Here is a 50,915-nt window from a genome sequence, read left to right as displayed (position 1 = left end):
TGATTAGCTCATAAAACTAAATAGTGTTTGTAACTTAAAGTTACATTTATTGGAATTAACGTTGACATATTGTCATTCAGTTTTCAATGTTCATTTCTTTACCACAAGAATTAATTATACTCGCTATCGACTAGAAAGTCAACAACTTTTTTTATTTAATTTTTGAAGTAATTTTAATGTTCGTTGATTTGTTCCGCTCAACAGATATATATACTATACAGGCTTTTCGAGCATTTCACAACGGTAAAAATTACACCTTCCCGATTAAGGATGGTCGTTTTTACCTTAATAACCGAACTTTAATTATTAGATATAACATAAAAGTACGTTTAACATGTTTAATAACATATATAATACCCTATTATCCGCGTTTAAATCACTATAAATACAAACTTTAAAAAATTTACAATTTCTATAAATAAATTTTAAAAAACCACTATTTTTTAGAAGGACGGCTCATTTCATTAGTATTAGCACTAACTTGAAACAGTTTCTTCTATAAATAGTGGCTCAATTCTTCTTACATTTCTGTTCTACCTGCGATAGCTTTTGAAAGTGTAACTTCATCAGCATACTCTAAGTCTCCACCTACTGAGAGTCCTTGCGCTAGTCTCGTAACTTTTATACCAATAGGTTTAACTAACCTTGAAATATACATAGCTGTTGACTCGCCTTCAAGGTTTGGATTCATAGCTAGAATAAGTTCTTTTACTTCTTCATCTTTTAGTCTATCTATTAAAGTAGGAATATTGATGTCTTCAGGGCCAATACCATCCATTGGTGAAATTGATCCATGTAATACATGATAAAGTCCTTTATATTCTCTCATTTTTTCCATAGCAATGACGTCTTTATCATCTTCAACTACACAAATAACTGAACGGTCTCTTTGTTTATCTTCACAAATGTAGCAAGGGTCATTTTCAGTGATATGACCACATACGCTACAATAAGTAAGTTCTCGTTTAACATCTACTAAGGCTTTAGCAAATTGGACAACATCGTCTTCTTTCATATCTAAAGTATGAAATGCCAGACGTTGAGCCGTCTTGGGACCAATGCCTGGCAGTTTCATAAAACTATCTATTAATTTAGATATGGGTTCTGGATAATGCATCTATTCTTACATTCCTGGAATATTTAAGCCTTGAGTATGTTTGCCTAAACGTTCTTGTGTTAAATCGTCCGCTTTGTTCATAGCCTCGTTTGTAGCTGCTAAAACTAAATCTTGTAGCATTTCGATATCGTCTGGATCTACTGCTTCTTCTTTAATTTCTACATCTACAACTTCTTTATGTCCAGTAACTGTTACAGCAACCATGCCGCCACCAGCAGTACCTACAATACGTTCTTCTTTAAGTTTTTCTTGTTCTTGAGCCATTTTCTTTTGCATTTTTTGCATTTGTTTCATCATTTGTTGCATATTTCCGCCGCCGCGCATAATATCATTTCCTCCTTAAATATATGAATATTTACTTTTGATTTATAATTTATTATACATGCGTTTATTATCATTGTCATGTATCACTATTTATCCACTCTAACGTCCATCATTATTACTTTTAGACACTTCTGTCTTTAAAAATACAGTTTATTCATCTATTAAATTAACTGTTTCTTCGCCAAATAAATCGCGTGCTTTTTGAGCCACATCTATTTCTTTTTCTTCATTCTTATTAGCTTCTTTACTTTCTTCACTGTCATTATTTCTTCGATTGTTAAGGTATTCTGAACGTACGCGCATCCATTGATCAGATGGCACGCCCACTACCTCTACGTCTTTATTGATAATATTTCTAACTACATTTTCAATGTTACTACGTTTTTCTTCATCTCTATTAACAATCTCGCAATGAATTTCTTCATCAAACTGAACTAAAACACGTTTAGCACTCGCTGCAACTGGCACAGAATTCTGTAATAAGCTAACTAATGATTTTTTATCGTTACTTTTAGCGTAATCAATAACTTCTTGCCAATGTTTTTTTAATAATTGAATATCTTCTTTATTAGCCTCATCTAAAACTTTAGCGATTTGAGTCATAGAGAAAGGATTTTTATTTGCACGTTTTCCTCTATTATTCGCTTGAGTTGAGTTAGTTTTATTACTAGGTTGTGTGATACCTTGCGCTTTTAACGTTTTTAATTCATTTTCAAGTTGTTCCATTCTTTGTAATAACACTTCATTATGAGGTTCTGCAGCTACTTGGGTTGTAGCTACGTTTTGGACATTTTCTGGTTGATTTTTTATCATTTCAGCAATTTTCACCAATAAAACCTCAAAATGCACATTCTGGTTAACACTAAAGCGAATTGAGACTAACGTGTCATTAATGATATCAATTAAATGGTATAACGTTTCTAAATCGAAACGAATTAAGGCATCATATTCTGTTTCACCTTCAACCGTTTTATTCATAATCGTATCACGCACGAAATAAATCATATCATTAATTAGACGATTAACCTCTTTACCTTCTGCGATAAAGCGATGATAACGCGCGAAGGCTTCTTTCACATTACCATCAACCACTTCTTTAAATAAGTCGTTTAATGCCGCTTCATCAACGCTACCTGTTACGTCTAATACGTCCTGCAATGTTAGGTGCTCATCACCGAATGCGATAGCCTGGTCCATAATACTTAATGCATCACGCATACCGCCTTCAGACGCTTTCGCAATAAATTCAAGGGCAGCATCATCATATTGTAATTCCTGTTCCTCAGCCACAAAACGTAATCGCTCTATAATTTGATCTGTGCCTATCGCTTTAAAATCAAAACGTTGTGCACGTGAAATGATAGTGGGAGGAATTTTATGTGGTTCAGTTGTTGCTAATATAAAAATCGCATGTGCAGGAGGTTCTTCAAGCGTTTTTAGTAATGCATTGAAGGCTCCTGTCGTAAGCATATGAACCTCGTCAATAATATATACTTTATATTTTGATTCACTAGGCGCGTATTTTACTTTATCTCTAATATTTCTAATCTCGTCTACACCGTTATTACTGGCCGCATCAATTTCGATAACGTCTCCATTTGTGCCTTGGGTAATCCCTTTACAGATAGCACACTCATTACACGGCTCTCCATCATGAGGGTTCAAACAGTTAATCGCTTTAGCAAATACTTTGGCAATACTTGTTTTACCTGTACCTCTTGGACCGCTAAATATATAGGCATGAGATTGTTTTCCTTTTGAAATAGCATTACGTAACGTTTTCGTTACATGTTCTTGACCTACAACGTCTTCGAAACTTTGAGGTCTAAACATTCGATATAAAGCTTGATAATTCACATTCGCACCTCCGTTAACAATTACGTTATATTATATCATGCCTTACTTTCTTAGACTTAACTCAATTTTATATTATATCTGCATTACGCACTGTACCATGGGGATAATCATTTAACTGATCCCATAAGAATTTCACACGTAATTTATCTTCATTTGTTTCTTTTGAGAAAATATGATGCACATCTGCACGTTCATATCCTATCTTTTCAAAATAATCTGGACTACATCCCACTATGATTGTAGTGTAATGCTGCGATTTAGCGCGTTCTTCAATGGCTTGAACTAACGCTTTGCCTAATCCTTGATTCTGTATACGTTCGTCTACAATAAGAGACACGAGTTCTAAAGCTTTATATTTATTATCCTCTGTAACAAGGTTAACTTCACTTAACATGATGTGACCGATGATTTCTCCATTTTCATTTTTAGCAATCACTTCTAGCTCATAGTTATAAGTTTCCGCTTGTCGTAAACGCGCTACAAGCTGACGTTGTGACGCACCATTTTGATTTGCGTGTTGATTATAGCTTTCTTCAATTTTATCTAATGTCGCAGCATAGTCCGTTTCAGTTAAAGTGCTTAAATAGATTTGCATCCATTATCCCCCTATTCGTATATCTTTAACGCTTCTCTATTTTGAAAAGGCCCCAATGTTGATAAAACTCCATGCCTCTTTATTTCACATATAAATATTATACTTCTTTATTCTATACAAAAAAGAGGTGACTTTAAATTAAAGTCACCTCAGACTGAAAACAAACCCTTTCGTTTATCATCAAATAAGGGTTGATTATCTAGTTATCTATGTATAAGTTGTGCATTTTAAATATAAAAAAACCGCGCACCTTCGAATCGAGTGTGTATCATAAACGTTACCGAAGTCGATAGCTAAATCTCGGCTACCCTACGGCACATATGAGGATCCACTTAATGCTGCTTCCGTCAGGACCTGACATGGTTCATGGGTTCATATTGCATAGGACCGAAATCTTCAAACACCTCGTGCTTCGGGCAGACTTCACAAAGACACACCCTCAACGAAGGAATTAAGTCTCGCATAAAGCGGATTTCGAGTACAGGGAACCGCTACCTCCCCACCTAGCACGGTAAGTTTAATAATACTATAAATAATCGACTAAATGCAAGCATAATGTTACGAAGAATCCTGAGCTATTGATATATGCCTTTCGTGCTCTTCTATAACGCCTTTTATTTCGTATGTCTTCTTGAAAATTCATTAAATTTAAATTCTGTTGCTAAGTGTTTAGACACATTGTATTGGAATTGTGTTGTATCTTTTAAATAAACAATACTTCTTACCGTCGCCGTGTATGGGGGCTGCACTTTTCCAAAAACATCGTATTCACACTCAGTAAATGGCTCGAATGTAATCGCTTTATTGGAATAACTAATTTCTAAACCTAATTCCGCTTCCAAATAATGATAGATTGAGTCTTTCGCTACTTGATCAGTAATAGATGGGACTATCGAAGTTAAGAAATAATCTTCATCTAGAATCTTTACTATGCCATTCACGCTACGGCTTCTTATAATATGAATAAGCGGTTGATTCTGCGTTAAATTAAGGTGCTTCTTAACGTGAGGCACTGCATCCGCTTCAATCACTTCATTAAGAAGGACATTCGTCGTATGTTTCAAGCCTAATTCTTCTTTCACTTCTTTGAAACTAATTAAATTCGAGAAAGGAAATTCCGTCATACCTTGGTCAATGACGATGGAACCTTTGCCTCTAATCTTTTGAATCATCCCATCATTCGCTAACAGTTCCAGTGCCTTCCTCACTGTTTCACGCGAAGCATGATATTTCTCAACTAATTCATGCTCAGAAGGTAATTGATCACCATAGCTGTAAGTACCATCGAAGATACCTTGTTTTAATTCATCGTAAATCGTTATAAATTTTTGTTGTGCCATCTTTTCTCCACCAGTCTGCTTAGCCAATGATTATGAATGCTCAATCACAATTGCGCCAAATGGTGATATTTCACCGTTTTCCACTGTGCCATTTTGAATCACAATATCCCCATTTGTATCGATTTCATCTGGAAGTTTAACTGCTTCTTTTGAAAAGTTAGCAATTACTAACCAAGATTGATTTTGATAGTTACGTCGATAAATAAATAATTGAGGGTGTTCCATATACATTGGCTCAATATCGCCATAAGTAATAATATCATGTTCATGACGTAGAGCGATAAGTTGGCGATACGTTTGTAAAATAGAATGTTCATCTTCCATAGCGTCTTCTACATTTATTTTATTAATATTATTTGGTATATCAATCCATGGTGTACCCGTTGTGAAGCCAGCTTGTTCGTTTGAAGTCCATTGAATTGGTGTACGTGAATTATCACGTGATTTTTGACCTAAAATCGTTAAAATTTCCTCTTCGTCTATGCCTTTATGTTTTAAATTTTCATAAGCATTTAAAGACTCAACATCGCGATATTGCTGAATAGAATCAAAGTGCGGATCGGTCATACCAATTTCTTCACCTTGATAAATATAAGGCGTACCTTGCAACATATGAAGCGCAATTGCTAACATCTTAGCACTCGCTTGGCGGTTCTCCTCAGTTGAATCATCTCCGAAACGTGATACTACACGAGGTTGGTCGTGGTTGCACCAGAAGATAGCGTTCCAGCCGCCATCTTTATTAATCCCTACTTGCCATTCCATAAGAATTTCTTTTAATTTTAGAAAATCAAATTTCGCATTCGTCCATTTTTCTCCATCTACGTAATCCACTTTTAAATGATGGAAATTAAATACACTACTTAATTCCTGGCGCTCAGGCTGCGTGTATTTAATACAATTATCAATCGTTGTAGATGACATTTCTCCTACTGTCATCATATCTTTATCTCCAAATGTGTTGCGATTTAGTTCATGAAGATACTCATGGACACGTGGGCCATCTGTGTAAAATTCTTTACCTATCTTAGGTGAATCTTTAAATTCGCCTTTAGATATTAAGTTAATGACATCAAATCGGAAACCATCTACGCCAAAGTCAATCCAATGATTAACAACATCGTATAATGCTTTGCGGACAGTTTCATTATCCCAATTCAAATCTGCTTGTGTGACGTCAAACAAATGTAAGTAATATTCTTCTGTGTGTTCATCATATTGCCAAGCATTACCACCAAATTTAGACTCCCAATTCGTCGATGGTCCATCTTGAGATGGTCTAAAGAAATAAAAATCACGATATGGATTATCTTTTGAGCTAATCGCTTCTTTAAACCATTGATGTTCTGTAGACGTATGATTAATAACAATGTCCATCATTACTTTTAAATCACGTTGATGGGCTTCTTTAACTAACGTTTCGAAATCTTCTATCGTGCCAAACTGTTCATTTATTTTAAAATAATTACTAATATCATAGCCGTTATCATTCATAGGTGATTCGTAAATTGGCGTTAACCAAATGTAATCTACACCTAGATATTGTAGGTAGTCTAATTTTTCAATAATACCGTTTAAATCCCCTTGGCCGTTGCCAGTGGTATCATTAAATGATTTAGGATAAATTTGATAAACTACTGATTTTTTCCAGTCTTGTTGAGCCATTTTCATTCCACCTTTATATATAGTAAATATGATTAAAACGAAAAGACGTCCAAGTACTTGTAAAATAATACGTGAACGTCTTTATTGTTGTGCATTACCCTTATTTTGTTTCGTCAGGATTTTCAACCATTTTCTTAGCTTTAATCGTAGTAAATCTTGAGAAAATGATTGTTAAGATTGCTGGTACTATAACAGCAAGCAATGTGATTGGAATATAAATAAACCAATATTCACTCTTAATTGAAATAAATGCTGGAACACCACCAACGCCTACATTACCTAATACTCTATTTGCACCGATAATTGCGCCTAAAACGCCAGAAGTACAAATTGCAGCGAAGAAAGGTACTTTGAGTGGTAAGTTCACACCAAACATTGCGGGTTCTGTTACGCCTAAAAATGCTGAAACACTTGAAGTTAATGCTAAACCTTCTTCTTTCGCCATTTTACGACGTCTATAAATAAACCATGCGCCAAATGCAGCTGAACCTTGGCAAATATTAGAGATAGCAACGATTGGCCATAAGTATGTACCGCCTAATTTACTTCCCATTAATTGGAAATCAACTGCTAAGAACATATGATGTAAACCTGTGATAACAAGTGGTGCATAGAAGAAACCATAAATTGCGCCACCTAACCATCCAGCATGTTCAAAGACGAATTGAATCGCACCAGTGATGGCAGTTCCAATTGCTAAAGCAACCGGTCCAATAATGATGAACGCTAAGAATCCTGTAATTAATAACGCTACTGGACCTACTACGAGCATTTTAATAGAATCATGCACGACCTTGTTAAGCGCTTTTTCAATGAGTGAAAGTACATAAGCTGCAATTAATACTGGTAAGACTTGTCCTTGATAGTTTAACTGTTTAATTTCTAAACCGAAAAGGTTCCAAGTTGGGATATGCCCTTTCGCAATATCATATTGTGATACTAATTGTGGATGCATTAAAATCAAGCCAAGTACCAAACCTAAGATAGGACTACCGCCGAAGACTTTCATACTACTCCAACCAATTAAAGCTGGTAAGAAGATAAACGCGGTACTCGCTATAACATTAATGATATTTGAGATATCCCCTAATTGTGGGAACTGTTCTACTAGTGGCTTAGGTCCAAATAGATTTTCCATTGTTAAAAGGTTATTAATCCCCATTAGAAGCCCGGCAGTAACTAAAGCAGGTAAGATAGGAATAAAGATGTCTCCTAATAATTTAATCAATCTTTGTACTGGGTTACCTTTTTTAGCTGCAGCTGCTTTTGCTTCATCTTTCGAGGCTTCTTCAGCACCTGTTTCTTTTATAAATTGTTTATATACTTCGTCTACTGTTCCTGGACCAATTACAATTTGGTATTGATTATCCGCTTTAAATTGGCCTTTTACTAACGTATTGTCATCTAAAGCTTCTTTATTAACTTTATTATCGTCTTTTAATACTAAACGCAAACGAGTTACACAATGGGTTGCAGTATCAACATTTTCTTTGCCACCAATTGCTTTAACGATGTCTTGTACATCTTGTCTTTTGACAGCCACGCCTTTCACTCCCTTATCTTTAATACATAAAGTATAACTTGTCTAGACAAGTTTTGTAAAGGCTTACATTTAGTTTTATATATTTGGGTGAAAAAAGATGATATTTGTGCTTATGCGGTCCCATGAAGCAAAAAAAGACAAGTACTCAATCTACATTGAGTACTTGTCTTTTTATATTTATTAGTCTTGGATTTTAATTATAATGGCGGAGGAAGAGGGATTCGAACCCCCGCGGCCCGTTAAGGCCCTGTCGGTTTTCAAGACCGATCCCTTCAGCCGGACTTGGGTATTCCTCCAATGAACACAATAACTATCTTATAACATGGTTCATTGGAAGTCAAACATTTTCTTTACTGTATTAAAACTTTTTTAATCATTTCTTTACAAATGAAGTCAGTAGCATGCTGAAAAGCAGTACTTACACTAGCACTTTCTGTTGTAAATAACTATCGACTGACTTAGCAACGGCACGTCCTTCTTTAATTGCCCAGACAACTAAACTTTGACCTCGACGCGCATCCCCTGCTGCGAAAAACTTTTCTTGGTTGGTATGATAGTCTTTGTCATTCGCTACAATTCTATTAAATTTAGTAGCAATATCAAATTCTCTTGGTACTGTAGGCTCAATACCTTCAAATCCAATTGAAAGTAAGACTAAGTCGGCTGGCCAATGTCTTTCAGTACCATCGACTACTACCATGCCTTCAGGTGTTTCTTCTAAGATTTGAGTATAAACTCCACGAATATTTCCAATATGGTCAACATCATAGCGCATAGTTTGAACGCCATAAGCACGTGGTTCTCTTCCGAAACGTGTTTCATATTCTTTATGCGCATAATCCATTTTGAAGACAGGTAAAGGAAGCGGCCATGATGTATTAGTTTTAAACGTAATTTCTTCTGGTGCTTTAGTATACTTGTTAAATTGTACAATCGACTTACAATTTTCACGTAATGCGGTCGCTACACAATCGGCACCTGTGTCCCCTGCACCAATAATAATGACATTTTTATCTTTTGCCGTAATGGTAGCTTCGTCAATTTCACCGTTGAGAAGTTGTGTTTGTTCTGTCAGATAATCCATCGCAAAATGGATACCTTGGCCCATACGTCCTTCTAAAGGTAAATCGCGTGCTTTTTGAGCTCCGGTACATAAGATAATCGCATCAAATCGCGCTTCTAATTCCTCTTTTGATACGTCTACCCCTATGTTCACATTCGTTTTAAATATTATGCCCGCTTCTTCCATTAAGGCAATACGTCGACGTACCACATCTTTGTCTAACTTCATGTTAGGGATCCCGTACATGAGTAATCCACCTGGTTCAGCTGCTTTTTCAAATACTGTAACTTGATAGCCTATATAATTAAGTTCTTCAGCGGCTGCTAGTCCAGCTGGTCCGCTTCCTACGATGGCTACTTTTTGGGTTTTACGTACTTTTGGAAGTTTGGGTTTGACCCATCCATTTTCAAAAGCTTCATCTATAATCGTACGTTCAATACCTTTAATCGCTATGGAATCACGGTTAATCTTCATTACACATGAGTTCTCACATGGTGCTGGGCAAACGCGTCCAGTAAAATCAGGAAAATTATTAGTTTCACTTAAACGTTCGTAGGCCCCTTTGAAATCTTGATGATACACCAAATCATTCCACTCCGGAATATAGTTGCCAATTGGACATCCAATTGTTTCCCGGCCAAAAGGAAGACCCGTTTGACAAAAAGGCGTACCACAATCCATACAACGTGCGCCTTGTATAGAGGCTTCCTCACGTGAAAAGCGCTGTTGAAATGCATCGTGATTTTTTAATCGATCAACAAGCGACAATTCGGATAACGACTGTTTCTCATACTTCATAAACCCTTTAAACTCGCCCATAATTGCTCTTCCTCTCTTTAATAAATAACTGCCGGTTGTAAGTTTTGATCAATTGAAGTACCTTCATCGTAGAATGCCGCTAATTTCGCTTCCTCTTGTGGCAAACGACGACGTTGTAACTCGATTTTTTGCATCATTAATTCGTAATCCTTCGGAATAACTTTGACTACTTTATCAGCTACATGGTCAAAATCTTGTAAAATAGCCGCTGCTTTAGTGCTTTGAGTAAAGTGATAATGTTCTTTCAATAAATTTCGTTCTTCGTCATGACTTACTTTCTTAAAGGCTAATGTCGGCAAAGCGTTAACGCGTTTAAATGTCTCAATATCACTTGGGAAAATGTAGCAGACGCCACCACTCATACCTTGTCCGAAGTTCTTACCAACGTCGCCTAGTATGATGACGTGGCCTCCAGTCATGTATTCCAAACCATGGTCACCAATACCTTCAACTACAACGTCTACACCACTATTACGGATACAGAAACGTTCACCAGCTTTACCATTAATATAGGCTTTACCTTGTGAAGCACCATAGAAACTTACATTTCCTGCGATAATTTCGTTCTCTCGTGCTTTATTAGGTGCTTTTACAACAACGGTACCGCCTGATAACCCTTTACCTACATAGTCGTTGGCATCACCAGTGTGATGAATCAATAATCCTTTAGGCGCAAAGGCTGCTAAGCTTTGACCTGCATGGCCCGTTGTTTCACCAATAATTGTATGTTCCGGTAAACCTTCACTACCATGCTGTTGTGTAATATAACTACCTGTTATAACTCCCACATCACGTTGTTCATTATTTACAACGTAATACCCCTTGAATGTTTCTCCATTTTCAATACTTTGTTTAGCGTCTTTATATAGATAATTTAAATCGAAACCAATATTTAAATGATGGTCTTGAGAAATTTGTTTTGTGTTTGGTCCGTCTACTAAATGTAATAATTTAGTGACATCAAGTGATGCGGCTTTAGATTTAAAATTAATATCACTAGAACGTTGTAATAAATCTGTTCGTCCCACTAAATCTTCCACCTTTTTCAAACCAAGTGAAGCTAAAACCTCTCTAAGTTCTTCAGCAATAAAATGCATAAAGTTAACTACATGATCAGCTTTACCTCTGAATAAGGCTCTCAAGTCTTGGTTTTGAGTGGCAATACCTACTGGACATGTGTCGTTATGACAGACGCGCATCATGATACAACCTAAAACGACAAGCGGTGCAGTCGCGAAGCCAAATTCTTCTGCGCCTAATGCACAAGCTAAGGCCACATCTCTACCTGTTAATAATTTACCGTCTGTTTCTAAACGTACACGACTACGTAAATGATTTAATTTCAATGTTTGATGTGTTTCAGCTAACCCTAGCTCCCATGGTAATCCAGCATGTTGAATACTTGTCTTAGGAGACGCACCTGTTCCACCATCGTATCCACTTACAACAATTTTATCTGCGAATGCTTTAGCTACCCCTGAAGCAATAGTACCGATGCCTGATTTAGATACAAGTTTTACGGCAATATTCGCTTCTTTGTTCGCATTCTTCAAATCGTGAATTAATTGTGCTAAGTCTTCAATTGAATAAATATCATGATGTGGCGGTGGTGAAATTAAGCCAATACCTGGTGTTGATCCACGTGTCTCAGCAATCCACGGGTAGACTTTAGTACCTGGTAATTGTCCACCTTCCCCTGGTTTAGCGCCTTGAGCTACTTTAATTTGTAATTCTTTCGCATGTTGCAGGTAATTACTTGTCACACCGAAACGTCCAGAGGCTACTTGTTTAATCGCGCTTGATAAATAACTGCCGTCCTCTTGGATTTCATAGCGTTTAGGGTTCTCTCCACCTTCACCACTATTACTTTTTCCGCCTAATCGGTTCATAGCTTTCGCTAATGTTTGATGTGCTTCTTCAGAAATTGAACCATAACTCATTGCCCCAGTGTTAAAACGTTTAACGATAGATTCTACAGATTCCACTTCGCTAATAGGAATAGAGCGTTGTGGTTTAAATTCTAATAAGTCACGTAAGTGGTCCTTTCTGTTGTCATGGACTGCATTTGAAAAAGCTTTAAATTGTTCATAATCATTTTCACGACACGCATGTTGTAATAAATGAATCGTTGTCGGATTAAATACATGATGTTGGCCTTGTTGGCGCCATTGGAAAAGACTTCCTGGTTCTAAATATTCACTATGACTACTTTGACGTGCTTTGTTTTCTTCATCAATTTGTTCAATGCTTAAGCCTGATAGTTTAGATTGCATACCTGTGAAATAAGCATCAATGACTTCTTGAGAAAGTCCCACTGCTTCAAAGATTTGGGCACCCTGATAACTTTGAACAGTGGAAATACCCATTTTAGCCATAACTTTAATGACACCTTCAGATAAAACATTTGTATAGGTTTCTACATTTTCAGAAATAGAACCTTTAAGATGTCCATCCTCTGCTAAGTGCGCAATCGTTTGTTGTGCTAAATATGGAATAACCGCGTTGGCACCATAACCTAGTAAACAAGCGACATGATGAACTTCGCGTGTTTCACCAGATAAAGCGACTAGACTCGTGTTCATACGTAAATCTTCTCTAATCAATAACTGATGAATATGACTGATTGCTAACAACATTGGAATCGCATAACGTTGACTCTCGTCCGCTTCTGCTTTAATCTCACTTTCAATGAGTGAACTATCATCAAGCACTAAAATCGTATAGCCTTCACGTGTAGCTTGAATCGCCGCTTTCCCTAAGTGTTGTAACGCTTCTTCAAGACTGCCACGATATAACGTTGATAAATGTTTCACGTCAAACTTACTTTGTTTAATCGTCTCTAATTGACTCAACGTCAACACAGGTTTAGATAATTGAATACGATTTAGCACAGAAGGGTTCGGTTGTAATAAGTTTCCTTCTCCCCCTAAATAAGAAAGTTCACTTGTTACAATCTTCTCACGATACGCATCAATCGGTGGATTGGTTACTTGCGCAAATAATTGCTTAAAGTAATTAAATAATGACTCAGGTCGCTCATTTAAAACTGCAAGTGGTGAATCATAACCCATAGCACCAATTGGATCTTTCTTGACTGCAACTAAAGCAGTCATATATTTATAAATATCTTCTTTGGTATAACCAAATTGCTTTTGTAATCTAAATAACGTTGATGGTTCTAATAAACGACGGTTATACTTTACGTCATCTAAACCTAAATCAACTTTATGCTTTTCAAGCCATGTTTGATACGGATGTTGACTGGCAATACGTGCTTTTAACTCATTATTATCAATGACTTTATTAGCTTTGAAGTCTACCAGTAATAATTTCCCTGGATTTAATTGCCCTTTAAAAGCAACGTTTTCCTCAGGGACATCGATGACACCCACTTCAGATGAAAACACAATAAAGTTATCTTTAGTAATTGTATAACGACCAGGACGTAAGCCGTTACGGTCAGTTAGCGCACCAATTTTGTCACCATTACAGAATGAGATCATCGTCGGTCCATCCCATGGCTCCATTAAATAACTATAGAATTCATAAAATGCACGTACATTTTCATCATTTGATTTGTTATATAACCATGGTTCAGGAATTAACAACATTGCCACTTCCTCAGGCTCCATCGCTAATGTTAAGAATTCTAACGCGTTATCTACAATTGCTGAGTCACTACCATCCTCATCCACAATCTTTTAAATTTTATAACTTTCTTCTCCAAACAATGTATGAATTAATTTGCGCTGACGTGCACGCATCCAATTGACATTGCCTTTTATCGTATTAATTTCTCCGTTATGCATCAACATTCGGTTCGGATGGGCACGTTTCCAACTCGGAAATGTATTCGTACTAAATCTTGAATGAACTAAACCTAGCTTAGACTGATAATCTTCATTATTTAAATCTAAATATAATTTTTTAATTTGGTCTGAACGTAGCCATCCTTTATATACAATCGTTTTATGAGATAAACTTGTGAAATAAAGCTCCAACTCTTGCGATTCTGCGTACTTTTCAATTTGCTTTCTTGCTAGGAAAAGCTGTTTCACAGCTGTTTTATGTGAATTTAAATTAATAAAGATTTGTTGAATATAAGGCATAGTTGCCACAACGTGTGGCGCAATAGCTTGTGTATCAACAGGTACATCTCTATAGCCGATAACGCTTAAACCTTCTTGCTCAATAATTTGATTAAACGTCGTTTCATGTAATGTGCCAGCAATTTTTTGATTAGAGAAAAAAAGACCTACCGCATATTCCCCTTCATTAGGTAAGTCAAATCCGCTATATTTTTTGAAAAATTCAAACGGAATTTCTGTCATAATACCTGCACCATCTCCAGTAATTCCGTCTGCCCCAACGCCCCCACGATGGTCTAATCGTCGCAACATTTCTAAAGATTTTTCAATAATGTCATGAGACCTTACATTATTCATATTGGCGTAAAAACCGATACCACATGCATCATGTTCCTCACGGAAATCATACAACCCTCTTTTTAAACTATGTTCAAACACGATGCCCACTCCTTTTGAGAATTTTCAGAAAATTTACTGTTAATAATAATTAATATAATGTAAAATATTTATCTGAACAATATATTAAATAGATGATACCGTTCTAAAAAATAGATGAATAACACCATGATAATTAGCACAACTGAAAGCGAGGGAACGTATTGGAGATTAAACAACTTAAATATTTCGTTGAAGTCGCAAAACGTGAACATATTTCTGAAGCAGCATTAGAATTGAATATTGCTCAGTCTGCCATAAGTAGGCAAATCACCTTGTTAGAACAAGAGTTACAAGTGACATTATTTAATAGACAAGGACGTAATATTCATCTAACCTCTCAGGGCAAAGCTTTATTAACCCAAGCCACTCAAATTTTAGGACAATTAGATGAAACAGTTGCCCTTTTCCAAAAAGAAAAACTTAAAAATGCACATATTATTAATGTCGGATTTGAAGAAAGTTATATCTCGAAGATGATTACGTCTCTCATTCAATCTTTTGAACAGAATTATGAGAGCACGGTAATGCCAACATTAATGACAACGCCAGAGATTATTGAAAAGATTCATACCGGAGCGTTAGATATAGGATTAGTTGAGATAACGCCAGAATTACAACAAGATAAACACTTATCACTAAAACCTTTATTTGAAGAAACTTATCATATATATGTGCCAAAAGATGATGCGGTGGCTTTAGCAACGCAACCGCCACTCTCTCAATTTGAGAAACAAATGTTATATACACTGACACCACTTGCTCCTAGCATAGAACGTAAATTAAAAAGCGCTCTAAAAACTTCTACTAATATTGTAGGAACAGAATTATTAGCGAAATACTTATTAAAACAGCAACGAGGATATGTCATTGTGCCTGACTATGTAACGTTTAATAATGTTGATCAACAAATATATGATATTTCGCTAGCACATACGGAGCTAAAACGTTCATTTTGCGCTATCGCAAAAAAAGACAATAAAAAAATAGACGTACTTAATTTATTGAATTTAATACAACAACTATTGAGTAAAGTGTCGACTTATCATTAGAAATCAGTGACAAATAAGGATATTTTAAGTGGCCATCCCGGGTTTAAAATCCGTAAATCAAAATAGTTACTATTTGAATAATCAATTGTGGAGGCGTATAATCACCCCTGTCATAATAAAGGGCAGAAATAGAAAGTTAAAGAGGTTTATGATTAATGAATATAAAGAAACAAACACCATTACAACGACGTATCCTTAATTGGATAACGCTTATTATCACTATTGTAATGATAGCTTTATTTGTCTTTACATTTTTTAATGCATCTTTTTATCGAACACCTATCGGTAAAATCACGCAAGTTGAAACAACCAAAGCACAAAAAGTAACAGACGAACAACATAACTCTGACTTAAAGTATAAACAGCACTTAACATTAACAATACTTAATGGCCAATTTAAAGGTGCTACCACAACTATTGATAATACTTATGTAAAATCTCAAGCAGATACTGAATATTTTGGTAAAAATGACAAAGTATTATTACATATTCAAAAAAGTCCTAAAGATGCGACCATTTTAGAGAAAAAGCGTGATAGTCTGACTGTGGCTATTGTGGGCGTCTTTATTGTAACGTTACTTCTAGTAGGAAGACACGTTGGGCTTCAATCCATCTTATCGTTAATATTTAATACCATTGCGATTATTTCAGCGATAGCAATTCATAACCAACTGCCATCCACAAATTTATTTTTACTAATGAGTATAGCGGTTGTTCTTTCTTCGATCGTTACATTACTATTGGTAACGGGTTGGCACATGCGCACATGGATTACGGCGCTTAGCACGTTATTAGGCACATTTTTATGTATCGGCATTACAGAATTAGTCATTCAACTCACAGGTGGGTCGGGCATAAAATATGAAACCATGAGCTTTTTAACCTTACCGCCTAAAGATGTATTTATGGCTTCCGTATTAATCGGTTCATTAGGCGCTGTTATGGACGTAGCGATTACCATTTCTAGTGGTATGTATGAAATTGTTCAACGCACGCCTGACATCACTACGTCTCGTTTAGCATTAGCTGGTCGTAATATCGGTCAAGATATTATGGGTACAATGACCAATATTTTACTTTTCTCTTATTTATCCGGCAGTTTAGCTATGTTTTTAATTTATTTAAAAAATGCTAATACGTTTACCTATACGATTTCAATGAATTGGTCGTTGGAAATAGTCCGTGCACTAACTGGTGGGATTGGTATAGTACTAACAATTCCAATCACTATCGGCCTCATGGTGCTATGGGTTAAAAGAAGGGGTGTTATGACACGATGAATGCAATTTTTATACTCGCACTTATTTTATTTGCTTTAATGATTATTTTTGGAGATAAAAAAGGGTTAGTTTCTTATTTAACGCTATTTTTAAACTTTATTATTTTAATCATTAGTATTGTTTTCATTATGTTTGGAACGCCTATTTATTTAGTTTCACTCATTTTTTGCTTTATCATAGCAGCTTGCAATCTATTTATTTTAAATAGTTATAACACTAAGACGAAAGCTGCATTTATAGGTACCATTGCTACCACTATTATTTTAATTATAGGCATCTATTTATCGGTTAAATTAGGTCATTTACAAGGGTTTGCGACTGAGCAACAAGATGAAACTTACATTTTCTCTATGAATATTGGTATCGACATGGTGCAATTTTCTGTATTCACTATCATTCTTGCCGTGATTGCTGCGGTCATCGATTTAACGATTACCATCAGCTCGCCTATCTACGAACTCAATGCTGCTAACCCTAACTTAACGCGCAAAGAATTATTTCAATCAGGCATGCGTGTAGGTCGAGAAATTCTCGCCACTTCGGCAAACACGATTTATTTGGCATTCTTTGGTGGTCAGTTGACTTTATTCTTCTGGTTCTTCCAGCTCCATTATTCGTTTGGACATATTATTAACTCGAAGATTTTCGCCCAAGAATTTATTTCCATTCTATTAGGTGGCATTGCCGTAGCCCTAAGCATTCCGGTAACAGCATGGATTACCGCGATGCTGATTAAACACCCTAAATTTAATCATTCAACAACTTCTGATACCTCTTCTCTTGAAAATGAAGCATCAATTAAACGTGACCAAGATAGATAAAATATAAGCGTCCTGCAATTATCGAACATTGTAGCGACGCTTACTTTTTATTTAATTGTATAGCTCATGATATAAACTGGCCTACCTTCTAAAGAAGCGTCCCCAGTATAATTGTATCTTGCGTTCTCATACAACCTAATAGCTTTATGATTATCAGTGTTTACTGTAAGTACAATTTCGTTTACATTTGGAAATTCCTGTTCGATGAAGTGAGGTAATGCTTCAATAATGGATTTGCCAATACCTTGCCCCCTATGTTTCGCATCTACACTAAATGAACGAAAGAACATAGCCTTAGGATTGTCACTATAGGGTACAACGCCACTGCCTTCATGTAGAGTGAAATATGCCACGCATCTGTTATTTTGTATTACAATAATCGGATATCTTTCACTATCCTCTTGAGCTAATTCAATATTATGTAATGGAGTTCTCGTAAATTTGCGATCTTCCTTAAGCACTTTAAATGATTCAATCAACTTAAGATCTTTATTTGTAAAACGTCGAATCTGCATATTTCTCCTACTCTCTCGTCGAAAATGTTTCAATCCATTTAATTACAGCGGGCGCTATTAATGAAGTATCTTTCTTATCAAACCACTTCATATCAGTAATCTCATTATCAATCGACACTTTATCCCAATCAATGTCTACATTAACTTTGAACCCATTCAATTCAGTTAACATATCTGGTTGAGGATAAGCTTTTCCAACCACTGTGCCTATATAAGTGAAATCACTTTGTGCTAGGTCTAAACTTAGTTCTTCCCTAACCTCTCTTTGAATCGCATCAAGTAAGGTTTCGCCTTCATCAATCTTGCCTCCAGGAAAATAATACTTCTCTCTGTGGCGTACTTGCACCAATAATATTTTGTCATCAGTTTCTTCAACTAAACACACACATTTAATCATAGAATATTATTCCTCCATTTGTGGCTTTACACTTCAAAAAAATAACTCAATTTAGTATGATGTTAACATATAATAGTAAAGAAGGTCGGGACAAAAGCGCTTAGGATTTGAGCAGAACCGAACGATGAGCAAAATTGTTTCTCAAATTTTGTCGAATCGTGAGAGTGTCTGCCGAAAATTCTGCTTTTGGGACGCCGTTAAGCGATTTCCCAGAGCCTAAATGCTTTTATCCAGATTCTTACGTTTCGGAGGGTATTATTCATGGCAAAAAAATCAAAAACTGCACGTTTATCTAGCTTAGTCAGCACAGCTAGCTTTATCGTTGATGGTTATAACGGCATTAAATTTAATGCTAAAAATAAAAACTTAGTTTATTTATCTTTAGGATTAAGTGCATTCGGTACTTTACTTGATTTCATCGTTTCAATGAGATCACCATATAAATTCCGCAAAATAACAGCATTTGGTTCATTCATTATTAATGTTACACGTTTAGCTTCAAGCTTCAGAAAAGCTAAAGAAGACTATAATTTCCAATAAAAGTAATAAAAGGCTAGTCATACAAAAGTTCAAAAACGAACTAGAGTATGACTAGCCTTTCTATTTTTATATTAATGAATAAATTTATAATTACGTACTTGATATGCTGGAATTGTACGATATGTAGCAATTCCTGGGCTTGCACTGTAGTTCATTTCTGATACTAAAATGCTACCATCACTATTTACTCTTTCAACAAATGCCACGTGTCCATAGTAACCAGCATCTGATTGGGCAATCGCACCTACTGCTGGACTATAATCAACTCTATATCCATCTCTTGCTGCTGCATTATCCCAATTATTAGCATTCCACCAATATGTACTAATACCTCTACCTACAGCTGCACGACGATTAAACACATGCCATGTACATTGACCCCAATCATATAAATTACTGTGACTGAATGTTGGAGAATAATAATTTGATTGTGACGTTGTTACGCTTCTAGTGCTTGTAGTTTGCGTATGTACTGGTGCCGTACCACTTACTTTTAATTGTTGACCTGGATAAATGAAGAAATTATTTAATCCATTTAATTGCATAATATGTTGGTACGTTGTGTTATAACGTGATGCAATTAATGATAATGAATCTCCATAATGAACTGTATAAGTACTTGTTGATCCAGTAGAATTTGAAGATGAATTGTTATTTTGTGTATATGTATGAGTTGTAGCCGAACCTGAAACTTTTAACTTTTGCCCAGGGAATATTAAGAAACTATTAAGACCATTTAAGTCCATAATATGACGATAAGTTGTGCCGTAACGACTAGCAATTAATGATAAACTATCCCCTGCTCTTACAGTATATGTATTACCTGAATTACTTTGATATGAGTGGCTTGAATAATGATTTGTAGATGCAGAACCTGAAACTTTTAATACTTGGTTTGGAAAAATTAAGTTTGAAGATAAACCATTTAGTGATTTTAGTTTAGCTATTGTAATACCATAACGATGTGAAATAGACCATACTGATTCCCCACTACGAACTGTATGTGTTGTCGATGCTTCAGCTTGATGTCCGAAGAACGTTGAGCTTAGAGCTCCTGTACCTATAATAGCTGTCGCAAGATATTTTTTATTCATGAAATAGTGCCTCCTTAACCATACGTGAGTTATTTATTCATTAATATTTCGAAACCGAATTAAAAGCTTTTTATATTTAATGTGTAAATCATTTTAATCCGAACGAGTAGTATACGTATATTAAATTAATACAAATTGATATAATATTCCATTTCATTTTGATTACATATGTATGAATTTTTAGTGCGATATATATATAATGTAAATTTTATATATTGTTATATGTTTTTAGATTTACATTTATACAACAATGTAAAAGACCAATTAAGTATATGAATACTCAATTGGCCTTCTCACTTTATTATTTTTATTTAGTTAAGCTATCTTCAATTTCTTTAATTTCTTTTTGTGATAAATCAACGGCTTTTTCTCCGTCTTTAGTATCTTTTTTCAATGCTTCTTGCGCTTCTTTGCCATGGTATAAGTCTACAATTTTCTTAATTGTTTTATTGTCTTTATCTTTAGAGTTAACCGCAACAATGTTGATGTATGGCTTTACTGCGTCTGAAGAAGATTTTTCTAAGTAGATTGGATCTTTCTTAGCATCTAATCCCGCTTTAGTTGCTACCCCATTATTGATAACTGAAATATCTACATCATCTAATGCACGTGCAGTTTGTTGCGCGTCTACTGCTTTAATTTTTAAATGTTTAGGATTGTCTTTAATATCTTTTGTTGTACCACTTAAACCAAAGTTATCTTTAAGTTTTAATAATCCAGCTGATTCTAATAATTTTAATGCGCGAGCTTGGTTAGACACATCATTTGGAATAGTGACTTCTGCGCCATCTTTAACATCTTTAATATCTTTAACTTTTTTAGAGTAAACGCCTAATGGTGCTAACACTGTTGTACTAATTGCTTCAATTTTTGAATCTTTGTGTGCTTTTTTATATTCATTTAAGAATGCGAAATGTTGGAATGCGTTCATATCGATGTCCCCATCACTTAATGCTTTGTTAGGCACATTGTAGTCTGAAAAATGCTTGATTTCGACATCAATACCATCTTTTTTAGCTAATTCTTTTACCTTTTCCCAAGCAGCAGTGTCATTCGAAGCAACCCCAATTGTTACTTTCTTATCGTTGCCGCCTCCGCCACATGCCGCTAAGACAATTAACGACGCTAATAATAATCCGATAATTTTTTCATCTGAAAATGCCTCCCTAATTAAGAAAATATATATTTAAATAACTAATTTCTTCGAATCACTCTAGAAATAAAGTTACCTAATGACTGAATAATTTGAACGATAATAACTAAAACCACCACTGTAATAATGATGACAAGTGTATCGAAACGTTGATAACCGTAAACTAAAGCTAAGTCACCAATACCGCCACCACCGACAGCACCAGCCATCGCAGTACTACCAATTAATCCAATAATGGCAGTAGTAATTGCTAAAACGAGTGAACCTAATGCTTCAGGCAATAAGAAGTAACGAATAATTTGTAACGGTGAAGCCCCCATTGCTTTTGCTGCTTCAATAATACCGTCATCTACTTCTAATAATGAATTCTCAACTAATCGTGCTATGTAAGGTGCAACGTATACTGTTAGCGGAACAATTGCTGCAGTCGTCCCAATCGATGTACCTACTAATAATTTAGTAAATGGTACAATCGCGATTAATAAAATAATAAATGGAATAGATCTTAAAATATTAATAACTGGATTAAGAATTTGGTGAATAATCACATTTGGCCATATCCCATTTTTTCGAGTAACAACTAATAAAATACCTAATGGAATACCAATTAACGCCCCTATAATTAATGCGACCGTCACCATATATAACGTTTCGTATAGTGCTTGAAGTAATTGAGATGAATCTATACTTGAACCAAACATCTAATGCACCTCCTCAAATTGAATGTGATGTGCATTAAAGTAATCTTCAACCTTATTCCGTTGAAAATGTTGGTCATGTTCAAAACGTAACCATAAATAACACACCGTTTCATCTTGAATATCCGACATAGATGAAAATAAAATCGTTACATTGACTTGATATTGACGAATGAGTTCATTCACTAAAGGCTGTTCAATTTGTTGTTTATCTAGGAACAATTGATAATCTGTGTAATTATTATCTGCACGTTTAAATGATTCGCGTAACGCTATCGATGGCTCAGTACTAATCACTGTAGAGACAAAGCTCTTAGCCGTCTTCGTTTTAGGATGGCTAAATACATCTTTAACTGTGCCAAGCTCTACTACTTTACCTTGTTCCATCACAGCAACACGGTTACAAATTTTTTGAATAACACTCATTTCATGAGTAATCATCATAATTGTGACACCGAAAGTTTGATTTACATTTTTTAATAATTGGAGAATTGAACTTGTAGTTGCAGGGTCTAACGCACTTGTTGCTTCATCGCACAATAAAATTTTAGGATTTGTGACGAGCGCTCTCGCAATAGCTACACGTTGTTTTTGACCACCTGAAAGTTCATCGGGGAATTGATTCTTTTTATCGGCTAAACCAACGAACTCTAACATTTCTTCTACTTTTGCTTTAATTTCCGCACTGCTTTTATGACTTAAAATAAGTGGCATTGCAACATTTTTAAAGACTGTTTTAGAATTTAATAAATTAAAGTGTTGGAATATCATACCGATATCTTTTTTTACTTTACGAAGATCTTTTTCACTATATGTATTAATTTCATGACCATCTACAATCACTTGGCCATCTGTAGTATGTTCGAGTTGGTTCACTAATCGAACAAGCGTACTTTTACCAGCGCCACTGTATCCAATAACGCCAAATATGTCATTTTTATTTATTTTGAAAGACACATCTTTCAAAGCATGTATTGTTTCTCGCTTTTTCCGAAAAACTTTATTCACATTTCGAAATTCAATCAATCGTATTCCCCCTCATCTATTTCTGATTAAACATATAAGAATAAGTGAATTATATGCGATACTCAATTAAGCGTCAATATAATTTTTTAAAAAATTTAAAATTTCTGAATTTTATAGTGTTTATTTACTTATATAGTATTTTTTAACAACTTTCAATATCAATTTATAAAAAAATAGCGAATGCCCTTTAGTGGAGCATCCGCTATTTCTTATACAATCAATTATATTTAATTAATTACGCGTTTAAAGTATCAATGGCTTGTTTTAAATCTTCAACTAAATCATCTGTATCTTCAATACCGATAGATAAACGTACTAAGCCATCTGTAATACCTTCTTTAGCACGTACATCAGCTGGGATTGACGCATGTGTCATTAAAGCTGGTACAGAAATTAAACTTTCAACGGCACCAAGACTTTCCGCTAATGTGAAGTAAGTTGTTTTATGAATTAATTGTTTCGCAGCTTCTGTATCTTTCACTTCAAATGCGATAACACCAGTATGACCACTTGCTTGTGCTGCATGAATATCATGATTTAAGTGATCTTTAATGCTTGGGTGGAACACTTGTTGTACGGCTGGATGATTTTGTAACATTTCAACAATAGCTTCAACGTTACGGTTAATTTGATCCATACGTAAACCTAATGTTTTAATACCACGAATTAATAAATAACTGTCTTGTGGTCCAAGCACGCCGCCAGTTGAATTAGAAATAAACGCTAAACGTTCGCCTAACTCATCGTCAGCAGTAGCAACTAAACCAGCTACAACATCACTGTGTCCACCTAAATATTTAGTTGCTGAATGTAACACGATATCAATACCAAAGTCTAATGGGTTTTGGTAATACGGTGTCATAAATGTATTATCCACAACAGAAATTAAATTATGTTCTTTCGCAATTTCTGCAGTACGTTTAATATCAGTCACACGTAATAATGGATTTGAAGGTGTTTCTATATATAACATTTTAGTTTCTGGTTTAATGTAGTCTTTAACCGTTTCAATGTGAGTCGTATCAATAAAATCTACGTCGATACCAAAGCGTGTAAATACTTTTGTTAACGCACGGTAAGTACCACCATATACATCAGAATTTAAAATAATGTGATCGCCTTTATCTAATAACATAATAACTGCACTAACCGCTGCCATACCTGAACCAAATGCGAAACCATATTTACCGTTCTCTAAATTCGCAATTAAACTTTCTAATGAAGAACGCGTAGGATTCGCAGTACGAGAATATTCATAACCTTGTCTTAAATCGCCAATATCATCTTGTAAATACGTACTTGTTTGATAAATTGGCGTAGTTACTGCGCCAGTATAGTCATCTGTCGTATGTCCACCATGAATCATTTGTGTTTTTTTCTTCATTTTATTTATCTCCTTTGTATTCAAATATTTTTTTCGACATATAGCGATCGCTTCCATCTGGGAAAATGGTTACAATAACACCTTTATCGATTTGATTTTTAATTTCTAAAGCACCTTGTAGTGCAGCACCTGAAGAACTTCCTACAAGTAAGCCTTCTTGTTTCGCCAACAATTTCACATTTTCAAAGCCAGCTTTATCACTCACGGTAATAATGTCATCCACTAATGATTTATCTAAGAAGATAGGCCATTTCTCAGAGCCAATACCTTCAATATCATGTGCATGCGCTTCACCGCCGTTAAGCACCGAGCCTTCAGGTTCAACGATGACATTCTTCACATCGAACTGTTTCATATGTTGCGCGACACCAGTGAACGTCCCACCTGAGCCAGCGCCTGCCACGAAGTAATCGATGTGTGGCAACGCATCTGTAAGTTGTTTGCCTAGCGTATGCGTATAAGCAGCCGGATTATGTTCTGTTTCGAACTGGTTCATATAGACAGCGCCAGTGTCTTCTGCGTAAGCTCGCGCCTCTTGTTGCGCACCAATCATTCCGTTTTTTCTCGGCGTACGCTTAATGTCTGCACCAAGCGCGCGCATAATTGAAATCTTCTCTTCTGAAAAGCCTTCCGGAGCAAAAATGACGCATGTTAAATTGTAACGATTAGCCGCAATCGCTAATCCAATGCCTGTGTTTCCTGCTGTTGCCTCTACAATCGTATCGCCTTTATGAAGCCTTCCTTCCTTCATAGCTGTTTCTACTAAATATTTACCTAAGCGATCTTTCACGCTGCCACCAGGATTAAATTGTTCCAATTTAGCATAAATTTGAACGTTGTCATCACTAAAACTTTCTAATAATACTAGTGGTGTTTGTCCTATTAAATCATATGCAATCATGTTGAGTATCCAGTACGTTAATTACCGTCTGAATATAACCTACTTTCTTTTATTAATATTCATTTCCAAAATGTGTATAATTTACAATTCTTACTTAACCACTATGGATTATACGCTATCCTTAGCATTAATGCAAAAAGCTAAATTATTTATTAACTAAAAAATTAGACTATTAACTATTACTAATTAATAACTATCGTTCAGATTAATAATCGTGTTACGATTAATGTATTAAACACACAAAGAGCGCATGTTTTATAACTAATATGACACAAAGGAGAACAAACTTATGCCTTCAAAAGCAGATTTATCTTTATCCGTATTTTCAAATGAAAATTATAAAAAATTAAATTATACGAATAGTAATTTTAGAAATGCTATGTATGATGAATTAGAAGTAAACAAAAGTCGCTTTAAAAATTGTAATTTTAGCGAAGGTATCTTTAAAAATATCAATACTATTTCTAATTCTAAATTTATAAATTGTGACTTTAGTAGCAGTATCTTTGTAAACACTAACTTTTTCAAAACATTACTTAATAAATCAAACTATAGCGTGACTACATTTGACGATAGTCAATTCAACGCTTTAACAATAGAACAATCTTACTTCAAGGACTGTAGTTTACGTAATGTAACCTTTAAGGATGTTGTTTTTAAAAAAGTATATTTTGAGAATGTCGCATTAGATTTATGTCATTTAGACAATGTAAAAATGAAAGATTGTACCTTTATCAATGTAACAATTAATAATTCTGCTATTCCTGAAAAAGTGATGAATGAGTTGCGCAAACAAGATGTCACTTTTGAAAATATGTAATAGCTTATTTTTTGAAAATAGGTACAACTCCCTCTCAAAATGTTTTAAATATATAAATTAAAGGAATAAAGATTTAGATATTTAAAACGAGGAGGAATCACTATGCCAGCACATGCAGATGAACATTATAAAGAATTTGAACCTAGTGGGATATCTAGAGATGAATTAATGGAACTAGATGAACTAAAAGAACTAGTGGAAAAATTTAAAAATAATAGTGACGATCAACAATTAAATGAACGCATTGATGATGAATTTAGTAAATGGAAAATGTACGTCAAAGACCAATACAAACCTGAAGACGAAACTGATAAAGAAAGACTTTCTAATATAGCTGACAAAGTCCATGGCGATATTAAGTCAGGTTTTGAATATAATGATGGCGAAAAAGTTTATGACTTCTTAGAAGCGTCTTATCAAAGAGGTAAAGAAGATTTAGTGTATGGACGTACGCTTATCCTTTTCTCAGAAGAAAAAGCACTTCATCGTGCAATGACATTCTTTGATTCTAAAGAAGAAAACCACAAATTAGTATTATTTATTAACTCTAAAAATATTGAAATTAGTAAAGAAATCATGTCTGATGAGTATGTACGCGGTTTAGAAATTGAACGTGACTACTTAGACGCTTTATTCAAATAAAAAATGAGGTTGAATCCTATAAATTGATAGGAATTCAACCTCATTTTTCTTTACATACTAAAATAATTGCACGATAAATACTAGGATGATGACGACTGGCATGATGTATTTAATTAAGAAATACCATGGCGCAAAGAATTTGAATTTATCTTTTCCGAAACTTTCTTTTAAAGCATCTTTATCTAGTAATTGCCCAACTACAAGTGTTGTACCTAAAGCACCTAATGGCATTAATATATTTGATACTAGAAAATCCATATTATCAAAAATAGTACCTGCGCCAAACTTAAATCCGCTTAAACTACCGAATGAAAGTGTCGCTGGAATACTTATAATAAACACTAAAATACTTGCGACAAATGCGACTGATTTACGCTTAGTATTATCATTTTTAGTAAAGTTAGAAACATTAAGTTCTAATAATGAAATAGATGATGTTAATGCTGCAAATAAAAATAGGATTAAAAAGATAAAGTAAAATACAATTCCGAAGCCCATTTGACTAAATACTAAAGGTAACACTTTAAATAATAACCCTGGCCCTTCTTGAGGCGCATAGCCAAATGTTTTTAACGCTGGGAAAATTGCTAATCCTGCTAATACAGATACTAGAATATTCATAATAACAATTGAAATGGCAGACGATTTAATTGTCATTTCTTTAGGCGCATAACTCGCATATGTAATCATTCCTGTCGTACCTAAAGATAACGTGAAGAACGATTGGCCTAGTGCGAAAAGTACGCCTTTCATAGGAATATCTTCCATTCTAGGTTGTAAGATATAGCGCACGCCGTCTAGCGCTCCGTCTAAAGTCAAAGATTTTGCTACTACAATGATTAAAAAGATAAATAATAGCGGCATCATCACTTTTGACGCTTTTTCTAAACCTTTTTCAACACCCATCATAACAATAACCATAGTCAACAGAATAAAAATACCTTGTCCCAATACGGTTAACCAAGGATTACTGATAATCTTTTCAAAGTTAATTTGAGTAAGTGATGCTTTTTCAATAGATAGCATTTGTAGGATGACATTACCAATATAAATAATGATCCAGCCACCGATAACGCTATAAAATCCGAATAAAATAAATACAGCTAAATTACCGTTCCAACCGATAATATTTAGCCATTTTTTACCAGTTAATTTGCTATATATTTGAGTAGTATAAGTTCTTCCCATCTTACCTACTGTAAATTCCATAATTAATAGTGGTAACCCTACAAATATCGTAAATAATAAGAATAAGAGTAGAAAAGCTCCACCACCGTATATCCCTGCCATATAAGGAAACTTCCACATTGCGCCTAGCCCGATTGCTGATCCAGCGCTTGCTAAAATAAATCCAGTTGAAGTTTTCCATTGCGATTGGCTACTCATTTTACCAACTCCCTTTAACGCGTTAAAGCGTTTATGCACTTAAGTACTACTCTATCACGTCTAGTTAAAGAGTGCAATATACATATATTTTTTATTTATTACTCTATATAGTAACATTTGTATAAAAGAGCCTATAAAGGAGGATTATTTATGTCTTTACTTCATGAAAAAATTAAAGCTAATTATTGGAAAAGAAAAGAGGCCGTTGGTGGTCATGTATTATTTGAGGACAATGGTTTCAAATTTACTGCGCACGCTTTGAATATTCAAAAAGACCCAGTATTTGTGTCTTATGACAATATAAAAGAAGTAAAACCATATAGAAGCCTAGGTATTATTCCTAACGGGGTAAAAGTAATTGATAAAAATGATAATGAACATAAATTAGTAGTCTACCAACAAAAACATGTTATTCAATTTCTTAACGAGATGAAAGCTTAATATACTTAAGAGTGGGACAGAATTCATTACGAACTTATTGTCCCACTCTCTTATTCCTAAAGACAGAAGTATTTAACTCATACATCTTTATACCTTCTACTACTTTTTATCCATTAAAATCGTACGCGATGTCTTGTCCATCCTGTACTTCTTGAATACTTAAACTTTCAATATGATCGACATTAATATAGTGCACCTGTGTACCATCTTTTAGAAATAAATAGGCAAGTTCGTCGAATTCATCAATCAGACGTTGCACACATGTGTCACAATCTGGCCCATTTTGAAAAGTTTTAAATTCAGTATATGATTTTCCAGAAACTGTTGTATATGTTAATAGAAAAGTACGTTTCATTTTATTCCTCCATTACTTTATGCATTAAAGAATTCAATGATATCAGATTCTACTTTGTCCCTGCCATCTCCGTGGGTCATCAAATGTTTACATAATGGGTGACGCACTAATTCTTTATCCTCACTCTTAATGTGTTGATAAATGTATTTGGCGCTATCTTGATAAGATTGTTCATCTTTACCACCGTATAAAATTCTTGCCGGTGTTTCAATATCGCTCAAGTTTTCAGTTATGCCTGCAATAAAGTTTTTAAATGTCGTAATATGAGGTTGATATGTTTGGATATTCTCTAATTGTTGTTGTGATGTTTCTTCATCGAAATTCAATAATTCGTTCATACGTTGGCCATAGCGTTCCATACGCCATGCAATGCCCGCTTCTTCTTTTTCACTTGGTGCAGACATCACCGCGATTTTATCAACTTTAACCGTTTCAGCTAATTTCAATGTAAATAAACCGCCTAATGATACGCCAGTTACATAAATCGTTTCAAAGCCCTCATTCTTTAAAAATTGGTACGCTTCTTGCACATCGTTCCACCAATCGTTAATCGTAAATTGAGTAAACTCATTTAAAGGTAACCCATGCCCACGGTAATTTGGCGCATAGCACGTGTAACCTTCCTCATTAAGTACTGTCGCCAAATGTTTAACATCACGAATCGTGCCTGTAAACGAATGTAATAACAATACTGCTTCATCTCGTGTCCCTTTCAGATGAACAGGACGTGGTGATTTAACATTCATTCTAACTCCCCCTAGTTAAATGCAAATTATGATTTATTAACACTGCCCGCAGGCTTAAATCTAAAAATTTGTTAGTGTATCCATTCCTTATAATTATCTCGAATCTTTTGAGCCAGTGCTTGCCCTTGTTTATAACCAGCATTGCCAATATTCAAGATATTGTTTGGATTATAAATGTTATCTCCAATTTCTGCTTGGCTATCACTATCAGGACTTATCACTAAGACATTGCTGTGCTTGCTTAACTTTTCAGCATCATCAAACGCACTTGGCATCATTCCTAAGCCATCAGCTAACGGCGCTAGAATAATAATCGACTTAGCCCCTTCCGCTAGCATCGCATTGGTAGGTGAAACCATGCCGCCATCAATCCAGTCACTCTCATTTAAACGGATATGTGGCCAAATACCAGGGACAGCCCCACTCGCTGTGACCGCTTCTTCAAGCGTCACACCACTTTGTGAATTAAATGTACCAGTTACTCCCGTTTTAGCATTAATTGCAGTAATTTCTAAATTATCTTTCCACTCAACATCACCTAAACGTTGGCGAATCGCTTGTTTACGCTCATTTAAATCTACTTTAGACGGACGCGTATACACAATATCGCCCATCATTTGTCCGACTTTCTCAGCATCATCGCGTCCTACGATAAAGGCATTTTGCCATAAACGATAAATATCAGACGACATAGAAGCGCGATCATTCTCATCACGTCGCTCATCTAATTCATAATAATAATCTTTCATATCATAACCATTCGCCAGCACAGCTCCTACAAATGAGCCAGCTGACGTACCTATTATCTTATCCGCTTCATTCAATTTGATACCATTATCTATTAATCCTGCTAACACACCAGCTTCCCAAGCGATACCCGTAATACCGCCTCCGCCTAATACTAATGTACGTTCATTTGTCATTGTTATCTCTCCTTTATTTAACGACGTTGAACAGCTTTTCTTTTAGCTCTTGGAAAATTAAGATAAAACAATGGAACAACCATTAAAAACAACGCTATCCATAGTACACCTAACGACAGACCGCCCACGACATCCGTAATATAATGCGCATGGAAATAAAGTCGACAACCTAAAACACCTATCCATATTATGATAGTAAGCGCACTGCTTATGATTCTTATTGCCATAACTTTAATCATAGGTATGATAACGATAAGCAACGCTAAAGCTAATAAGGTACTCGCATTTGAGTGTCCACTTGGAAACGAATAGCCATGATCACGCATTAAATGATTATATGGACGTGGTCTTTCTATAAGTTGCTTAATTAAATAGTTCATTAACGTTCCTGTATAGATACTCAATATGAGCCATATCGACACTTTATAATTTTTAAATAATAAAATAAGCGCTAAAAATGCAGTTATGTACATGATCGATTTCACTTCGCCAATTTCAGCGCAAAAAGTCATAAAGTCCTGCCAAAGATTGCCTCCAAAATGTCTTTGAGGTGCTCCAAATTGTTCAGTTAGCCAATGTAGTGAGCCTAAGTCAATATTTTGAACAAACAATGCATTCATGCTCACATTAATCGCTAAAAATATAAAAATAATTAACCCAATCATGAACATAGGTACCGTTATCGCAGATGTAAATTCTCTCTTTTGTTTCATACCACTTTCACCAGTTCCTAATTTCATATATCTCCTTTGTGTAAATTGTACACTAATTCGTTCTATTTAGCTTATAAAACAAACAAAGAACAGGCTAGAAATCAATCTCATTTCGAAAGATTCCTAGCCTGTTCACGCTTTTTATTATTGTTTATTTTTGAAGTGTTTTTTCTAAATTATCGTCTAATTTAAAGACAATAACGCGTTCTCCTGTGATTGTACTTAAGTCACTATGAAAGCTATTTACGCTCACGCCTGTAATATCTAATATTAATTGCATTAAATCATCTTGTCCGGATTCAACAAGTTCAGAACGTGTACGCTTAATATTGAGTAAACCTTCTTGTGTTTCACAAACACGGTATTCTGCTGGAGTTAAGACACCTTGTAAATTGACGATGATCATATCTCTTAAAATATCTGTTTTAACTGAAAGCGAACCTCGTCCAAGAAAGTCCTTTTCCCACTGAGTGATTGCTTTACTAATTTCCGCTTCATACGTACCTTTAGATTTAGCCATGGTTAATCCTAACTCTCCTATTGATTGATTAACCTTATTTTATCACTTTTTCAGGAAAAACCGAACTCCCTACCAGTCTTTCCAACTACCATCTTCATCGATACTTGCTAGGCGCACCCAACGATGATCTACTTTCTGCTTAAATTTAATATTATTCTCAAGTAACGCTTCAATATAACTATCAGGTGCTTGAATAACCACTAATAAACGAATCGGAGAGTGATAAATCTTATTATCTGCAGCCATCACCGATTGCCATGGTAATCCTGCTAATAAGTCACTTGAATTACCTTGCATGACGCCAACGCCCGACGTTACAGATTGTGTCGCTTTATTCCCACTTCCGTAGAAATGAGGCGCTACCGTTGAAGCATAATATTGTAAATTAATCCATTGCGCAACTAACGCTGGTCCAGAAATAATCGTATTCAGAATCTGACCGTCTGCATCCTTTTTCCAATCGTAATTATGTAAAAATGCACGACCTTCTAAATTGGTACCTTCTGTGATACTACGTTGACCAATAATAAATTCTGCATTGCGCGCAAGACCCCATTCTGGGCGAATTTCACTCCAGTCACTCGCATAACGATGCGCTTCCCCAACTGGATCTTTCACTTTGCCTTGATCTAAGCCAGGTAAGTTAGCTAAACGTTCAGTATTGGCTTTATAACTTACGCGTGGCATCGCTTCTTCTAACATATCAAATGCTTTTTGAGCTGATGTTGTTAACTCTGGCATATAAATATATTCTAATTCATCTACAGACGTTTTATGTTCTGCTGCAATAAATACCGTTTCTTCAGGAATAGTAATGCCTTCCGCTTTCAAGCTTTGACGCACATGAGGTAAGTTACACATCATCGCAAGTAATTTAGCGTTAAAGCCGCTTGATGCCCCGCCACAAGCACCGCATTCTAATGAAGCGTGATATGGGTTATTGTTCGATTCACTGCCATGTCCACCTAAGACGACAAGCGGCGCGAAATCAGTTGTTAAATCCATGAGCTGTAACGCTTGTTTCGTGAAAGCGACTTGTTCTTCTTCAGTGAAACCAATTGGTAAATCGCTATATACTTCATGTTCACGATTGATTGTTAATTTAGCTTCTGGTTTCTTCAACCAATTCTTTGTAAAATTACGGACAAAGTTGCGCGTACTCTTTGGTATAAGCGTACTTGCTAACGTATTTAAACTTAAGAATGGGCCACTCAATTCTGGTAAAAGTAAACTTGGTAGCACATTATGTTTCATCAATTTAAATGTGTAAAACATCGATGTTACTGAATGTTGTTGTTGATTATACGTATTTAAAGCATGGCGATCTGCATATTCTTTAATTGTGTATGCAGGCGGCACCATGACTGGCAATGAATTATGACTAAATTGTTCATCCAATACTTCTTTACGAATCGGTAAGCCAAAGAACCCTGCGATGCCGATTGTTTCAAATGGTCCTTCACTTTCTAAGTGACGACGAAATGGTTCAGAACGCACATCAATACAGAATGCTAGTTGCACTTGCGTTTGTGGTGTATCTTGTTTCGTCGATTTATCATAAATACTATCTACTAATTCACGCTCATGTGTTTCTTCCCATGCTTCGAGCCATAATTTTTTAAAATAAAGCGGGTTAAAATCATGTGCAAATCTTAAATGTGCAATTTGGTCTTCAATCGACATAGCTGCCCATTCGTCAATAGACATTTCACCATAGTACAACCATTTACTTACTAATTCTTTAATACGTCTTTCCACATTTAAGACTGCCGGGCGACTCATTTTTTCAGTATCTAAGAAGATACATTCCATCGTTAAACGAATCGCAAGATATTGAGTGAGTAAATCTTCTTCATGTTCATTTTGTTCTGCGCGATAATACATCATGCCCGCCCATCCAGGTAATGATAGGAAATGTCCTGTTAAATAGAATTCGCGTTCATCTTCTGCGATATCCAAATGATTTAACGCCATCACTAGTGCTTCTCTATAATCATGAGGTAAGGTTTTAACCATTTTACGCTGTGTTTTCGTCAACATAGGATCATGTTGTGCTAAGTGTAACCAGGCAACATAGAACCCTTCTTCACGTTTAGGCATTGTCCAACTTGATTGGAAATTATCAAGATAAAGTTTGGACCACTTGATAATGTGCGTATTCAGTTCGTCCATAAGTGATTCGCCTTTGGCATTAAAGGCATTGGCACTTTTAGAACGCGCATATTTGAAAGGTTCATTCTCAAATACGCCTTTAAGCTTTGATACTTCTAATTTTAAGTATGCTTCTTTCGTGATTAAATCTTGCGGTACATCTTGTATGCGCATGGCATTCTTGCAATAGATGTCGATATGTGGTTGAGGTATTGTCGTCTCGTATGTACGCACGGCCTGTTTGACTTCTTCTTCAACGAGATTTTGGTCTATCTCGCCCTTTTCCAAAGCAGTCATCACAGAGGCGTGGCTAGGGTATAAATCAATATCTCGTACGTGTTTAAACCACTGTGCTACTTGGTCGAAGGTTTGGTGTTCCATTTCTTCCCAAGGATTGCGTGCTGCAAAAATTGAGATAGGTGAAAGTGGCGTTATTACACGACGGGCGGATTTAACTGTTTCATCTATATTGTGTTTGGTAATTGTCATGTCAGGTTTCACCTCTTATAAATATTTCTTCAAGTAGTTAGGATGGCTTTCAACTGATTTAAATTTGGCTTCACCGATCTTGATGAGCCATAAATATACTTTGGCAAAAGCAGTTGATGTACGACGGCGTGCGACCCAAATACTGAAGACACTACCTAATACTAAAATTGCGATGCAAAGAATAGCACTGAATAATGGTGGATGAGATGGCACCATGTAAACATTATTTAAGATATCAACGAATACTTGATGTGTGATGACGTAAACGAATGCTACGATAACAAGCATAGCGATACCGATAATGCGGCCCATAACGCCTCTATTTAACGCTACCATTTGGTTCCAAGATACAGATAATGACCAAGCTAAGATGAAAGCACTGATTAATGTATAAGCGTTATGCTTACTTGTCATGAAAAAGATGACTGCAATGATAATCGCAAGTGCTCGTCCTAACACTGTCCAAGCGTATGAGCGCTTAACGTTAGGCGGTGTAGGAATATTAAAACGTTTCACAATTGAACCTGATTGTAAGAATAAGGTTGCTTTAAATACGCCGTGTAAAATTAAGTGAATAATCGCAGCGGAATACACACCTAGCGTACATTGCACAAGCATGAAGCCCATTTGACTCATCGTAGAACCTACGAGTTGACGTTTATAGTCTACGTGAACCAAGCTAATGCCTGAGCCTATTAAGACAGAAATGCTTGAGATAATTAACAGTACTGTTAACGCAATATGGTTATCGAATACTGGTGAAAAACGAGTTAAAATAATGCCTCCAGCGTTCACGATACCTGCGTGCATAATGGCAGAAACAGGTGTTGGTGCTACTACTGATTCAATTAACCAGCTTTGGAATGGATATTGTGCTGCTGGGATAATAACGGCAAGCACAAGCAATAAATCTACTAATAGTTTCATGCCATAACCCATTGCGTAATCGTAATTTTGCGTTGGATCAATCGTCCAATCGCCAGTTCCTACATATAGTAAGATGACTGCTAATAATAAAGCGAGCCAACCGATAATAAATGAACGTGCAGAGACTTTGGCTGCTTCTGCAGGAACCTTCCATGAGCGGTTTAACCGAATTAATTGTGTTAAGCAAAATAATGTCAGTCCCCAACACAATGTCATTAATCGTAAATCATTACTTAACCAACCAATTGATGCAAACACTGTCGTAAAGGTATAGAGCGTGAAATATTTACGATAGTTACGATCTCCTAGTAAATAACGCATTGAGAACTTTTGAATGATAAATCCTAAGGCTAATACGAAAGCACCGACTAACCAAGCGAGTTTGTCTAATGCAAAAATGCCTACAACTTCTCTATTATGAATTGTAATTAAACCAATCACTCCTACGATGACAGGTAGTAAGAGTAAAATTAAATGTAAACGTATGTATTGTACAGGGACCGACGGAATTAAAAAAATCAGTCCGCTTAGCACTGCAATGACAAGCGTTATAAAAAATAGTGTCAGTAATAAACTTGAACTTAACATTGCTGTTCCTCCATCTTTCAAACTAAATTAGTATTTAAAATAATATACGAAAATGCCTGCAACAGACTAGTTTTGTTCCTATCGTTTAAGGTTTCAACTAACTATCGCAGGCTTCTTTAGAACTCATTTGAATATATTATAAATGTTTTTTATAAGCTACCTTTTAATTATGTATATAAGACTGGCTAGTATTAACTATTATTGAATTTCAGTCTTTTATTTGGTTTGTCGATAAAATTTTTATTACATATTTCTTACCCTTCAATTAAACAATGGATGTATTTTAATATGAAACTTCCTTGCATAATTGCTTGATAAAGACTTATGTAAAAAAATTCGCGTAATAACTACAATATATGAAAATAATAACTAAATGTCAAACATTTATCATAGATAGTGCAAGTAACATTAAGGTTTTGGAATAAACGGGTGATGTAGTACAATGTAAACCTTAATTTTTAAAAGTTTTACACTTAGGCATGAATCACTGTCGTAAGTTATCAGAAAATGGTCGGTTATGAAGCGCTTTCCGCGACTTAGGGATTAATGTCCATTTATTCAGAAACGCACATTATACTGTATTTAACATTTAATAAGGAGGTACTCAAAATGGGAATCATTTCTGGTATTATTGAACTTGTTAAATTCATCATCGACTTAACTAAAAAATAAGTCCTACATAACGCACATAGAGTCTATTAAAGAGTCTAGGATATAATTCTTAGATAATAGCCGGTAAATGAACTTATAAGTTCATTTACTGGCTTCTTTGTTTACAATACTTCGTATTATTGACTCGCTTTCTTAAGGACAACTTTAGCTTCTACTATTCTATAGAAATTCTCAGATAAACATTTACTCATTTTTGTTGCGACGCTTTCTTGCGGGAAAGGCTCAAGCCTGTAGTCTTGAGACTCTTTCTTTTCCGCCAAGAGTCGCGCAACAACATTCGTAGTTCATCTTTAGAATTTCTTATATAAGTGCATAGCATTTATGTTCAATATATATTCGTAAAGAGACTCGCCAAAATACGGCGTATTTATATAAAAATTTACATTAAAATGCTTTAGTAGCTTACTTTCGTATAATTTAATAAACCTCCTAAAATAGATTAACAAGGTTAATTATATTTATTATTCAGCTACTCAATTCTTTTTTAATAAATATAAACTTCATTCTTTATAGTCATAATTTATATTTTTTATTACTAAATAAAAAACGTTTAACCGAGGAATAGCTCGATTAAACGTTGGTGGATAAAATGAATTTTTTAGTTATCTATAAAATAACACATTTTTGAGTGTGTGCATGTAACAATTCTGTGAAGCCTCTTAAATCTTGTTTGAAAATAAGTGCTTAATTCAACATAAATGATGCTTAACCTTTGGTTAAAGGTTGTAAATCTAACCACTCTCAATGATAATATACCTTGTAACACATTATTGCAATAGACCAACATCATTATAGAGAAAAGTTATATCATAAAATGTAACTTAACACCATCACAGAAAGGACATCTATATGCAAAACTTCAAACACTTCACTCTTATTTCCGTATTAATGACTATTTTAAGCGGATTTATTGTTTATACTACGCTTTTCACCAATTTATATAATCAAACTATTTTCAATTTTTGGTATTGGCCAGGAGCCTTAATTATTTTCCTAACACTTATTTCAAATACATTATGCTTATTGTTAAGTATGCACATCCTACTTAATGCCATATTGTTAGTTTTCAATATCGTTTTACTAGTAATATTTACTTCACCATTTTTACTTATTTAATTTTATTAATGATTAATTGAAGCGTTTTTTATAGCCTGCAATTATTTTTATTAATTCATGTATGTTCTATTTATTCACCTATGAAAAAGGGTATTTATATAGTGAATCATTGATCGCATATACATACGTTCGAAATTTCATACATATTATGAAGTAGGTGTTAATATTGATAGAACATTTAGAAAAGAAAAATCGAAAAACCCTGAAAGTATTAGCTAATATTTGGCTTAACGCAAATATAGACTCTCACGCTTTTATAAATAGCCGTTATTGGATTGATAACTATAGCAATATGTTGAAGTCAGTAAAAAGAGCCAATATATATGTTTATAAGAAAAACAACCTCATTGTAGCCTTTTGCGGATTAGAAGGTAATTACATTAAAGGTTTATTTGTTAAAACAGGATGTAGAAATGAAGGCATAGGCACAGCGTTAATGCATCATTTAATGACAAGATATGAAGAATTAACTTTAAAAGTCTTCGCCGAAAATAAGAAAGCCATCCATTTTTACGAAAAACTCGGTTTCATTACAATCGATACTAATATCGATACCCTAGACAACAAAGAACTTCTAATGAAATGGACCAAGCCTACGACTGAATAAAACCTAAATGACCCCTAAATGAACCCCTCTAATTATAAAGATTAGAGGGGTTCATTATTCTTATTTTTTATCCCTATTCAATCATAAGCTTTAATTTATATAACATAATATTATGTTTATTAATATCCTGCCTCAGCTTTTTCTCTATCAGTTCTAGATTTCCAATCAGCAAAACTCTCATCTTCATCTGCATAATTCCATGCAGCTCCGCCTCCGCCAGCTCCACTTGCTTTTTGTTCAGGTGTTAAATGAGTTAACGCGTATTGACTTTGTTTAGCATTTAGATAGTCTTGATATTCTTTACTGTTAATATTCTCATTATTAGAGTTACTATTTGATATATTATTATTTTGTGGGTTTGTGTTGGTTTCAGTCTGAATCTCTTGCTGATTATTAGCATTGCTTGAAGCTTCTTCGATATTAGTATTTTTATCTTTTGAATCCTTACCTGATTTCTTTGATTTCTCTTTCTTTTTTACTTCTTGTTTATTTTTTGAATCTTTACTATTATCACTATCATTATGACCACATCCAGTTAATAATAAAGTGATCGCTAAACTAGGTACTACTAAATATCTAAATTTCATATTTTTCATTCCTTTTATTTTTTAATAATATTGTAACACAATATATTAATTATTGTCTCAAAAATTTTTATAATAAAATTAAATATTTAATGTCCTAATTTTTTCCTTATTCTAATTTACAAACTACAAAAATAACCCTCTAACAACAACGGTTAGAGGGTTTCATTATTCTTACCTTTTATTCCCACTCAATTGTACTAGGTGGCTTAGAAGTAATGTCATAGACAACGCGGTTAACGTGGTCTACTTCATTTACGATACGACTAGAAATCTTTTGTAAGACTTCCCAATCGATACGCGCAAAGTCACTTGTCATACCATCAATTGATGTTACTGCACGAATACCAATTGTGTAATCATACGTACGGTAATCACCCATAACACCTACTGATTGAATACCTGGTAAAACTGTGAAGTATTGCCAAATCTCTCTTTCAAGACCTTCTTCACGGATAACTTCACGTAAAATCGCATCTGATTCACGCACGATTTCTAATTTATCTTCAGTAATTTCGCCTAACACACGAATACCTAAACCAGGACCTGGGAATGGTTGTCTCCATACTAAATGTTCAGGAATGCCAAGTTCGATACCTAATTCACGTACTTCATCTTTGAATAACGTATTAATTGGTTCGATTAATTCAAATTCCATATCTTCTGGTAAACCACCAACATTATGGTGAGATTTAATCGTTTGAGCTGTTTTAGTACCTGATTCGATGACGTCAGTATAAAGCGTACCTTGTGCTAAGAAGTCGACATCCGTTAATTTAGCCGCTTCATCATCGAACACATACACAAACTCATTACCGATAATTTTACGTTTTTGTTCAGGATCAGAAACACCTTTTAATTTATTCATAAAACGGTCTTTAGCATTCACACGAATGATATTCATATCGAAGCCTTCACCAAATTGCTTCATAACCATGTCCCCTTCGCCTTTACGAAGTAAACCATGATCTACAAAGATACATGTAAGTTGGTCGCCAATTGCTTTATGTAATAACACAGCAACTACAGATGAATCTACGCCACCACTCATTGCGCATAACACTTTACGGTCGCCAACACGTTCACGAATCTTTTCAACTTCAATTTCAATAAAGTTCTCCATTGACCATTCGCCAGTACATTCACATACACGACGCACGAAGTTTCTTAATAAGTCATTACCATATTCAGTGTGACGTACTTCTGGATGGAATTGCACGCCATAAATACGACGTTCTTTATCTTCAATAGCAGCATAATTCGTACTTGGACTATCTGCAATCACTTCGAAACCTTCTGGAATTTCGATAACTTTGTCAGAGTGACTCATCCACACCGTTTGTTCATCTGGTAAACCGAAGAACAACTCGTCAGATTTAGCATTAATAGTTGCTTTACCGTATTCACGTGCGTTTGCGCGTTCTACTTTTCCGCCTAAAAGTTTAGTCGTCAATTGCATACCGTAACAAATACCTAGCACCGGAATACCTAGATTATAAATTTCAGGATCAATTGTAAATGACCCTTCCTCATAAACCGAATTAGGTCCGCCTGAAAGGATAATACCTTTAGGATTCATGCGCTTAATTTCTTCGATAGAAATCTCATGATCATGCAACTCACTGTAAACGCCCATTTCACGAATACGACGCGTAATAAGTTGGTTATATTGACTACCGAAGTCTAAGACAAGAATCAACTCCTGCTCTTTAGCCATTTCCATAATTGTGAAGCTCCTTTTAATTGATTTTATGTAAATAATAGAGAAACGCTTTCCCCCACGCGCACTTTTTAAGTTATTTTTTGAAAATGAACAACCTATTTTACAGACGCATGAGAATTGAAAAGCGTTCTCTTAATTTTATCTCACAAGACTACCTAGCAATTTCACTCTAAACTAGAATGAATAGTTAGGTGATTCTTTAGTAATTTGTACGTTGTGTGGATGACTTTCTGCTAAACCAGCAGGGCCCATACGTGTGAATTGTGCTTCTTCACGTAATGTTTTTAAGTCTGGTGAGCCAGTGTAACCCATACCAGCTCTTACGCCACCCATAAGTTGATAAACCGTATCTTGTAATGGGCCTTTATAAGCAGTACGTCCTTCGATACCTTCAGGAACAAATTTTCTAGGAGATTTGTCTTCTTGGAAGTAACGGTCGTTTGAACCTTTTTCCATAGCACCTAAAGAACCCATACCACGATAAACTTTATATTGTCTACCTTGGAATACTTCAGTCGCACCTGGGCTTTCTTCAGTACCAGCTAAAAGACTACCTAACATTACCGCATGTCCGCCAGCTGCTAATGCTTTGATAATATCGCCAGAGAATTTAATACCACCATCAGCAATAATAGCTTTACCGTGTTTACGTGCTTCAGTCGCACAATCATATACAGCTGTAATTTGAGGCACACCTACACCTGCTACTACACGTGTTGTACAAATTGAACCAGGCCCGATACCTACTTTAACTACGTCAGCGCCCGCTTCAAATAATGCGCGTGTCGCTTCAGCAGTAGCAACGTTACCTGCCACAATTGTAATTTCAGGATATTTTTCTTTCATTTTCTTAACTTGTTCGATTACGCCTTTAGAATGACCATGTGCTGTATCAATAATTAAAGCATCTACACCTGCTTCAACTAATTTTTGCGCACGAACTTCAGTATCTTTAGACGTACCGATAGCCGCTGCAGCTAATAAACGTCCATGTGCATCTTTTGCTGCATGAGGGAATTCAAGTACTTTTTCAATATCTTTAATTGTAATTAAGCCTTCTAAACGGCCATTTTCAACTAAAGGTAATTTTTCAATTTTATGTTCTTGTAGAATCGCTTCTGCTTCATCTAATGTTGTGCCAACTGGAGCTGTAATTAAATTTTCTTTTGTCATAACATCAGAAATTTTGATTGAAAAGTCTTCAATAAAACGTAAATCACGATTCGTAATGATACCAACAAGTTTTCTTGATTCTTTATCACTCACGATAGGTACACCTGAAATACGATATTTACCCATTAATGCTTCTGCTTCATAAACACTTTCTTCTGGAGTTAAGAAGAATGGGTTCGTAATAACGCCATTTTCTGAACGTTTAACTTTTTGTACTTCATCAGCTTGCTCTTCAATGCCCATATTTTTATGAATAACACCTAATCCGCCTTGACGAGCCATAGCAATCGCCATTTTAGATTCAGTTACTGTATCCATCCCAGCTGAAATCACTGGAATATTTAATTTGATTCTATCTGATAATTCAACACTTAAATCAACATCGCTTGGTAATACGTCTGACGCAGCTGGAATTAATAAAACATCATCAAAAGTTAATGATTCTTTAGCAAACTTATTTTCCCACATTTGTAATACAGCCTCCATTTTTTGTATAGTTAGTCCTATTATTTCACATTTTCTTCGTTTTGTTTATATTTTATACCGTTAAAAAAGAAATTAAGAATGATTGCAGAAATTGCCCCTAATACAATACCGTTTTGAGTTAGCCAAGCAAATTGTTCACCTAATGCTTTAAAGGCTTGAGGTACTGCACTTATACCCGTTCCTAAACCAACAGATACGGCAATAATTAATAAATTATTTTGATTTTTAAAATCGATATGGCCTAAGATACTCACACCATAAGCCATTACCATGCCAAACATAGCAATCATTGCGCCACCTAATACAGGTAAAGGAATGATATTAGCTAAGGCACCTAATTTAGGTATGCAACCACAAATTAGGAGTAAAACAACCATGCCATAAATAATGTTATTTTTCTTAGCACCCGATAAAGATACTAAGCCTACATTTTGAGAATAAGCAGTATAAGGGAACGAGTTAAAAATCGATCCTAAAATAATCGCTAGACCTTCCGCAGTGTAACCCTTGCGGAAATCTTTGCGTTCAAGTTGTCTGCCAGTAATCTCACTTAACGCATGATAAACCCCAGTTGATTCTATCAAGCTGACAATAGCCACAATAGTGAACACTAATGTCGCTCCTACATCAAATCCAAATCCTGAAAAACGGAATGGTCGAGGAATACCGAACCAATGCGCTTGACCTACTTGATTAATATCTACTAACCCAAACACACTAGCTAAAATCGTTCCTATCACTAAGCCAATAAGGATAGCGATAGATTTTAAAAAGCCAGTCGTAAATCGTTGTAATAAAAGAATGACGACTAATGTTACGCCACCTAAAATTAAATTCTTAGGATTGCCGTAATCTTTCGCACCTTGTCCTCCAGCTAAATAATTCATGGCTACAGGCATTAAATTGATACCTATAATTGTAACAACACTTCCTGTTACGACAGGAGGGAAAAATTTAACTAAATATGAAAAGAAAGGTGCAATAATCACTACTAAAATACCAGATAAAAATAGCGAACCATAAAGGACGTCTAACCCTTTAGTTTGTCCGATTAATATCATTGGTGCTACCGCTGTAAAAGTACAACCTAGAACAATAGGTAAACCTGTTCCAGTAACTTTATTCGCTTGTAAAAAAGTAGCGACCCCACACATAAAAATATCTACAGTTACTAAGTAAGCAATTTCTTCAGGTGTAAATTTAAGACTAGTCCCTACAATAATAGGTACTAGAATCGCCCCTGCATACATTGCTAATAAATGTTGAAGGCTTAAAATAAAATTTTTCATTCATCGTCACCTAGTAAAGTAACTTTGTTTCCTTTAAGAGAAGCTACTTTACATAATGAAGAAACTGTTAAACCTGCTTCTTCTAATCTTTGTCGTCCATCTTGGAAACTCTTTTCAACAACAATACCAACACCTACTGTTTCAGCTTTGGCTTGTTGTGCAATATCATATAAACCTAAAGATGCATCTCCATTAGCTAAAAAGTCATCGATAATTAAGACTTTATCATTTTCACCTAAAAATTCTTCAGATACGATAACCGTACTCGTTTTATTCTTAGTAAATGAGTGAATATCCGTACTATAAAATCCATCTTTCAATGTGCTTGGTTTTGCTTTTTTAGCAAATAAACAAGGCACGTCAAAATGTAGTGAAGCCATAATTGCTGGCGCGATACCTGACGCTTCAATCGTTAAAATTTTAGTAATACCTTTATCTTTAAATTGATCGTAAAAAGTTTTACCAACTTCATACATTAACTTTGCATCAATTTGATGATTAAGAAAACCATCAACTTTTAATATCTTTTCATCAATTACGACGCCATCCTCTTTGACTTTCTGTCTAAGCGATTCCACTTTAAAACCTCCTCAAAATATATACAAAAAAATCCTAAAACTTTGAAAAGTTTCAGGATCTATGAGTGAACAGGCAATACATCGTAGGATAAACACTTAAATAGCGATTAGTTTAAATGTATCACTCTAAAACCACTTTAAAATATAATTTGTTCAATCTCATAGAAAAGCTGTAGCTATATACCTGCTTCCAAAGTTAAACAATGCTATATGTAGTATTTCTAGGTGACCATTTAAAAACGTCTTTCCTTGAATTATATTGTACTGTACTCATAGTCATGTCGTTTGCGGCAACATGGTAGAAACTCCTAAAGCCATATTCTTTAGATTATATGAGCGATATAAATTATTATTGATAATAGCAAATTTTTGCGTTCTTTTCAATATTTGAAAAAGAGATAAAGCCTAATATGATAGCATTTGTAGATGTAAGCGTTTCATTGAATGATGTCTACCTATATTTGTAAACTATTCTCATTTAATTATATAATTATTGTAGATTAGTTTTATAAACATTCATTAGGGTATATTTTTATTAAAAGTAGGACGAAATTGGAGGGCGAAGAATATGCCAGATATTACAGTAGTAGATAATCAAGATGAAATTTATAACGTTATTGATAAGAAGAAAGCTGAAGGCTATTCAGAAAATGAATTAACTGTTGTAAGTAAAACTAAATTACATTTAGACGACTTACATGATTCTCAAATTACACTAATGGCTACAAGTGGTTCGTTTAGCGACCGTATGTCTAGATTACTTACAGGCGAAGACGGGGAAGAAACAGTTTTAACTCGCTATAAATTATCTGACGATCAATTAGAAAAGTACAAAAAAGAAGTACTTAATGACAGAATTTTAATTGTTGCTAATAAAGATAACAGTTCTCATGATGAAGTAGAAGAAAATAACTCTGCTTATGAAGAAGTTGATATTACTCATTATGCAAATGAATCTAAAGGTCCAAAATCATAAGATAACCTAAAAACTTAATTATTTATCACCGTAAAATGAGCTTATATTTAAGTCTGTTTTGCGGTGTTTTTTTAATTGTCATTAATATTTACGTTTTTCTTAATGATAGCCTACTTTACAAATGTGCTATACTAAAACAAAAAATTGTGGGGGGTGACATTATGAAATTTCATACTATCCAATCTTTTAACGACGACTATTTTAACAAGGCAGTAGATTTTTACAATAAGCAACTCGATATTGATTTTTACGAAGATAGCTCAATAGTAAAAAAATCTTTGCAAAACAATAAAACTGAAAATGATTATGCTTTCATTGTAGGCTTGGATGAGGAAGAAGTAGTTAGCATAACGACTGCCCATTATGAAGCGACAACGAACTCGGCATTCTTAATTCACTTACTAGCTATAAATAATGCTAGTCACGATGAAATAATTTCAGAAACGCTTCAAGAAATCGAAATTCAATTAAATAAACTTTCTAATAAAGTTCATTCCAGAGATATTAATTTTATAATGGTCGAAGTCCCTAAAGAAATAGATAATAATGATCAGAATGAAGCGTTATTAGAAAAACGTGTGCATTCGCTTTTAACTAATGGTTTTGAAAAGCAAAGCGAAATCGAATACTTACATCCTAACTATTCGCATGAAACTTCTCCATTTGAAGTTGATTTATTTATTAAATCAAATATTGAATTAACGAAGGATATTTACCCAGCAAGTGTTAAATCAAATTACATTCTTAAGTACGTCTTTGCAAATGGCATTTCGAGAGATATTATTTATCCCCTCTTAGAACGTATGAATTTACGCTTGCCTCTATAAGAACACTTGAAATGAGCGATATAAAGGGTTAAACTAAATAGCAAGGTTAGACTGACGCGTCACTGACCGAAGACCGACGTCAGTGTAAATAAATATAGAAACGAAAGGACTTTCAGCTATGTTAACTAAAGAATTCGCTCAACGTGTCGACCTAAGTGAAAAACAAGTCCGTAAAATTGTGCAACATTTAGAAGAACGTGGTTATCAACTTAGCAAGACAGAATATCGTGGTCGTGAAGCCACTGATTTTAAAGAAGAAGATATCGAATTATTCCAGGATATCGCGGAGAAAGTTAAACAAACTAATAGTTATGATTTAGCGTTTGAAGAATTAGAAAAAGAAAAAGATTTTTTACAAGTCATCGTTAAAGAAGACAATGAACAATTACCTGCTGATAATAGCGTGGCTCAATTAGTAGACGACTTACGTAATGAAATTCAAAAAATGCGTGAAGAACGTCAAATGCTTGGGCAAATGATTAGTCAAGTCCACCAACAACAAAATGAATTAAAAGAACTTCAAAGTCAAATTACTAATAAACTTGAAGCTAATAATCAATCTTTACAAGCGATTCAAACGTCTCAAGAAGCTATTCAAAATGCTCAAAAAGAGCAATCTGAATACACTAAAAATGATTTAGTTAAAGAGATTAACGATAATAACCAAGAAGCGATTAAAAATACAGCTTCAATGAATAGATCTTCAACAGAGAAAAAAGGTTTTCTAGCTAGATTATTTAATCTTTAATATATAGTTTAATTCAAACCATAGTCTATAAGGACTGTGGTTTTTTCTTTTCGAAAATAAAAATTTAGGTATTAAAATTTTATTCGAACTACATTTTTAATAAATATAATTTTATTTTTTATTATAAGCTATTGAAATAATATTAAAACAATACTATCCTTATTAAGTAAATCGGAATTAAATTACATCAAAGGAGATTCGCTTTATGGGGACTTTTTTTACAGTTATTAACATTGTCATAATGATTGCCTTTCTTATTGGCTTATTCTTTATGGCAAAAAAACATGTTTCCTTCCCTAAACGTGTATTTACAGCTTTAGGCTTAGGAATTGTGTTTGGTATTGCTTTACATTTAATTTATGGTGTTAATTCAAAAGTACTTGAAACAACAACGGATTGGTTCAGTATTGTAGGCGACGGTTATGTTGCTTTATTACAAATGATTGTTATGCCTTTAATATTTATTTCAATCGTTTCTGCATTTAGTAAGATACAAATTGGGGATAAATTCGCTAAAATTGGTTCTTATATTTTTATGTTCTTAATTGGTACTGTAGCTATCGCGGCTATAGTAGGAATTTTTTATGCCATTGTATTTGGTTTAGATGCATCAAGTATTGATTTAGGTAGCGCTGAAAATGCTCGCGGAAGTGAAATCAGCAGTAAAGCTAAAGATATAACAGCTAACACTTTACCTCAACAAATCTTAGAATTATTACCAAGCAATCCGTTCTTAGACTTCACTGGTCAACGAACTACTTCTACAATTGCGGTAGTAATATTTGCGATATTTGTAGGTTTTGCATATTTACGTGTAGCACGCAAACAACCTGAAAATGGTAGCTTGTTAAAACGTGGTATTGATGCTATTTATTCATTAGTAATGTCAATCGTTACTTTTGTTTTACGCTTAACTCCATATGGTATTATAGCGATTATGGCTTCAACTATTGCTACAAGTGATTTTGCAGCGATTTGGACATTAGGTAAATTTATGATTGCTTCATATGCTGCTTTAATAACAATGTATATTATTCATTTAATTATTTTAACAATTATGGGAATAAATCCTGTTCGCTATGTTAAAAAGACGTTTGAAGTGCTTATCTTCGCTTTCACATCAAGATCAAGCGCAGGTGCACTACCATTAAACATCCAAACACAAACACAACGTTTAGGTGTACCAGATGGTATTGCTAACTTCTCTGCCTCATTTGGTTTATCAATTGGCCAAAATGGTTGTGCAGGAATTTATCCAGCTATGTTAGCTATCATGGTAGCGCCAGTAGCTAAAGTTGATGTAGATTTACCATTTATTTTGACTCTTATTGGTGTAGTAGTAATTAGTTCATTTGGTGTAGCTGGTGTAGGTGGCGGTGCAACATTTGCATCTATTCTTGTACTATCAACGCTTAACCTTCCAGTCGCTTTAGCCGGTGTACTTATTTCAATTGAACCAATTATTGATATGGGACGAACTGCTCTGAACGTTAATGATTCGATACTAGCAGGTACTGGTACAGCTAAATTAACTGGTAACCTCGATAAAGAGAAATTTAATTCAAATCATTATGGAGACTTATCTACTCAATAATTAATAGGTATTAAAAAGCGTAGCCAACATTCTAGTATGATTAATATATTAGAATGATTGAGCTACGCTTCTTTATTTATAATAGCCTTATCGTTTCATTAAACCTGCTTTATTTAATTGTTCCAACATGTCTAAACGTGTTTTTCCACTTAAAAATCCTGCCACTTGTTGTGACCAAGTTTCAGAACGTTCACCGTTTGTACGTTCTTTATAATAGTTGCTAACTGTTTCATCATATTGGTTTAATTCTTCATTTTGTTGTTTTTGATTACTGTTATAAACATTCTTGTGAAAGACATGTTCAAATGGTAGACGTGGTTTTGGCGCCCCATTTTCATCATCGGCAGGCTCACCTACTGCCATTCCAAATAAAGGAAAAGCATACTCTGGTAAGTCTAAAATTTCACGAACACGGCCAACGTCATTACGTAAAGAACCTAAATAGACAATACCGTATCCCATATCTTCAGCTGTTAAAGCAATATTTTCAGAAACAAGAGCAACGTCAATTGCTCCTACTAATAATCCTTCTGCTGATTCAAAAGATGTTTCCATATTATAATCAACTTTTTCATTAATTAAACTATGGCGATAATAGTCTAAAACAAAAACAAATAAGTAGCCATTGTTTACTACATGAGATTGACCTGAAACTTCTTTTAATTGTTCTTTAATTTGAGGATCATCAATACCAATAATTGAATATGTTTGTAAATAACTAGATGTAGAAGCATTTTGTCCAGCTTCGACTAGTTTTTTTACTATATCTTCACTTAAAGGTTTATCTTTAAATTTTCTTACTGAATGGTGTTTTTTAGTTAAATCATAAACATGATTTGACATTTTATTCACTCCTTATCATCTACTGAATATATCGTAACAAGTTATGCTTGTGTTTGTCTTGAAAGCCACCTTTCTCTCTTTAATAAAAAATTTGCATGCTTGTATTTTTAAAGTTATCATAATAGTAATAATTTTCAGATATTTAAGGAGAGATATTATGCCTCAAGCTAACAAAGAAATTTTAAACGCCCTATACAAAGCTTTTATTTCTAAGAAACCTATTGAATTTGTCAGTAAAACACATGACATTAGTGAAGAAGAAGCATATAAAACTCAAGTTGATTTAATTGAACAACTTGAAAAACATGAAAAAGCTACTGTGAAAGGTTATAAAGTGAGTATGACTAGTGCTGCTACCCAAGCTATAGCTAATACGCACGAGCCTGCTTACGGTACAATCTTATCTACTCAGGTTGTTGAAAGTAACGCCACAGTATCTTTATCAAACCTTTTTGATCCATTATTAGAACCAGAAATTATTTTCGAACTAACTGCTGATTTACCTGAAGATGCTACTAATCAAACTATCTTAGAGAGTGTAAAAATCGCAGCAGGAATTGAAGTCCCAGATGCACGTTATAAAGATTGGTTCCCTAATTTCACATTAGGCGATTTAATTTCAGACAATACTGCTACAGGATTAATTGTCGTTGGGGAACGCGTTACACCTTTAGAATATAAAGAATTTGCAGACATTAATTTAGAATTATTTAAAGATGAGAAGCAAATTGAAAAAGGTCATTCAAGTGAAGTATTAGGTAATCCTATTGAATCAGTAAAATGGTTAAACAAAAAACTGCATGCTCATGGCAAAAAATTAGAAAAAGGACAATTCATTTCTTCAGGCACATTTATCTCTCCATTACATTTAGAAAAAGGCACTTACACTGCTAAATATGAGAAAGTTGGTAATGTTACAGTCGAGGTAGTAGATTAATTATATATCAAGGTCAGGATAGCGTAGATTCCTGGCCTTTATGCTTATTAAGATGAGAATCTAACAATCGTACCAAGTGCTTACCATCAATTTCTTATCTCCTACACTATATATAAACGTTCCTTGCTTATGTTTTACTTCTTCATTTTCAAAAAATAAATCTTCTCTATTATCAAATACAAATGTTTAGTTGAGAATGATAATGGATAATTGATAGTAAGAAGTATTTGTAATTTACAATATTCATTTAAAAAATATAAATTTAAATACTTCTTAACTATCTTAACAAATTATATAAAAACCCTTATTTAACAGTATTTAAGCAATATTTCGTTTCTCACAAGTGTATTAAGT

At 34.6% G+C, this 50,915-nt stretch carries 43 protein-coding genes, 1 tRNA gene, 1 other RNA gene, 2 pseudogenes and 1 riboswitch; of the genes and pseudogenes, 14 read left to right on the top strand and 33 right to left on the bottom strand.

Annotated features, from left to right (window positions below; genetic code table 11):
- Positions 1-520 precede the first annotated feature (520 nt).
- From recR to gltB, 11 genes and pseudogenes are all read right to left on the bottom strand, one after another.
- Positions 521-1,117 (bottom strand): recombination mediator RecR, encoded by a 597-nt coding sequence (gene recR, locus CD127_RS00240; RefSeq protein WP_011276782.1) that lies wholly within the window; start codon positions 1,115-1,117, stop codon positions 521-523.
- 6 nt (positions 1,118-1,123) lie between these two features.
- Entirely contained in the window at positions 1,124-1,441 is a 318-nt protein-coding gene (locus CD127_RS00235) for a YbaB/EbfC family nucleoid-associated protein (protein WP_031916187.1), read from the bottom strand.
- 150 nt (positions 1,442-1,591) lie between these two features.
- Positions 1,592-3,298 carry a DNA polymerase III subunit gamma/tau gene (gene dnaX, locus CD127_RS00230; RefSeq protein ID WP_103365336.1) on the bottom strand — a complete coding sequence of 569 codons (1,707 nt, stop codon included), beginning with the start codon at positions 3,296-3,298 and terminating at the stop codon, positions 1,592-1,594.
- Positions 3,299-3,365: 67 nt separating this feature from the next.
- Positions 3,366-3,893, bottom strand: a complete 528-nt coding sequence (locus tag CD127_RS00225) for a GNAT family N-acetyltransferase (protein WP_103297732.1) — start codon at positions 3,891-3,893, stop codon at positions 3,366-3,368.
- Positions 3,894-4,135: 242 nt separating this feature from the next.
- An RNA gene (ffs, locus tag CD127_RS00220) (signal recognition particle sRNA large type) lies at positions 4,136-4,405 on the bottom strand.
- A 102-nt stretch (positions 4,406-4,507) separates the two neighbouring features.
- Positions 4,508-5,233, bottom strand: coding sequence for a trehalose operon repressor (gene treR, locus CD127_RS00215; RefSeq protein ID WP_103365335.1), 726 nt, complete (start codon positions 5,231-5,233; stop codon positions 4,508-4,510).
- A gap of 30 nt (positions 5,234-5,263) precedes the next feature.
- Positions 5,264-6,898 carry an alpha,alpha-phosphotrehalase gene (gene treC, locus CD127_RS00210; RefSeq protein WP_103365334.1) on the bottom strand — a complete coding sequence of 545 codons (1,635 nt, stop codon included), beginning with the start codon at positions 6,896-6,898 and terminating at the stop codon, positions 5,264-5,266.
- 100 nt (positions 6,899-6,998) lie between these two features.
- Entirely contained in the window at positions 6,999-8,441 is a 1,443-nt protein-coding gene (gene treP, locus CD127_RS00205; protein ID WP_103365333.1) for a PTS system trehalose-specific EIIBC component, read from the bottom strand.
- 203 nt (positions 8,442-8,644) lie between these two features.
- A tRNA-Ser gene (locus tag CD127_RS00200) sits at positions 8,645-8,737 on the bottom strand.
- Between the two features lie 122 nt (positions 8,738-8,859).
- Entirely contained in the window at positions 8,860-10,323 is a 1,464-nt protein-coding gene (locus CD127_RS00195; protein ID WP_103365332.1) for a glutamate synthase subunit beta, read from the bottom strand.
- A 17-nt stretch (positions 10,324-10,340) separates the two neighbouring features.
- Positions 10,341-14,849, bottom strand: a pseudogene (gene gltB, locus CD127_RS00190) (glutamate synthase large subunit).
- Between the two features lie 161 nt (positions 14,850-15,010).
- Between gltB and gltC the strand changes: the two are divergent.
- The 3 genes from gltC (at position 15,011) to CD127_RS00175 (ending at position 17,999) form a co-directional block, all read left to right on the top strand.
- Positions 15,011-15,898, top strand: a complete 888-nt coding sequence (gene gltC / locus CD127_RS00185) for a glutamate biosynthesis transcriptional regulator GltC (RefSeq protein ID WP_103365331.1) — start codon at positions 15,011-15,013, stop codon at positions 15,896-15,898.
- Positions 15,899-16,053: 155 nt separating this feature from the next.
- Positions 16,054-17,178 (top strand): YibE/F family protein, encoded by a 1,125-nt coding sequence (locus CD127_RS00180; RefSeq protein ID WP_103365330.1) that lies wholly within the window; start codon positions 16,054-16,056, stop codon positions 17,176-17,178.
- Positions 17,175-17,999, top strand: coding sequence for a YibE/F family protein (locus CD127_RS00175; RefSeq protein ID WP_103365329.1), 825 nt, complete (start codon positions 17,175-17,177; stop codon positions 17,997-17,999). The genes CD127_RS00180 and CD127_RS00175 overlap by 4 nt, the downstream gene beginning before the upstream one ends.
- Before the next feature lie 47 nt (positions 18,000-18,046).
- Here CD127_RS00175 and CD127_RS00170 read toward each other — a convergent pair whose 3' ends face one another.
- Complete coding sequence (locus tag CD127_RS00170) at positions 18,047-18,514, bottom strand: GNAT family N-acetyltransferase (RefSeq protein ID WP_103365328.1); 468 nt, start codon at positions 18,512-18,514, stop codon at positions 18,047-18,049.
- Between the two features lie 7 nt (positions 18,515-18,521).
- The gene (locus CD127_RS00165) at positions 18,522-18,911 is read right to left on the bottom strand and encodes an NUDIX hydrolase (RefSeq protein WP_103297742.1); all 390 of its coding nucleotides are present in this window, start codon (positions 18,909-18,911) and stop codon (positions 18,522-18,524) included.
- 261 nt (positions 18,912-19,172) lie between these two features.
- Between CD127_RS00165 and CD127_RS00160 the strand changes: the two genes are divergently transcribed.
- Positions 19,173-19,451 (top strand): hypothetical protein, encoded by a 279-nt coding sequence (locus tag CD127_RS00160; RefSeq protein WP_103365327.1) that lies wholly within the window; start codon positions 19,173-19,175, stop codon positions 19,449-19,451.
- A gap of 71 nt (positions 19,452-19,522) precedes the next feature.
- Here the strand turns inward: CD127_RS00160 and CD127_RS00155 are convergent, their stop codons facing one another.
- From CD127_RS00155 to CD127_RS00130, 6 genes are all read right to left on the bottom strand, one after another.
- The gene (locus CD127_RS00155) at positions 19,523-20,545 is read right to left on the bottom strand and encodes a LysM peptidoglycan-binding domain-containing protein (RefSeq protein WP_103365326.1); all 1,023 of its coding nucleotides are present in this window, start codon (positions 20,543-20,545) and stop codon (positions 19,523-19,525) included.
- 307 nt (positions 20,546-20,852) lie between these two features.
- Positions 20,853-21,716 (bottom strand): dipeptide ABC transporter glycylmethionine-binding lipoprotein, encoded by an 864-nt coding sequence (gene gmpC, locus CD127_RS00150; protein ID WP_103365325.1) that lies wholly within the window; start codon positions 21,714-21,716, stop codon positions 20,853-20,855.
- A 23-nt stretch (positions 21,717-21,739) separates the two neighbouring features.
- Positions 21,740-22,399, bottom strand: coding sequence for a methionine ABC transporter permease (locus CD127_RS00145; protein WP_103365324.1), 660 nt, complete (start codon positions 22,397-22,399; stop codon positions 21,740-21,742).
- Positions 22,400-23,422 (bottom strand): methionine ABC transporter ATP-binding protein, encoded by a 1,023-nt coding sequence (locus CD127_RS00140; RefSeq protein WP_103365323.1) that lies wholly within the window; start codon positions 23,420-23,422, stop codon positions 22,400-22,402.
- Between the two features lie 235 nt (positions 23,423-23,657).
- On the bottom strand, positions 23,658-24,806 hold the full coding sequence (locus tag CD127_RS00135) for a bifunctional cystathionine gamma-lyase/homocysteine desulfhydrase (RefSeq protein WP_103297748.1): 1,149 nt from the start codon (positions 24,804-24,806) through the stop codon (positions 23,658-23,660).
- 1 nt (position 24,807) lies between these two features.
- Complete coding sequence (locus tag CD127_RS00130; RefSeq protein ID WP_103365322.1) at positions 24,808-25,707, bottom strand: PLP-dependent cysteine synthase family protein; 900 nt, start codon at positions 25,705-25,707, stop codon at positions 24,808-24,810.
- A gap of 289 nt (positions 25,708-25,996) precedes the next feature.
- Between CD127_RS00130 and CD127_RS00125 the strand changes: the two genes are divergently transcribed.
- Both CD127_RS00125 and CD127_RS00120 read left to right on the top strand, forming a co-directional pair.
- Entirely contained in the window at positions 25,997-26,527 is a 531-nt protein-coding gene (locus CD127_RS00125) for a pentapeptide repeat-containing protein (RefSeq protein ID WP_103365321.1), read from the top strand.
- Positions 26,528-26,629: 102 nt separating this feature from the next.
- On the top strand, positions 26,630-27,169 hold the full coding sequence (locus CD127_RS00120; RefSeq protein ID WP_103365320.1) for a hypothetical protein: 540 nt from the start codon (positions 26,630-26,632) through the stop codon (positions 27,167-27,169).
- Between the two features lie 57 nt (positions 27,170-27,226).
- Here CD127_RS00120 and CD127_RS00115 read toward each other — a convergent pair whose 3' ends face one another.
- On the bottom strand, positions 27,227-28,555 hold the full coding sequence (locus CD127_RS00115; RefSeq protein ID WP_103365319.1) for a sodium-dependent transporter: 1,329 nt from the start codon (positions 28,553-28,555) through the stop codon (positions 27,227-27,229).
- 150 nt (positions 28,556-28,705) lie between these two features.
- Between CD127_RS00115 and CD127_RS00110 the strand changes: the two genes are divergently transcribed.
- Positions 28,706-28,996, top strand: coding sequence for a hypothetical protein (locus CD127_RS00110; RefSeq protein ID WP_103365318.1), 291 nt, complete (start codon positions 28,706-28,708; stop codon positions 28,994-28,996).
- Between the two features lie 106 nt (positions 28,997-29,102).
- On the opposite strand, the gene CD127_RS00105 is transcribed toward CD127_RS00110, so the two are convergent.
- The 7 genes from CD127_RS00105 to CD127_RS00075 form a co-directional block, all read right to left on the bottom strand.
- Positions 29,103-29,351, bottom strand: coding sequence for a hypothetical protein (locus CD127_RS00105; RefSeq protein WP_103365317.1), 249 nt, complete (start codon positions 29,349-29,351; stop codon positions 29,103-29,105).
- 17 nt (positions 29,352-29,368) lie between these two features.
- A complete protein-coding gene (locus tag CD127_RS00100) occupies positions 29,369-30,097 on the bottom strand; it encodes an alpha/beta hydrolase (RefSeq protein WP_103365316.1) in 729 nt (242 codons plus the stop codon).
- Between the two features lie 71 nt (positions 30,098-30,168).
- Positions 30,169-31,020, bottom strand: a complete 852-nt coding sequence (locus CD127_RS00095) for a patatin-like phospholipase family protein (RefSeq protein ID WP_174694745.1) — start codon at positions 31,018-31,020, stop codon at positions 30,169-30,171.
- Positions 31,021-31,037: 17 nt separating this feature from the next.
- Positions 31,038-31,760, bottom strand: coding sequence for a phosphatase PAP2 family protein (locus CD127_RS00090; protein WP_235851315.1), 723 nt, complete (start codon positions 31,758-31,760; stop codon positions 31,038-31,040).
- A 124-nt stretch (positions 31,761-31,884) separates the two neighbouring features.
- Positions 31,885-32,253, bottom strand: coding sequence for a Na-translocating system protein MpsC family protein (locus tag CD127_RS00085; RefSeq protein WP_103297757.1), 369 nt, complete (start codon positions 32,251-32,253; stop codon positions 31,885-31,887).
- Positions 32,254-32,322: 69 nt separating this feature from the next.
- Entirely contained in the window at positions 32,323-34,893 is a 2,571-nt protein-coding gene (locus CD127_RS00080; protein WP_103365314.1) for a DUF2309 domain-containing protein, read from the bottom strand.
- Positions 34,894-34,908: 15 nt separating this feature from the next.
- Entirely contained in the window at positions 34,909-36,408 is a 1,500-nt protein-coding gene (locus tag CD127_RS00075; protein WP_103365313.1) for an NADH dehydrogenase subunit 5, read from the bottom strand.
- Between the two features lie 546 nt (positions 36,409-36,954).
- Between CD127_RS00075 and CD127_RS12960 the strand changes: the two genes are divergently transcribed.
- Positions 36,955-37,080 carry an alpha family phenol-soluble modulin gene (locus CD127_RS12960; protein WP_103365312.1) on the top strand — a complete coding sequence of 42 codons (126 nt, stop codon included), beginning with the start codon at positions 36,955-36,957 and terminating at the stop codon, positions 37,078-37,080.
- 1,282 nt (positions 37,081-38,362) lie between these two features.
- On the top strand, positions 38,363-38,803 hold the full coding sequence (locus CD127_RS00060; RefSeq protein ID WP_103365310.1) for a GNAT family N-acetyltransferase: 441 nt from the start codon (positions 38,363-38,365) through the stop codon (positions 38,801-38,803).
- Positions 38,804-38,922: 119 nt separating this feature from the next.
- On the opposite strand, the gene CD127_RS00055 is transcribed toward CD127_RS00060, so the two are convergent.
- The 5 genes from CD127_RS00055 to xpt form a co-directional block, all read right to left on the bottom strand.
- Positions 38,923-39,390: a hypothetical protein gene (locus CD127_RS00055; protein ID WP_103365309.1), complete on the bottom strand. Its 468-nt coding sequence runs from the start codon at positions 39,388-39,390 to the stop codon at positions 38,923-38,925.
- Between the two features lie 178 nt (positions 39,391-39,568).
- Positions 39,569-41,110, bottom strand: a complete 1,542-nt coding sequence (gene guaA, locus CD127_RS00050) for a glutamine-hydrolyzing GMP synthase (RefSeq protein WP_103297763.1) — start codon at positions 41,108-41,110, stop codon at positions 39,569-39,571.
- A 174-nt stretch (positions 41,111-41,284) separates the two neighbouring features.
- A complete protein-coding gene (guaB, locus tag CD127_RS00045) occupies positions 41,285-42,751 on the bottom strand; it encodes an IMP dehydrogenase (RefSeq protein ID WP_103297764.1) in 1,467 nt (488 codons plus the stop codon).
- 38 nt (positions 42,752-42,789) lie between these two features.
- Positions 42,790-44,058, bottom strand: a complete 1,269-nt coding sequence (gene pbuX, locus CD127_RS00040; protein ID WP_103297765.1) for a xanthine permease PbuX — start codon at positions 44,056-44,058, stop codon at positions 42,790-42,792.
- Complete coding sequence (xpt, locus tag CD127_RS00035; protein WP_103365308.1) at positions 44,055-44,636, bottom strand: xanthine phosphoribosyltransferase; 582 nt, start codon at positions 44,634-44,636, stop codon at positions 44,055-44,057. Before xpt ends, pbuX begins: the two co-directional genes overlap by 4 nt.
- Before the next feature lie 253 nt (positions 44,637-44,889).
- Positions 44,890-44,992, bottom strand: a riboswitch (purine riboswitch).
- Between the two features lie 212 nt (positions 44,993-45,204).
- Here xpt and CD127_RS00030 point away from each other — a divergent pair.
- From CD127_RS00030 to CD127_RS00015, 4 genes and pseudogenes are all read left to right on the top strand, one after another.
- Positions 45,205-45,612: a general stress protein gene (locus tag CD127_RS00030; RefSeq protein ID WP_103365307.1), complete on the top strand. Its 408-nt coding sequence runs from the start codon at positions 45,205-45,207 to the stop codon at positions 45,610-45,612.
- A 161-nt stretch (positions 45,613-45,773) separates the two neighbouring features.
- Positions 45,774-46,439 (top strand): hypothetical protein, encoded by a 666-nt coding sequence (locus CD127_RS00025; protein WP_103365306.1) that lies wholly within the window; start codon positions 45,774-45,776, stop codon positions 46,437-46,439.
- Between the two features lie 118 nt (positions 46,440-46,557).
- Positions 46,558-47,046 (top strand): annotated as a pseudogene (locus tag CD127_RS00020) (DNA-binding protein); the annotation flags it as partial.
- A gap of 346 nt (positions 47,047-47,392) precedes the next feature.
- Positions 47,393-48,781: an L-cystine transporter gene (locus CD127_RS00015; RefSeq protein ID WP_103365304.1), complete on the top strand. Its 1,389-nt coding sequence runs from the start codon at positions 47,393-47,395 to the stop codon at positions 48,779-48,781.
- A gap of 87 nt (positions 48,782-48,868) precedes the next feature.
- On the opposite strand, the gene CD127_RS00010 is transcribed toward CD127_RS00015, so the two are convergent.
- Positions 48,869-49,624, bottom strand: a complete 756-nt coding sequence (locus tag CD127_RS00010) for an NADPH-dependent oxidoreductase (RefSeq protein WP_103365303.1) — start codon at positions 49,622-49,624, stop codon at positions 48,869-48,871.
- Positions 49,625-49,781: 157 nt separating this feature from the next.
- Between CD127_RS00010 and CD127_RS00005 the strand changes: the two genes are divergently transcribed.
- On the top strand, positions 49,782-50,561 hold the full coding sequence (locus tag CD127_RS00005) for a 2-keto-4-pentenoate hydratase (protein WP_103365302.1): 780 nt from the start codon (positions 49,782-49,784) through the stop codon (positions 50,559-50,561).
- The last annotated feature ends 354 nt before the right edge of the window (positions 50,562-50,915 follow it).

Origin of the sequence: Staphylococcus petrasii (assembly GCF_002902565.1) — a bacterium.
Classification (GTDB): Bacteria; Bacillota; Bacilli; order Staphylococcales; family Staphylococcaceae; genus Staphylococcus; species Staphylococcus petrasii.
This window is presented reverse-complemented; position numbering and strand designations above follow the sequence as displayed.

Bases quoted from the DNA above. Each gene is read 5' to 3' on its own strand.
- recR (WP_011276782.1), bottom strand. From the start codon at position 1,117: ATGCATTATCCAGAACCCATATCTAAATTAATAGATAGTTTTATGAAA.
- CD127_RS00235 (WP_031916187.1), bottom strand. From the start codon at position 1,441: ATGCGCGGCGGCGGAAATATGCAACAAATGATGAAACAAATGCAAAAA.
- CD127_RS00225 (WP_103297732.1), bottom strand. From the start codon at position 3,893: ATGCAAATCTATTTAAGCACTTTAACTGAAACGGACTATGCTGCGACA.
- treR (WP_103365335.1), bottom strand. From the start codon at position 5,233: ATGGCACAACAAAAATTTATAACGATTTACGATGAATTAAAACAAGGT.
- treC (WP_103365334.1), bottom strand. From the start codon at position 6,898: ATGGCTCAACAAGACTGGAAAAAATCAGTAGTTTATCAAATTTATCCT.
- CD127_RS00195 (WP_103365332.1), bottom strand. From the start codon at position 10,323: ATGGGCGAGTTTAAAGGGTTTATGAAGTATGAGAAACAGTCGTTATCC.
- CD127_RS00180 (WP_103365330.1), top strand. From the start codon at position 16,054: ATGAATATAAAGAAACAAACACCATTACAACGACGTATCCTTAATTGG.
- CD127_RS00175 (WP_103365329.1), top strand. From the start codon at position 17,175: ATGAATGCAATTTTTATACTCGCACTTATTTTATTTGCTTTAATGATT.
- CD127_RS00170 (WP_103365328.1), bottom strand. From the start codon at position 18,514: ATGCAGATTCGACGTTTTACAAATAAAGATCTTAAGTTGATTGAATCA.
- CD127_RS00165 (WP_103297742.1), bottom strand. From the start codon at position 18,911: ATGATTAAATGTGTGTGTTTAGTTGAAGAAACTGATGACAAAATATTA.
- CD127_RS00160 (WP_103365327.1), top strand. From the start codon at position 19,173: ATGGCAAAAAAATCAAAAACTGCACGTTTATCTAGCTTAGTCAGCACA.
- CD127_RS00155 (WP_103365326.1), bottom strand. From the start codon at position 20,545: ATGAATAAAAAATATCTTGCGACAGCTATTATAGGTACAGGAGCTCTA.
- CD127_RS00145 (WP_103365324.1), bottom strand. From the start codon at position 22,399: ATGTTTGGTTCAAGTATAGATTCATCTCAATTACTTCAAGCACTATAC.
- CD127_RS00135 (WP_103297748.1), bottom strand. From the start codon at position 24,806: ATGAAGAAAAAAACACAAATGATTCATGGTGGACATACGACAGATGAC.
- CD127_RS00130 (WP_103365322.1), bottom strand. From the start codon at position 25,707: ATGATTGCATATGATTTAATAGGACAAACACCACTAGTATTATTAGAA.
- CD127_RS00125 (WP_103365321.1), top strand. From the start codon at position 25,997: ATGCCTTCAAAAGCAGATTTATCTTTATCCGTATTTTCAAATGAAAAT.
- CD127_RS00120 (WP_103365320.1), top strand. From the start codon at position 26,630: ATGCCAGCACATGCAGATGAACATTATAAAGAATTTGAACCTAGTGGG.
- CD127_RS00115 (WP_103365319.1), bottom strand. From the start codon at position 28,555: ATGAGTAGCCAATCGCAATGGAAAACTTCAACTGGATTTATTTTAGCA.
- CD127_RS00110 (WP_103365318.1), top strand. From the start codon at position 28,706: ATGTCTTTACTTCATGAAAAAATTAAAGCTAATTATTGGAAAAGAAAA.
- CD127_RS00105 (WP_103365317.1), bottom strand. From the start codon at position 29,351: ATGAAACGTACTTTTCTATTAACATATACAACAGTTTCTGGAAAATCA.
- CD127_RS00100 (WP_103365316.1), bottom strand. From the start codon at position 30,097: ATGAATGTTAAATCACCACGTCCTGTTCATCTGAAAGGGACACGAGAT.
- CD127_RS00095 (WP_174694745.1), bottom strand. From the start codon at position 31,020: ATGACAAATGAACGTACATTAGTATTAGGCGGAGGCGGTATTACGGGT.
- CD127_RS00090 (WP_235851315.1), bottom strand. From the start codon at position 31,760: ATGAAATTAGGAACTGGTGAAAGTGGTATGAAACAAAAGAGAGAATTT.
- CD127_RS00085 (WP_103297757.1), bottom strand. From the start codon at position 32,253: ATGGCTAAATCTAAAGGTACGTATGAAGCGGAAATTAGTAAAGCAATC.
- CD127_RS00080 (WP_103365314.1), bottom strand. From the start codon at position 34,893: ATGACAATTACCAAACACAATATAGATGAAACAGTTAAATCCGCCCGT.
- CD127_RS00075 (WP_103365313.1), bottom strand. From the start codon at position 36,408: ATGTTAAGTTCAAGTTTATTACTGACACTATTTTTTATAACGCTTGTC.
- CD127_RS12960 (WP_103365312.1), top strand. From the start codon at position 36,955: ATGTCCATTTATTCAGAAACGCACATTATACTGTATTTAACATTTAAT.
- CD127_RS00055 (WP_103365309.1), bottom strand. From the start codon at position 39,390: ATGAAATTTAGATATTTAGTAGTACCTAGTTTAGCGATCACTTTATTA.
- guaA (WP_103297763.1), bottom strand. From the start codon at position 41,110: ATGGAAATGGCTAAAGAGCAGGAGTTGATTCTTGTCTTAGACTTCGGT.
- guaB (WP_103297764.1), bottom strand. From the start codon at position 42,751: ATGTGGGAAAATAAGTTTGCTAAAGAATCATTAACTTTTGATGATGTT.
- pbuX (WP_103297765.1), bottom strand. From the start codon at position 44,058: ATGAAAAATTTTATTTTAAGCCTTCAACATTTATTAGCAATGTATGCA.
- CD127_RS00030 (WP_103365307.1), top strand. From the start codon at position 45,205: ATGCCAGATATTACAGTAGTAGATAATCAAGATGAAATTTATAACGTT.
- CD127_RS00025 (WP_103365306.1), top strand. From the start codon at position 45,774: ATGAAATTTCATACTATCCAATCTTTTAACGACGACTATTTTAACAAG.
- CD127_RS00015 (WP_103365304.1), top strand. From the start codon at position 47,393: ATGGGGACTTTTTTTACAGTTATTAACATTGTCATAATGATTGCCTTT.
- CD127_RS00010 (WP_103365303.1), bottom strand. From the start codon at position 49,624: ATGTCAAATCATGTTTATGATTTAACTAAAAAACACCATTCAGTAAGA.
- CD127_RS00005 (WP_103365302.1), top strand. From the start codon at position 49,782: ATGCCTCAAGCTAACAAAGAAATTTTAAACGCCCTATACAAAGCTTTT.